Below are 57,671 nucleotides of genomic sequence, written 5' to 3' on the forward strand. Positions count from 1 at the left end.
AAATGATGGAAACGAGCAAGGGAACAACGGTAGGGGGTCTCAACAAGAAAATAGAGGCCACCAGCAAGGGAATGAAAAGAAGAATCAATAGAATCTGGAAGTGAGAGATTCATTTCAAAGCTAAAAGGATGTATCTCGCTATTGTGGGCAGTAAAACTCCCATCTCAAAATTTGGCTTGGGAAAAGAAGTTAGGTGGGAGTTGAGCTGCTTGTAAATGCCCAATTGGTGAGGGCTGATTAAAGTTGCACTTTATTATTCTATAGTTCTATTAAGAAGGAGTATGTGAAAAATATAATGGAGAAAAACATTCAACAAGAGAAAGATAAAGAAAAACCTGTTTTTTATGATCCGAAAGGAAGGAGAAACATAGCCTTTATTTGGTTTCTATGTATCTCAATAGTTAGTGTAGGTGTTGTATTTTATTTTTTCTTTCAAAGTATTTTTTCAACACCAGAAATTCCAAATATGAATACCGCTGTACAACAAGATACTAAACTTGTACCAATTAATCAAAAACTTAGTGATCAGCAGTTAAAGAAGGAAGAATTTAACCCAAATACCGAAACAAAGGATAATAAAAATTTGGTGAATTCGCCGAAGGATAGTAAACAACCTAAAGAAGTGTATGGTTTTTATGTAAACTGGGATGAAAATAGTACCGCTTCTTTAAAAGAAAATATTGATTCCTTAACTACGTTAGTACCAGAGTGGTATCATTTAAAAGCAGATTTAACGATTAGAAGTGAGATCAAACCTGAGATAGTAAAGTTGGCAGAAAAAAATCAAGTGAAGATTATGCCTTTGCTTACTAACTATACTGAGGAAGCTTCTGGTCCTGATAGTGGGCTAATTCATAAGTTACTGAATTCCTCAAATGATGTAAAGACAAAGTTTATTAATGATTTAGTAAGCCAAGTTAAAAAGAATCATTTTTCAGGAATTAATATTGACTTTGAGGCCGTACCTGAAAGTGATAGAGAAAACTTAACAAATTTTATGAAAGAACTTACTACGGAATTTCATCAACATGATTTGCTCGTTACACAAGATGTTCCAGCTAATGATAAGGCTTTTGATTATAGTGCGTTAGCAAAAATAATAGATCGAATGATTGTAATGATGTACGATGAGCACTATGGAGCCGGGGAACCAGGACCAATTGCTTCAAATAAATGGTTCCAACACACATTAAAAGAACTGAATATTCCGTCTAATAAACTTATAGTTGCTTTCGGTAACTATGGATATGATTGGGAAGTAAATAGTAAAGAAGCTGCGAAGTCTTTAACTTTCTCAGAAGTTATGGCAATGGCTCATGATTCAAATATGAAAATTCAATGGGATAAGATGAGTGGAAACCCTTATTTTAGGTATAAAACAGAAGGGAAAGAACATACTGCTTGGTTCTTAGACGGTGTAACTCTTTATAATCAAGTGAAAATCGCAATGGACAATAATGCAAAGGGATTTGCGTTATGGAGATTAGGAGCAGAAGACCCTACAATATGGAAAGTTTTAAAAAATCCTATTGAGGTACAAAAAAATCCTAATGTATTACATAAAATCAATAGTTTAGATGAAGTAAATTATTCCGGACAAGGTGAAATTTTACAGATTGAGAATGAAAGAAAAAATGGATTGAGAGATTTTAAAGTAGGCAAAGATGGTTACCTTACAGATGAAGTATATCAATCCTTACCATCTGCATATGAAGTGCAACGATATGGAAAACCAAATGGAAAACAAGTAGTACTAACATTTGATGATGGACCAGACCCGAAATATACGCCAGAAATATTAGATATATTAAAAGAGAATCAAATAAAAGCTGCTTTTTTTGTACTTGGTGAAAACGCGCAACTAAATACTAATATTGTAAAAAGAATATACGATGAGGGGCATGAAATTGGCAATCATACTTTCAAGCATCCTAACATAGCTGATACGTCTTTATTACGAACGAAAGTAGAACTTAATACGACGCAACGTTTAATTCAGGAAGTAACTGGACATTCTACGGTTTTATTTAGACCGCCATATGAAGCAGACGCTAACCCGGATTCAGCAAATGAAATATTGCCTATTTTACGTGCACAAAATATGAACTATACAATGGTAGCGGAAAAAGTTGATCCTGAAGACTGGGCAACACCATCAACAAATGAATTAGTAAAGCGTGCTCTTAATCCTGTTTATAAGGGAGAGGGAAATGTTATTCTTCTCCATGATGCAGGAGGGAATCGTACAAATACAGTAGAGGCGCTCCCGATCATTATTAAAGACCTAAAAAAGCATGGATATAGTTTTGTAACAATTTCAGATTTAATGAATAAAGAACGAGATGAAATTATGCCTCCTGTTTCTTCTGAGGGGAAGCAATATTTACTTTACAATAAAGCTGTCTTTTCAGGAGCCGGATATTTTAAGCATATATTAACTACTATTTTTTATATTGCTATTGGATTAGGGATTTTTCGATTTTTATTCTTAATTTATTTTGCATGGAAGCAGAAAAGAAAAACGTTATCTCGCTATATTAATTCGTCTTATCAACCTTTTGTTAGTGTTGTCATAGCGGCATATAATGAAGAAAAGGTGATAGCCAAGACGATTCACTCAATTTTGGATAGTAATTATAGAGAATTTGAAGTTATTGTTGTGGATGACGGATCGACAGATGGTACGTCAAAAGTAATGCAAGAAACATTTTCTAAACACTCTAAAGTTCGTTTCATTCAGAAAGAAAACGGCGGGAAATCATCGGCAATGAACCTAGGGTTTCAACAATCGCGAGGAGAAATCATTGTCACTTTAGATGCGGATACTATTATTGCGCAAGACGCCATTTCTCTAATGGTTAGACACTTTGAAGATCAGAATGTAGCTGCAGTTTCAGGTAATGTCAAAGTGGGGAATAGACGAAATTTGTTAACTACTTGGCAACATGTTGAGTATATTACAGGGTTTAATTTAGAACGTAGAGCTTTTGATGAGTTAAATTGTATTACAGTAGTTCCAGGAGCTATTGGGGCGTGGCGCAAGAAGAATGTAGTTGAGTCTGGATATTTAAGCGAAGATACATTAGCAGAAGATACGGATCTTACTATTACATTTTTACGTCAAGGGCATAGAATTGTATATGAAGAAAAAGCGCATGCTTTTACGGAATCACCTGAGGATGTGAAAAGTCTCATTAAACAGCGATATCGTTGGTCATATGGTACACTTCAATGTCTTTGGAAACATCGAAAAGCGTTGTGTAATTCAAAACATAAAACATTAGGGTTTATTGCACTGCCTAATATGTGGTTATTCCAATATGTTCTGCAATTCATTGCTCCTTTTGCAGATATATTAATGATCATGGGACTATTTAGTAGTAATCCGCTAAAAGTTTTAGGATTTTATCTTGTATTCTTTTTAATGGATCTTCTCGCTTCTCTGTTCGCATTTAAATTAGAGGAAGAGAACCCAAAACCATTGGTATGGTTAATTTTACAACGTTTTATTTATCGTCAATTTATGACTTATGTTGTCATTAAATCTATATTCTCATCGCTTCGAGGAGTAGCGGTAGGGTGGAATAAACTAAAGAGAATGGGGAGTGTTAAACATTCCACGGAGCATAAGGAGGCATCATAAGAGAGCGGACTATCTGCTCTTTTTTTCATTGGTTTTAGTTAGTTGAATGTAGAGTTGTAGCATAAAAACTGCTACGTCTATAACGAGATTTCTATTCATCATTAATAGTGAGACGTTATGTTAAGATACTTCTTTAGTTTCGGACAAAAGTTTTTTTATATTTTTTTAAAATGACGGACATAAAAACGCATATACCTTCGAATTATATATATGGATAACATAAATATGTATATAAAAGGGGAGAAATAAGATGAAAGAAAAAAAAGAAATGTTTCAAGAAATCGCTGAGGTGTTAAAGGTATTGGCGCATCCGGTTCGTCTATCTTTAGTAAAAATAATGCTTGCAAAAGGCCCTACTAATGTAACAACAATGTATGGGGATTTACAAATGCCTCAAAGTACAATTAGTCAACATTTATCTAAACTAAAAGCTGCTAAAATGGTTACAGGTACTCGGAAAGGATTAGAAATTTATTATGAGGTAACGGACAATCGCACAAAATCAATATTAGCATGTTTAGTTTAAATAATGACTTCTATTTCAAAATAAAAAACGCTATTCTTTTCTATGATTTTACAGAGAGAATAGCGTTTTTTATTTTTAAGGAGTATCTTTTTATATGCCTATAGAATGGAGTGGAAGGTTTATGGGTTTAAATGTAGCTACTATTACCTTAGGTTCTAATGCGTCTAATAATGAAAAAATTCTTGGTTTAGGGGTGCTTCTTTATAGCTTACGTACAATTGAGATTAGAAAAAGTAGAGCGAGCGTTTAATGAGGCGGAAGTAGTGTTTATATGCGAAACTTTATAGAAATCTCATTTTTCTAATTGTATCTTTTTAGATTGATGGATGTGGGGTCACGTCCATCAATCTAAGAAAACAAGTTAGCTAAAAAATGATGAAAATAAACTTTATAAAAATAAAAAATATGAACGTAGAGGATTAAACAAAGTATATAGTGCTTTTTTAGTCATGTAATCTTTTAATCTGATGATCTTTTCCCCATTCAAACAGATCATTCATTATTTGCATTAAAGATTTTCCGTATTCACTTAGTGTGTACTCAACCTTTGGTGGTACTTCTTGATATACGGTACGATAGATAATCCCATCAGCTTCAAGTTGCCGAAGTTGTTGTGTAAGAACCTTTTGTGTAATGTTTGGGATTTCTCGTTTAATTTCATTTGTTCGCATTTTTCCATCCGACAAAATACATAAAATATGAACTTTCCATTTTCCACCGATTACATCGAGTGTTGTTGCAATTGGACAATTATCATTTTGATTCATATAACACCTCCAAAGGTACTTCGAGGTTCCTATAGTACCTGAAAGTACGTACTTTTCAATTATATGTAACTCATTCATACTAATACGTAAAGGATTGATTAATTTATAAAGGGGCTGGAAAATGATGAGAACACTTGTAATTGTAGCACACCCTCATATTGAAAAATCAAAAATTAATAAAAGATGGATAGAAGAACTTGAGAAACATTCAGATGAAATTACGGTGCATGAATTATATAAGGTGGCACCGAATTGGGAGTTTAATATTGAAGAAGAGCAAAAGTTATTAGTAGAGCATGACAGATATATATTTCAATTTCCGCTTTACTGGTACAGCACACCACCATTATTAAAAAAGTGGTTCGATGATGTATTAACATATGGATTTGCGTACGGATCACAAGGAGATAAAGTGAAGGGGAAAGAATTTGGTGTAGCTATTTCTATAGGTGGATTAGAAAAAGACTATGAAAATAGTGGGATTACAATGGATGAGTTGACGAAACCATTCCAAGCTACATGCTTATATACGGGTATGGAATTTATGCCTTCCTTTTATTTATATGGTGCAGAATATAAACTAAGTGATGAAGAGATTGATAAAAGTGCACCTGAGTATGTGCAATATGTGATGAACAAGAAGTATTCTAATATATAATGAAAAATAGCCATTTACTTCACAAGTAAATGGCTATTTTATATTCTTCTTATATTCACTAAGTGTAATCTTTAGTAAATTAATAGTTAATCTGGTAAAATAAAAACCCTAACATATATAAAGGGGAGTTTTACTTGAGAACGATGCGACAATTATTACAAAAGAGAGCAATGCAATCACCAAATTTGGAAGCGCTTGTAGGGGGAAAGAAAAGATATTCGTTTCAGCAATATAATGAACGAGTAAATCAGCTTGCACAATATTTGTTACATAATGGTGTGCAAAGAGGAGAGCGTATAGGAATACTATGCAAAAATAATCACCCATTTCCAAGCGTTATGATGGCATGTCTAAAAATTGGAGCGGTATTTATTCCGCTAAATCATCAGCTTACTGTTTATGAATTAGAAACGATTGTAAAAGAAGCGAAATTAAAAGTGTTAGTTATTGATGAAGAATTTAGTGAAGTATTATTAAAGATTGATGCTGTAAAAGAAATCCCTTATGTAATTCAAACGACAAAAGAAGGCTTTGGTTCATTTGAATTAGAGTTGCAAAAACAGCCAACGACAGAACCGAACGTAGAAGTTCATGAAGAAGACGATGCCATTTACTTATTTACTTCAGGAACGACTGGACAGGCGAAAGCATGTGTAATTGGACATAAAAACTTGCATTATTATTTTGCTGAAATTGCGGGCCAAAGAGAAATTCCAGCAGGTGAACGCTTTTTATCTGTGCATCCATTGTTCCATATGAGTGGCGTGCTTTCTATTTTAAATTGTATTTATCATGGCGTTACGATGATTTTCTTAGCTGATTCGAACCCTACTCTTATTTGGGATAAGATTGAAGAAGAGAAAATTACTACGATGCTTGCGTTCCCAGCTGTTTATAGTTACATGCTTGATGAATTAAATAAAAAAGAACGTAACATTTCAACCTTTAAAGTAGCACAAAGCGGTGGTACAAAAGTGCCAGAAACACTCATTCAAAAATATATGGAAAAAGGAATATATATGGTGCAAGGCTATGGTAGTACAGAAGGTTGGGTTGTAACCTCATGGCATCCAATGATGGGAAAAGAAAAGATGTCTTCTGTAGGAAAGACTTTGAAAAATGTAGAGGTGAAAATTGTTCATCCGGAAACAGGACATGAACTAACAACAAATGAAGTTGGAGAGATTCATGTGAAAAGTCCATACATGTTTAAAGGGTATTGGAATAATGAAAAGGCGACAAAGAAGGTAGTAAAAGATAACTGGTTTAACATGGGTGATGCTGGCATGATAGATGATGATGGATTCCTGCATATTATGGGAAGATATAAAGACGTTATTATACGCGGTGGTGACAATGTATATCCAGATCAAGTAGAAGATGTTATTCATGAAATACATGGTGTTTTAGAAGTTGCAGTAGTTGGAGTTCTAGATGACTTTTGGGGAGAGGTTCCAAGAGCTTTCATTGTGAAGGATAGCGAAACAATATTAACAGAAGAAAGTATTATTCAGTATTGTAAGGAGAAATTAGCAAGTTACAAAATACCAGAAGTGGTATTCATAGATGAGTTACCGAAAAATGCTTTAGGAAAAGTGTTGAAGAGGGAATTACGAGATGTAGTTCTTGTGAAATAGAAAATTATGAAACGATAGAGAACCCAGTTATGTATAAAGCATCACTGGGTTTTTGTTAATGTTTCTGTTAGTGGAGAGTATAAACGTTTTTGTTTTTTTGATGCAATTTTTTAGCTTGGTAACGCTCGAACGATATTCGGCTATTAGGCAATTTAAACCTCGCTACCTCCACTTGAAATTGTTATAATTAAAATGTTTTTAATATTTCAATAATTAGGAGGCTAGAGAATGAAAATTGCGATAGTCTGTTTCGATAACTTTACTGATATAGATGTTTTTTTACCATGGGATTTATTAAATCGTGTACGTTTAGTTGGCGGTATTTCTGATTGGAATGTCCAGCTATTAGGAACGGAAAAAACTCATATATCCATGTCTGGCTTACGTATCCCCATGACAGGAAGCATATCTGATATACCTTCCGCTGACGCAGTAATATTTGCAAGTGGCAAGGGGGTCCAAGGTTTATATCAAAATCAAGAATATCTTAATAGCATTCATGTAGATCTTCAAAGACAATTAATAGGCTCTATGTGCTCTGGTTCACTACTACTAGGAGCTAAAAAATTGTTAACTGGCAAAAAAGCAACTACATATCCATCTGTAGTAGAACAACTTAAAGAATTTGATGTAGACGTTATTGAACAAAGCTTCGTAAACGAAGGGAATATCTCGACTGCCGCAGGTTGTTTTGCTGCTCAAGACCTCTCAGCTTGGATTATAAGAACCTTGATTAATGAAGAAATGGTTGACACTGTGCTTGAAACTGTTCAGCCAGTGGGCAAAGGTTTATATTTTAAATAATCAAGTTAGAAATAGATAATCTGACTTGATTATTTAAAATGACGTTTTGGTACAATTTCTTCATTAGTGAATCCAAGTAATTCTCCTAAGGAGGGCGACCGTCACATCGTTATCAAGCCAAGGGTTTGGAATTACCTCAAAATGAAAAATTTCCCCTTATACAGTTAATTATAGAATTCGACTTATTTTTTTCGTATTGGGGAACTACTAATTTCTTAAGTTGATGGGCATAAGGTTTGTTACTAGATTTTGTATTTCGTGTAAGATAACAAAGAATATTCAATCAATTACTGGAGGAAGAGATGTAAATGAAGCTGCCGCTATTACAAGTAGAGACAGAGAAACTTATGATCCGTCCGTTCCAAAAAGATGATTATGAAAGTTGGTTAGATGGATTTAATAAGAGACTGCCATCGCAGTATAAATATGACGATGGCTATCAAGTTATGGCATCACGAACAAAAGAATGGTTCACGGAATGGATTAGAGGGTTTGATGAAGCAGCACATCGAGATGAGATGTATGTATTAGGTATTTTTCGTAAAGAAGATGGGGCTAATATTGGAAAGCTAGAGATAATAAAAATTTTACGTATGGATTATCAGTGGGCAATGATGGGCTACTCTATTCATAATCAATATTGGAAAAATGGATATGGGGTAGAAAGTGTAAACGCTACGTTATCGTTATTTTTTAATAGCCTTAATTTTCATAGAATCGAATTACATATACATGTTGATAATGAGCCATCAGTGCGTCTTGCGGAAAGCGCAGGCTTTTCATTTGAATGCAAGAGAGAGGCATTTTCATTAGAGAATGGTAAGTGGATGGATTTTCTTATTTATTTTAAAAATAAGGAGATGAGTATATGAGAGTGGTTATTACGGATAGAAATTGTAGATTGGAGGTGAAGTGGTGAAGTACGATCTTACAGTCATCAAAAACTTATTTGGTCCTTCTAAAAAAGTATTAAATGGCTTACCAAATGCAGTGACAATTGAAGAAATAGAAGAAGATGTTTTGTATAACGTACAAACATATAAAGAAAAGATAAGTAGATTTGAAGAGGTTTGTTTTAATTGGGAGTTAAAAAGAGCAAGTATTGTATTAAACAAAAGGTTTAGTAGTTATAACACAAGTGCAAAAGTGTTACTTGATGCGGGTTTTTCTTTACATGCAGCAAAGATAGAAGTGTGTAGGGAGTTAAACAATGTAGAGATGGTTGAAAAACAATATACATATCGATCAATAGCAGAAGGAACGTTATCGGAAAAAGAATTTAAATATATTTGGGAACAATGTATGTCGGGGTCAGGGAATCAAACTTCAATTTTAACTATCGATGAACATTTTTATTCCGTGCAAACAGAGTTAGGTAAGGGTTGGGAAAAGTCATGTATTGTTTTTTATGATAAAACTGGGCCAATTGGTATGTCCATACCGCATATAGAAACTGGAACAGAAAGTGAAGGACGATTATTTTACTTTGGAGTAATGCCTTATTATCGCGGGAAAGGAATTGCTTCTCATATGCATCTTCAATCTTTACATATGTTAAAGGAAATGGGGGCTACTTATTACATCGGAAGCACGCACACTTCAAATGAAAAGATGCAGAGGATATTTTGGAGAAATAATTGTTCGATGAAAACGGAGACAGAGCTTTATTATAAAATTTTTAAAGTAGATTAGGAGAAAAGAAAATGAAGACTATAAACGTATTTCATTACGACGCATTTACGAATAAACCAAATAAGGGAAATCCAGCAGGTATTGTATTAGATGCAGATGGATTAACGGAAGAGGAAATGCAGCGTATTGCTGAAAAAATTGGATTTAACGAAACAACTTTTGTTCTTTCTTCAGAAGTAGCACATATAAAAATGCGCTATTTTACACCTGGTTTTGAAATGGATTTATGTGGTCATGGGACAGTAGGGACGATATATGCCTTGCGCGAAAAAGGTTTATTAGAAGAGAAAAGTAACCTTACGATTGAAACGAAGGCTGGGATTTTACCGATACAAATACGTGTAAATGAAAATGGAGAAACCTTTATTAAAATGAGACAGGCAGCACCTCAGTTTAAAGAGTTTACAGGTTCAAAAGAAGAATTAGCTCATAGTATCAGTTTAGAAGTAAATGATTTAGATGTAAGTTTACCGATTGTATATGGAAGTACGGGAAATTGGACTGTAATTGTACCGATTAAAAATCTTAATGCATGTGAGAGAATGAAACCTAATAATGCTGCATTTCCATCAGTATTAAAAGAAATACCTAATGCTTCTATTCACCCAATTTGTCTAGAAACTTATGATGAACTAGCACAAATGCACGGCCGTCATTTTTCATCAGCTTACGCTGGGACGATTGAAGATCCAGTGACAGGAACAGCTTCAGGTGTAATGGGAGCGTATTATGCGGAGTATTTAGAGAAAGATTTTGAACATGAATTGGATTTAATCGTTGAGCAAGGACAGGAAATAAATAAAGATGGTCGTGTAACCGTTTATGTAACGAAAGGGATAGAAAACGAAAAGTTACAAATAGATATCGCTGGAACAGCGGTGTATGTGAAAGAGTTTGAAGTTTCAATATAAAAAAAGAAAGCCCGGCATACATCCGGACTTTCACTATCTGTTCAATACTTCAATATACGAAGCATCTCCAGTTGTTCTTAAAGCAGAGCGAAAATTGTTATTTTCTAGCGTTTTAGCGACTTGTTGTAATTGCTGTGCATCATCATGATGGATAAGTAAGCTGTCAGCACCGCTTTCTTCTATATGAATGTGTTCAACATTTCCAATGGCATCATGTATAGCTTTTAAAAATTCAGGTTTCATGGTGTCCTCCTATATGTATGTAACGTTTTTATTTAGTATTTCCTTATTTTTGAAATATAAAAGTAAATGAAAGGAGAAATAAAATGAATATAAAGCAGTTTAACGAACATATAACATCACTATTTGGAGAGCATCTTTATAAATATGGCGATGATGAATATGGTTTTACTCATATAAGTAAAGATGAATTTCACAAAATCGGTTACACAACAAATTTAACAGTAGAAACTATTGAAGAAGCGTATCGAAATGGAGTCGATATGATAGTTACACATCATGCGCCGTGGGGTTTTTTATTTGGTATGGAAGAGGCTTGTATTGAGAAATTGAAGCAATATGAAATGAATCATTTTTGGGTTCATTTGCCGTTAGATTTTGTAAAGTTTGGCACGTGTACATCGTTATTTAACGGAATTGGGATAGATACAATACTGGAATATTCCACGTATGAGGAAGAAGAACTACCGGGAATAGGAGAATATAAAGAAGCGATTCCTTTTTCAAACTTAGTTGGAAAACTTGAAGAAAAAATGGAAGAGAAAGTGAAGAGCTGGAGAAATCACGATAAACCAGTAAAACGGATTGCGATTTTAACCGGTGCAGGAAACAATACAAATTTGATTGAACGTGCATTAGAAAAAGGGTGTGACACGTTCATAACAGGTGAAAAAACATTATATACAGTTCAACATGCGAAATTTAAAGGGATTAATTTAATTGTAGGCAGTCATACGTTTACAGAAGTGTTTGGTGTAGAAAGTTTGGCTCATAAATTACAAGACATAGACCCTGCAATAGAAATTATTAGAGTATATGAAGAGCATTTAGAGTGATAAAATCACGTTATCATAAATGGGATATTGAAGAAAGCCATTGTAATAAAATAAAATTGTTGTTTGTTATATTAGGATGGTTGGGAGGATTTTCCTTGCGTTTGTCAAATAATAGTAAAGTTGTCTTTTGAATTAAGGGAATCTTCCGAATTAAAGGGTGAGAGAATGGACATTTCAATAATCACTGCACAACTAGTTAAGGAAAAAGTTATTTCACATTATCCAAATAGCGTAAAAGCATTAAACGGGGGAACGACAAGCACTATATATTTGTTAGATGAACAATACGTTGTAAAGTTGAATGAATCGGATGTCATACGTGAAGAAGCTTATTTTCTTCAGTTTTATAAAAAGGACGAATTATTTCCAAAGCTTTTTTATAAGGAACCTTTAAATCGCTATATTGTTTACTCATTCCTTGAGGGCACAACTTCTTGCAAACTAGGCCATAAACGGAGTGTTCTTTGTAAACTTGTAAAGGAAGTTATCAATAAGTATGAAGTAGCTACAGAGGTAGATGGCTGGGGATGGAAAGAAAGTCCGGTTCAATCTTGGAGTGAATTTTTAACAACAAATGTGATGGAAGCTCATGAAAATGTAAGACGTTACATAAGTGAAGAAGAGTATAGAACGGTTCTTAAGTTAGCGAATAGGGACGTTGGAATAAATCAGCCGTTTTTATTGCATGGTGATCTTGGATTTCATAACTTTATATTTAAAGAGAATGAGCTGCACGGTGTAATTGATCCTTTACCGGTGTTAGGAGATCCTATATATGATTTAATGTATGCGTTTTGTTCAACTCCGGAAAATTTAACAAAAGAAACAATCGATTATGCGATGAAACAATGTGTATTTCATAAAAAAGACCGTGATTTATATGAAAAAATAGTCATAGGCTTATATTTACGTATAGATAGGTGTTTACGGCACCACCCGAAAGATTTAGAAGATTATTTAGCAGCTTGGCGTTATTGGATGGGTGAGGTTGAGACTACTTTATAGCACAAATATTTTGGGGAGATAGTGAGATGAATGTTGCAGAAGCGAAAAAGGATTTAGCAATCAAAACGAAGAGAGGCTTACCGATTATATTAGCCGGCGTTTTATTTTGGATAGTTATGAGTATAACGGGATTTGTTCTTTCTGAAAAACAAGTGGTGTGGGTATATTTAATCGGTATGGGCTGTGTGTTTCCTTTCGGCTTAATGATAGCTGCTATATTGAAAATTGATATGTTTGCGAAAGGAAATCCGTTAGGGGTTTTGGCAGGCTTAATTGGTGGGATAAATGTATTGAATATTCCACTTGTATTACTTGCCTATTTTCAATTTCCAGAATGGTTACCTTTTGTAGTAGCGATGTTAATAGGTGTTCATTTTATTCCGTACGTATGGATTTATGAAAGTAAAAGCTATGGTTTATTGTCAGTAGGGATTGTATTTGTAACGTCAGTTTGCGGGATTCTTTTTGCAGAAAAAGGATTTACTGTAATTCCGTTATCGGTTACAGTTGTCTATTTACTTACTTTTATAAGTTTATTAATTGAAAATAAAAAAGCAGATCATTATCAACAAAAATCAGCTTAATAAAAATATAGGGATAGGGGAAATTATTATGGAAAATTTCGTTTGTACAACGTGTGGCGTGCAGTATGCGGCGAGTGTAGAAGAACCGGTGAGCTGTCATATTTGTGATGAAGAGAGGCAATATGTGAATCCAAAAGGACAATCTTGGACGACACTGGAAAGCTTACAAATTGGTGATACATATAAAAATGAAATAATCGAAGAGGAAGATGGACTTTATAGCATTACAACAAAACCAGGATTTGCGATCGGTCAAACGGCATTTGTGGTGAAAACAGAGTCATATCGTTTACTATGGGACTGTATTACGTATTTAGATGAAACGACAATTGCGAAAATAAAAGAGCTTGGTGGATTAGATGCAATTGCATTGTCTCATCCTCATTATTATTCAACGCAAGTAGAATGGGCAGAGACATTTGATGTACCAATTTATATACATGAAGATGATAAAGAGTGGGTGATGCGTCCGAGTAGTCGTATTATTTATTGGTCTGGTGAGTCTTTACAATTAGCGGATGGGATTACTGTACATCGTCTTGGAGGACATTTTAGTGGTGGTTCTGTATTGCATTGGGAAGAAGGTAATGACGGAAAAGGGATTTTGTTAACAGGTGATATTATTCAAGTTGTAGCAGATGAGCGGTGGGTAAGCTTCATGTACAGCTATCCAAACTTAATTCCACTACCAGCGAGAAAAGTGGAAGAAATGGTGAATCGAGTGAAGCCGTTACAGTTTAATCGTTTATACAACGCTTTTCATCGAGTAGTAAAAGAAAATGCAAATGAGGCAGTTGAACGTTCTGCTGACAGATATATAAAAGCAATAGAAGGAAAGTTGTTTCATACGTAAAAGGAGAGTAGCTTAATGAAAACGTTAGTATGTTTTGGAGATAGTATTACAGCTGATGATGTATTTTTTGATGGGATACCTAGATTAACGCCAAGGTTACAAGTAATGTTTCCTGATTGGAAAGTAGTGAATGCAGGTGTTCCAGGTGATAATACATTCGATGCGTTAAATAGGATTGAAGAAGATGTAATATCATATAAACCAGATTTCGTAACAGTTTTTCTTGGTACGAATGATGCAGTTTCTTTTTCTCAAGTGTCATTACAAGCATATAAAGAAAACTTAGAGAAGATTGTGAACCAAGTTTCATCAGATAAAGTACTACTGATTAGTCCTGCACCAGTTGATGAAGAAAGACAGCATAATAGAACAAATAGAGTGCTTAGTCAGTATGCAGACGTGGTGGAGGAAGTGGTGAGAGAAACAGGAAGTTATTTTCTAAACGTATTCGCTGAAATGATTCAAGAACAGGATTATAAAAGATTTGTAGAAAATGATGAAAAAGATGGACTACACTTTGGGCCAGAAGGTTATGAGTATGTAGCGAAGTTAATTGGTGAAAAGTTAAAAGGGATTTTATAAGGAGCAAAGCACTTAGTGCTTTGCTTTTTCGTATTTCTTTCGTAGTCCATAAACTTATTGATAGCTGTAATTTGGACGGATATTTTGCATTTTTATCCCGCATTAACTGCCCGTAAACGCCCGATTGGTGAGGGCTAATAATCAGTGGGGATGAACAAAAAAACCACTGATTAAAGTTTCACTTTATGTACGTAAAAGGCTAGTGCTGTTTTAAAGTAATATAAATTTATTTTTAAAAATTTATATTTCGTAGTTGAAAATTAATAAGGGTGTAACTATAATAGTTACAGTAAGTTCGTTATTTTGAAATGTACACATTGAATTACAAGAATGAAGGGAGTTTTTATGTAAATCAAAAAGTTATAAAAATCTTTTAATTTTTATAATAAGATAAAATATTTTTCGAGTCATACACATTATTAAATATGTTATTTCTAATAGAAAACTAGAGGTGGAAAAATGAAAAATTTTAAAGGTATGTTAATATCATCACTTGCAATTACAACTTTTGCTGGGATAGGTACGACATTTGTAACAAATACAGTATATGCTGCTAATAACGATTCTAGTAAAATACAAGTTCGTTCTAATAAGAGTATAAATACAACAACTGGCTCGAGATTGCCTGTACTATCAGTCAATCCTTATGATGAACCTAGATTTTCGAGACAGGGATATCTTGAAGAGGCACCTTTAGGAATTAATGCTCCTTATGCTTGGGGAATTAAAGGAGGAAATGGTCAGGGAGCAACTTTTGTAGATTTGGAAGAAGGCTGGTTATTAAATCATGAAGATTTAGTCGGTCAAAATATTGAATTTATGTCTGGAAAAATGAGTAATGATCTTTCTCACGGTACTTCAGTTCTAGGTGTTGTTTCTGCAGCTGACAATGGGATTGGGAATATTGGGATTGCACCAAAAGCAAAGGCAAAAGTAATTTCAGTGATCCGAGATAATGGGAGAATCGATGTAAGAGATGCTATTTTAAGTGCCGTAGATTCTTTACAGGCTGGAGATGTTTTATTAATAGAAGAATCCTTTAAATATGATGGATATGGAGATGACCCTTTACCAGTAGAAGTATACCCGAGTATATTTAACGCAATTCGCAAAGGTACAGATAAAGGCATTATTATTGTAGAAGCAGCTGGTAATGGTGGGATTGATTTAGATGAATTTAAAGACCGTAATGGTAAGCAGATTTTAAATCGAAATAGTCCAGACTTTAAAGATTCAGGAGCTATTATAGTTGGAGCATCTACTGCAAGAGTTCCTCATAAACGTTTAGCTTTCTCTAACTATGGTAGTAGAATTGATGTATATGGTTGGGGAGAGTATGTTGATACATTAGATACATATCAAAATCAAAATAATGAAGGACAAAAAGTTACAGATCAGAACATAATTAATCGTTATACTTCTAATTTTCGTGGTACTTCTAGCGCTTCGCCTATAATTGCTGGGGCTGCTGTATCGATTCAAGGGATTGCTAAAGAACATTTAGGTAAGGCATATACACCAAAAGAATTGAGAGCAATTTTAAGTAATCCAAATACAGGCACAAAGTCTAATAACCCATCATCAGATAAAATAGGGGTTTTACCAGATTTAAGAGCGATTTTGTCTAACCTTGGATTTAATAGTGATTTGACTACCCAAGATTCTATGGTATTTCCAGATAACGTAGAAAAAAATGAAGGAAAAGAAAACTCAACTTTCGTATTTCCAGGTGAAGAAACAAAAAGAACAGGGGATAAAAATTCAACTGTAAACTTCCCAGAAGAAGATTTAAAGCAGGATGAAAAAGAAGAGGGATTAATTGTTTTTCCGGATTAATAAAAAATACTACCTTCCATTTGGAGGTAGTATTTTTTATTTCTTGTAATTAACAAGCAGGTATGAAAGCTGTATTTGTTTATCTTTCATAATGAATTTAACAACAAAATCGAATATTTGACTGTTAATTAAATTTTTCGTCTCAATCAATTACATTAATTAATCTAGAAATGCTTGCTGTAATGCTTTCAGTCCATCGCTGTAAATACCATGAAACAGATTAATTGCCTCTTCATCACTAACCTCAACAGGAGTGAATGTACCAGACCACTCTACTAACGATGTGTTACTTTCAGTACCTTCTTTCACCTGGATTGTAGATAGATAATTAGTGACTGGGAATGGTGCATTCATGATTGAATACGTGTAGTAGCGCTCTTTATCATTGAATACTTCTAAGCGTTCTATAATTGTATCCCCATCCGGATTAGCTAGATGACGTACACGACCGCCTTCAGTTAATTTACTGCTAGGTATATAAGGTAACCAGTCTGGAAGGGAGTTGAAACCTCCGATTAATTGCCACACTTGTTCCGGTGAAGCAAAAATTTCCATAGATGTAGTAGTATGTGCCATATTCATTACGCTCCTTTTCATCTCGGTATTTACGGGTAAATAATCAGTGGGGGATGCTCCCACTGATTAAAGTTTCATTATTATTTTACGTTGATTGGTAGTGGTGCATTAGGTGCTACTAGTTTTTGTTCGCGCATTTCTTCCCAGAATGCAGCTGGAATTACTGTATTTAAGGCATTTTGGTCTTCTACAATTCGTTCCGGTTTACTTGCCCCAGGAACAACAGCAGCAACTGCTGGATTAGCTAGTGAAAATTGTAGTGCAGCAGCTTTGATGCTGATGTCGTGACGATCTGCAAGAGCTTTCATTTTCTCAACTTTTGCAATAATTTCTGGCGATGCTTTTTGATATTCGAAGTGAGCGCCTCCAGCAAGAATACCTGAGCTATATGGGCCACCAACAACAATATCCATATTATGCTTTACAGCTGCAGGCATTACTCGTTGCAATGCACGTTCGTGGTCTAATAATGAATAGCGACCAGCTAATAAGGATATATTTGGTTTCGCTTCTTCTAAATCAAGCATAAGTTCAATAGATTCTACTTTGTTTACTCCAAGCCCCCAGCCCTTAATAACTCCTTCTTCACGTAAACGTGTTAGCGCACGGAATGCTCCTGTTCGAGCTGTTTCAAATTGTGAAATCCACTCATCACCATAAAAGTCTTGTGCTAAATCATGAATGAATACAAAGTCTAGACGATCTGTTTTTAAACGTTTCAAACTTTGCTCGATAGAACGAAGTGTTGCATCTGCGCTATAGTCATTGATCATTTTATTTTTGCGACCAAATTCGAAAAGTCCGCCTTTTTCACCTAAATCACGTGCAGATGGATCTTCTAGTTCATCTGAAATCGTTCGACCTACTTTGGTGCTTAAAAAGTAATCATCACGATTTCTTTTTGACAGTGCTTCACCAAGACGAATTTCTGCTAAACCAGATCCATAAAGTGGAGCTGTATCAAAGTAACGAACGCCATTCTCCCAAGCAGCGTCCACTGTAGCGATTGCTTCTTCCTCTGGGATATTACGGTACATATTTCCTAGTGGTGCTGTACCAAACCCGATTTTTTCTTTTAGTAATTTACTCATTATAGATATCCTCCTAAAATGTATTTAAAAATTAATTCATCATTGTGAATGGATGTGAAAATGAAAACATGTCATTTCATCGTCTGACAAAATGTATGATAAAAATATTCACTTTAAAGTACAGGTAATTTCTAATACTGCATGACTCACTCAACTCTTACAAATGCTATTATGAAATGTATTTTACATAATGAAAAGTACGTACTTTAAAGTGATATAGATACTAAAAAGTAATACAGGTACTTTTTAGTGCCGTACTACTCATCTGCTGTTTACGTATGCTATTATGAAACATGTTTAATACAATAAAAAGTACGTACTTTAAGGTGCTATAGATACTTAAAAGTAATATTTAAATCTTTAGCTTAATGGCCTTATAAAATTAATAAAGGAGATTTTTATATGAAAACATACAATATTCCTGTAGAGGCAACTTTAGAGGTTATCGGTGGAAAGTGGAAAGTAGTTATCCTTTGTCATTTAAAGAAAGACAAAAAGAGAACGTGCGAATTAAAACAATTAATGTCTGGTATTACACAAAAGATGTTAACGCAACAATTACGTGAATTAGAAGAAGATGGTGTAATCGAGAGAAAAGTGTATAACCAAGTGCCACCAAAAGTAGAATACTCTTTAACTGATTACGGTCATTCTTTAGATTCTATACTCGATACTCTTTGTAACTGGGGAGAAAATCATCTTGAAAAGAATGGGAACACATCTATGCTCATTACAGCAGCCGAATAAAAAAGAAAAAACGAACGAGAATACGTTCGTTTTTTCTTTTTTTATAGAGGGAGATTTTTACGCAGCATAATTACTTTTTTGTAATATAGGTACTTTTTTGTGCTGTAGGAACTAAAATGTGCCGTATAGAAAATTATTTATTTTTACGTAACAATAGATAAGGAATTTATAAAAAAGGAGAGGAGATCGCGTGAAACAATATAATATACCTATAGAAGCAACTTTAGAAATTATCGGTGGAAAGTGGAAGGTCGTCATTTTATGTCACTTAACGAAAGGGAAGAAGCGAACGAGTGAGTTGCAACGTTTGATTCCTGAAATTTCTGTTAGAATGTTAACGCAGCAACTACGCGAGCTGGAAGAAGATGGTGTGATTACACGTGAAATTTACAAAGAAATTCCCCCTCGAGTAGAATACTCCCTAACCGATTATGGGTGGTCTTTACAAAATGTATTAAATCAATTAACCGCATGGGGAGAACGATGCATAGATAGAAAAAATACAGAAGTTAAGTGAAATCTCTATATGTAATATTGAAAACACCACCTAATGACGAGGTGGTGTTTTTCGTTTTAAAACTTTAGAAAGTTGTTATGACGAAAAGTAAAATTTTTGAGGACCTGTTTCAGTCATGGGTACTTAAAAGTGCCTACATCACTTTAAAGTACGTACTATGCTTCATAATATAACCGTTTTATAATGACACTCGTAGCAAAAAGTCATAAAGATTTTAAGCTATGTTCAAAAAGACTTATTAACTAGTATAGTTTTTTGTTCAATTTTTTAGTAGGAGATGTTTTTATGGTTGAAGAACTTTTTTATAAAAAAATACTTAAAAATCTGTTTTCAGATTCAGTTCAAATTACACTTTGGAATGGAGAAACAATACAATATGGCGAAGGGGAACCGCAATTTCATATAACATTCCATAAGCCGCTCTCAAAAAAAGAAATTGCTAAGGATCCTTCTATTGCATTCGGTGAAGCATATATGAATGGGGACCTTGAAATAGAGGGGAATCTTGAAAAGGCAATTCAATCTATTTATAAAAGGCAGGATAGCTTTTTAGGAGATAGTAAGTTGCAATATTTCAAAAGTAAATGGAATTTCTCAAAACAAAAAAATAAAGAACATATTGCTCACCATTATGATATTGGGAACGATTTCTATAAATTATGGCTTGATGAGACAATGACATATTCTTGTGCGTATTTCCAAAATGAACAAGATTCTTTAACGACAGCGCAGCATAATAAAGTGAATCATATTTTGAAAAAGTTGAACCTTCAAAAAGGTGATACGCTATTAGACATCGGTTGTGGGTGGGGTGAACTCATTACAGCTGCCGCTAAACAGTACGGTGTGAAAGCGATGGGAGTAACGTTAAGTGAGGAACAATACGCTAAGACTTCCGAGCGAATTAAACAAGAGGGACTTACGGATTTAGTTGAAGTATCTTTACTTGATTACCGCGATATTAAGAATCGTAAATTTGATAAAATTGTTAGTGTAGGTATGATCGAACATGTAGGAAAAGACAACATTACGCAATACTTTGAAACAGTTAACAAACTACTAAATGATGGCGGGATTTCTCTGCTGCATTGCATTACTTCTCCGGCTAATGGTGGTGCTACGAATGGTTGGATTGAAAAATATATATTCCCTGGTGGGTATGTTCCTGCTGTTAACGAATTAATCACGAACATGACAAACGAACAATTTTTCATTGTTGATGTGGAAAGCTTACGTAGACATTACGGGAATACATTACAACATTGGGCTCGAAATTTTGAAAACGTACTAGAGGAAGTTTGCAAAAAGAAAGATGAGCGATTTATCCGCATGTGGCGTTTATATTTAAATGCATGTGCAGCTTCGTTCTTTACAGGTAATATTGATTTACATCAATTTGTATTTACAAAAGGGATTAATGATACAATTCCGATGACACGTTCGTATATGTATGAATAAGAGTATATAACCAATTAGCTCTCAAGTCATTGAGTATAAATAAAATGCTGATAGGATATAAGTCTATAACTTAAAGTCGAGATGGGGATCAGAAAATGATTTCTATCTCGACTTTTTAATATATAATTTTAAAATCAAAACTATATACTTTTAAAGATAAAAATATATAATAAATGTAGAAACGAAAATTTATGAGCAAGGAAGTTGAAGAACATGACATTAACAATGGGCTTTATTGGATTTGGAAAATCAGCTAACCGTTATCACCTACCTTATCTGAAGACACGTAAAAATATAAAAGTAAAAACGATTTTTGTGCGTCGAATAAATGAAGAATTAGCGGCTCCATATGAGGAAAAAGGTGTTTACTTCACTACTGATTTGGACGAATTGTTGAATGACAAAGAAATTCAAGTCGTGACGATTTGTACGCCAGCACATACGCATTATGAATTAGCAAAAAAAGTTATACTAGCCGGAAAATCAGTTATCGTTGAAAAACCATTTTGCGATACAGTAGAACATGCGAAAGAATTATTAGCTTTAGGACGAGAGAAAGGTGTAGTCGTTATGCCTTATCAAAATCGCCGTTTTGATGGTGATTTTTTAGCTGTGAAGCAAGTAGTTGAACAAGGATTCCTTGGTGATATTATTGAGATTGAATCGCATATTGATTATTTCCGTCCTGGTTCAATCACTCATGAAGCTCCAAAAGAAGAAGGTTCATTTTACAGTTTAGGTATTCATACGATGGACCGCATGGTTTCACTATTCGGCCGTCCAGATACGGTGACATACGATATTCGTAATAATGAAATGGAAGGTGCGGTTGATAACTATTTCGATGTTGGTCTACATTACGGAAATCAGTTGAAGATTAAGCTGAAAACGAACCATGTCGTAGCAAAAGATTATCCACGCTTTATCGTTCATGGAACAAATGGATCATTTATTAAATACGGTGAAGATCAGCAGGAAAATGATTTGAAAGCGGGTATTATGCCTGAGAGTGCAGGATTTGGTGAAGATTCACCGATGTACTATGGAGTTGCTAAGTATCGTAATGCAAATGGTGACTGGATTGAAAAACAAATTAAAACGCCGCTTGGTGATTACGGTCGTTTCTATGATGCAGCTTATGACACAATTGTAAATGGTGCACCAAGACTTGTGAAAGATGAAGAAGCGGTAACGAATATTGAAATCTTAGAAAATGGATTTGCTGCCTCATCACCTTCAGTCTACAAACTTGAGGCTTTACATTTGAATGAATAGAAGCGAGTATGCAGTATAAAGGAGGTATGGAAATGGCAAGCGGATCAACACAAGTAAAATACCTCGGCATTTATCAAAAGATTAAACAGCAAATTTTAGACGGTGAATATAAAATCAATGAAAAAATTCCGAGTAGCCCCGTCCTTGCTGAAGAATTTGATGTTTCAGCACTTACTATTAAAAAAGCGCTGGATCTGTTAGTAAGAGACGGCTACATCATCCGCCGGCGCGGAAGTGGAACAGTGGTGCAAGATTGGCGTCAGCAGGAAAAGGCACGAATGATTCAAACTTTAACAGGTACGAAAGCTGTTTACGGCAGTGAGGTAGAAAGTAAAATTATAGAGTTTGCGATTGTTGGTGCTGATGAAGTAGTTGCTGAGAAATTGGGAGTTTCAATCGGTGATTTCGTCTATAAAATCATTCGCCTCCGCATCATTCACAGCATTCCGACGATTATGGAGCATACATGGATGCCAATCTCGGTTATCCCAGGTGTTGAGGCTTCTGTTTTAGAGGAGTCGATATACTCACATATTCAAAATAAACTTGGTTTTGAAGTAGGGACATCTGTTGTCAGAGTTAAAGGAATTCGCCCAGATGATAGGGAAAAGCAGTTTATGAATTTAACAAATCAGGATTTCCTCATGCGAGTTGAACAAGTAGCTTACTTAACGGATGGACGAACTTTTGAATATTCTTATGCAGATCATCTACCGGAAACCTTTGAGTTTGAAACAGTCATTACGGCAAAAAAGTTATAAAGAGTCATAAAAAACAGGTTGAGGTAAATATTGTCTCAATCTGTTTTATGTCTTCAATATAATTTACACGTACAGTTATTATTCATCGGCTGTAATCAGCATGGATGTGTTCCCGTTTTTTTCAAGATGATTTTCTCCCCAAGCACAAAGTGAATCGAGTATAGTTCCTAAAGACGAACCGTAATCCGTTAAAGAGTACTCTACTTTCGGTGGTACTTGGTCATATACTTTCCTTTGGATTACACCATCTTCTTCTAGTTCCCGTAATTGTTGTGTTAACATTTTTTGCGTAATACCAGGCATTAATCGTTTTAATTCACTCGTTCTTTTTGTTCCTTTTTTTAAATGACAAAGGATAACAACTTTCCACTTTCCGCCAATAACTTCTAAAGTCGCCTCTACAGGAATATTGTATGTTTTCATAAAAAAACCTCCTTTGATGAGTTTAGATTTCCGTTTTGGGGTTACATATGTTTTCGTGCCAAAATTATTACTTTTTAGTGCCTATAACACTTTAAAGTGCGTACTTTTTATTATGTTAAATATATTTCATAATAGCACATGTAAACAAGAAATGAATAAAATGTACTTTAAAGTACATTGGGAATTGGTTAGCGTAACACTATGGGGACATTCATATAAAAAAATGATTTGTTACGTTCAATAGAATGTATCCAAGACTTAACATTTGATTAATAGAACTGTAAAGTTTAAAATTACAGTATAGTTTTTAGAAGTGAGTTGTTATCGTCTGTAAAATGTAGATAAATGAAATATTCCCGAAAAAATAATATTATGTGTATTTGATTCTAAACTGTAATTTTTTTTAATACATTTCAATAACCGATATTTAAAATGTACGTTTGATAACATTAAAGGAGTGAGTTAAATATGGTAATTCTATATACAACAGCAAGCTGTGGTTCATGCCGAAAAGCGAAAGCATGGCTTGAAGAATATCAAATTGATTATATTGAAAAAAACATCGTATCAAATTCTATGACAGTTGATGAGCTTAAATCAATTCTTCGTTTAACTGAAGAGGGGGCTACTGAAATTATTTCAACTAGATCCAAAACTTTTCAGGACTTAAATATAAATATTGAGGAGCTCTCGCTTAATGAATTTTATACATTAATAATTGAGCATCCACTAATGTTACGTCGCCCGATTATGCTGGACGAAAAAAGATTGCAGATTGGTTTTAATGAGGAAGAAATCCGCAAATTTTTACCACGTAGCGTCCGAACATTTTTAAGCATTGAATTACAAAAGTTGGCTAATTAAAAAATAATATTTCTTACGGAAAATTTTCTTGAAAGGAGGAAGCAGAAGATGATTGAAGTATGTGTTACAGTTAATTATAATGATAGAAATTATCAAACAAATGTTATTGTGAGTAAAGATACGATTTGGACAAAAATTAAACAACTGGCAGAAGAACAAGTGAAGAAACAGTGGAGTGTTTAATTTTATTTTCAACTTAAAAAGCTAAATGAAGTTATCGGATATAGGTGAGACCGGATAGAATATAAAGGAATTAATTTTTTTATGGTAAGAAGTATTCTATATGTTTTAACGTTCTAACCAATCTGTAATATTTATGGCTACAGTATGTTAATATATGAGAAACAATATTTTTAATCGTAGGAGGAAAATCATGAACAGCGACTTTACCTTGGCCATTCACAGTTTAACTTATTTAGCTTTACAGCCAGACCGGATGTCAACAAGTAATGCTATTTCAGAAAGTGCAGGTGTACATCCAGTACGTATTCGTAAAGTGCTAAGTTTGTTAAAAAAACATAAATTTATACAATCAAAAGAGGGAACTGGTGGAGGTTTTATTTTTGCTCACGATTTAGATGAAATTAATCTTTGGCATATTTATCAGATAACCTCTGAAGGTGCTTTGCAGCCGAAGTGTCCGGAATCAAACAATCAGTGTGTTGTAGGTTCGAACATGCGAAAAGTTCTTTTCGCTATTTTCTTAGGTGCTGAAGAACATCTAGGTGAATACTTAAAGAATTATACAATGAAAGAAGTTGTTGACCTTATCAATCAAGAGCGTTAAGCGGTTTAATTATTATATAGCCGTGAGTTCTTAACACTTAAATGTAATGAAAAATATTACAGTATAATTTGTTTTTATATCTTTTTTATCGTCACAAAAAATATTTATAGGAAGGTGAAACGGTATGATGTCAAATAATAATCATGTTTTAAAAGTAGGAGATTGGGTTCGTGGAATATCAAATGAAGGTGAATTAATAGTTGGTTATATTGTATCACTTGATGATGTAGAGGATATAGTTACAGTTAGTATTGTGAAACGTGACGGCCAGTACACAATAAACGAAGCGATTTTACTCTTTAGTAAACACGTTAACAAACTCCCTGAATCAAAGGTAATAAATAAGGAACAAATCCTTTATCTTATAGATCTTGCATTATTAACAGGGGATGAAGAATGGTTTATCGAGCTTTCTTCAAAATTAAACTCGATAAACGAGCTAGTTAATGGGGGAGTTTAATTTTTTAGCCTATGCCCTAATCAATAATATCCTCTCTTTTGTTGCATCTTAATAAAAGAGAGGATTGATGTTATGAAAATAAGATTAACAATGGTTAGCATCATATGTCTGTTTAGTTTTTTATTACCCTGCATTTCTGCTCAAGCAATTGTAAAAAAGGAAAATGATATAAACAGAAATTTTAGCATAGATTTAACAGGTTATGAACTTTATTCGTTTGGTGACTTTAACCAATTAGATTATAAGATAACGCCACTTACTCAGTTGTTTTTAGGGATAGTGCAAACAGAAGGTGAGTGGATTAATGAGCCACGATTATATACTAAGGGAAATAAAGGTTATTTTCATCTTTTGAAAGCGGACGGTACGAATGTTCTTTATACCGTTGAAAAGAGCGGGGATTTTTGGAGGATTATAGATGTAAAAAGAAAGAAAATCAACAGAATACCTGTACCAAAAAAACTTTTAAAAGAAGTAGTAATTGAGCTCTTATTGGAGCCGATAAGCAAAGAGGTTGAAAACTATTATAAGGAACCAAAACTTTGGTATCGAGGTTCTGAAAAAATACTTGAAATAAAAAAAGATACAACAAACTATACTTTTTATGTAACTGTTCAAATTCAAACTTTTGAGGGTGCACACAATCCGCCTTATGGAGAGGACACAATTACTTTTCTCATAAAAGGAAATGATCTAAAAACGATTCATTACAAACATAGAGATATCTCTGAAGAAGAGTCGAACAAACTAGAATTAAGATGACATTGAAGTGATTTGTTTGTGAATCCTTGATAACGATAATTATGTAAATGAGCTGTCCATATGGGGCAGTTTTTTTGTTTTTTGCTCAGTGTAGTTTTTTAAAAGTGTATATGAATTCAATATTGATAATATATATCCTAAAAATTGGTTTTTGTATTTTGTGAATCTTTTCTTTTTGCCTACATTAATTATTTATTAGAATATCTTTTATGTTTAAAATAAATTTTTTTGATAAAAGGGGATATAAGTATTTTTAGAATGAGTCACCTAGAAAGACAATGTATAATTGTATATTTTTACTAACTAATTTAGCTTTACGCGATAAAAACAATGGCTACATGCTAACTGTAAAATATTATCCATATAAAATTATTCCGCTTTAATATTTCTGAAAATATAAAAATATTAATTTTATAAATATACACGTTATAATGAGGGCGTCGAGAGAAATTTTATTATCTCTGGAGAAAATATAAAAAATGCGATTCTTAGTAAGAAAGGTGTGTGATTAGAGGCGAAATGTATGTAATGTGCTTCAGTGGCTTGTGTAAGCAATATCATCAGTGCTACCGAAGTTATGAAAGTAATGTATAGAATTGAGAAAGAAATGCCTCGCAAATGAAGAGAGGCCGGTTTAGCTAAAATTACTGTTAAAAGTAAAAAAGAGAAACCATTAAAGTAATACACTGTTATTAGAAATGTTGCAACGTATTTATGAAGTCTATTCTATATTGTTCTCTTAAGGGGTCTTTATATAAAGAGCGGATACTTTGAGTAAACTTTTTTGTGAACGCTAACAATTATATTAGGACGCTAACTAGCGAATGTTTCAATTTGGATTCATTATGATGAAGGACATACAATGTGGGGCAACTTGTAAGGAATTCATTTTCCGAAAAGGGAATATTTGTTAGATGCAAAGAGAGATGTAGGAATAGATACAAGGGGGAGTTATTATATGAACGGGAATACTGCAAAGAAAATAGAAGTTCAAGCTGAAAATACCGCACTAAAAAATGAGCAATATGCAGATCCGAAAAAGTGGCATAAGCAGGATACTACATGGGCACTCAGTCTATTTGGAACTGCAATTGGAGCAGGGGTGCTCTTTTTACCGATTAATGCAGGTTCAGGTGGTTTATTATCTTTACTACTAATTACATTACTTGCATATCCAGTTATGTACTACTCACATAGGGCGCTTGCTAAAATGATATACGCTTCTAATTCTGCTGATGAGGGGATCACAGGTACAATTAGAGAGTATTTCGGAAATAAAGCGAGTATCATTTTTAACATCGTATATTTCGGTTCAATTTATACAATCGTACTAATGTATTCGGTTGCGCTTACAAATACTGCAAGTAGTTTTATCGTGCATCAATTGCACATGCCAGAGCCTCCAAGGGCTATTTTATCACTTGTATTAGTTCTTGGTCTTATCGCTATACTGAATTTTGGTCAAGATATTACTGTAAAGATCATGAGTATGCTAGTGTATCCTTTCATAGTTTCTCTACTTTTTATCGCAATATCTTTAATTCCACAGTGGAATACGTCAATGCTTAGTTTTTCAGCTGTTTCAACTGCTTCAACAGGAACAGGCTATTTTGGGACGATATTGATGATTCTACCAATCATCGTATTCTCATTTAATCATTCACCTATGATTTCATCATTTGTTGTGAAACAGAGAGCTACGTATGGAATCGAAGCCACTGATGCTAAATGTGCGCAAATACAAAAGGTTTGTTATATCATGACATTCGCTGTTGTTATGTTCTTCGTTTGGAGTAGCGCATTGAGCTTGACTCCAGATGATATAAAAATGGCAAAAGAACAAAACTTATCAATCCTTTCATATCTTGCTAATGAGCTTAATTCGCCTGTAATCACTATTGCAGCTCCAATTATTGCTTTTGTGGCTATTACAAAGTCTTTCCTTGGCCATTATATAGGAGCATTCGAAGTAATGCGTGACATGATTATTAAGTTCGGTAAATCACGTGGAAAAGATATTGAAGAAAAAACAATTAAGACAATAATCCTTACTTTTGTTGTATTATCATGCTGGTTTGTTGCTTATACAAATCCAAGTATTCTTGGACTTATTGATTCTCTAAGCGGTCCTTTAGTTGCTGCTATCTTATGTCTATTACCGATGTATGCGATTCAAAAAGTACCAGTACTAGCTAAATACAAAGGGAAAATGAGTAACGTATTTGTTATTATTGTAGGTGTACTTACAGTTTTAGCAAGTATTAAGTCATTATTCTAATTCACTACTGTTGGTTTTAGTATCAAAATAGTTGGATCTGAGAAAATAAGGAGCAAGTTTTGAATAGTTTTTTTCAAAACTTGCTCTTAAAATATTCTAAGGAATTAATTTTACAAATAAGTTTATTCATATTAGTCATCTAGCGTTTTGGTCATATACTCATCCAATATTATCAAGACCTAAAACGAAAAATTTTAAATATCAAGCGCCTAACGTATTATATATCCCTAATATGTTAGGCGCTTTTATTTTGGATAATAAATTTTGAACCTAAATTTGAATAGTATATTTCTCTATTTGATGCTTATTTAATATTGTAAAATTTGTATTGAAAATTCGAGGTTTTAAAAGTATCATATACATATTCAAACATTTGAAGATGTATATGATACTTTTTGAAATTGAGGAAAAGTAACGGAGGGATTTCAATGGGAAACGAAATGCAACAATTTAAAGCAGATTTCTTTAAAGCCTTAGCACACCCTTTGCGAATAGGTATCTTAGAATTATTGTCAGAAGGTGAAAAAAGCGTAAACGAAATTCAAGATATTCTAAATAAGGAAGGTTCAGCTATTTCTCAGCAATTAAGTGTACTACGTTCAAAAAACATTGTTGTTGGTAGAAAAGATGGAAAAAGAGTTTTATATTCTTTACGAGACCCTATTATTGTGGATTTATTGGTGGTTGCACGGAAGATTTTTAACAACCATTTAATCGATACGATTTCAATGTTAGAAGAGCTAGATGGAGCAGAAAGTGAAATGATGGCTAAGGAGGGATAGGTTGAGTATTGAGGTTAAGAAAGAAGATATCATCCAACATGGAATTGAAACATTTCGCTCATTAGGAGCTCATTACGTTTGTGAAGTTTGTATAAAAAGTGGAAATTCTTGTTGTTTTTCATGCCAACATTTACAAGATGGAGTTGGATGTCGAAAAAGAAATACTGCTTGTACAGCTTGGTTATGTGGAATTCAAGGTTTTTTATTTGATCAAATAGGATTACTGGATGAATGGAATCGTTTTTGGAGTGAAATTCCAGGACAAATGTTTCGTAGAGATATTACTCCAGATAAGGTAAGGATTAGATCGTTTATTGATACAAAGAAGCTAGATAGTCGAGCCGGAGAACGTTTAGCAGAAAGATTGAAATCCTATGTACAACAAGGTGGAGATATAGGTGAATTGGAGTGTCATTTAAGTAAAACATATAGTAAATATTAGGGTGTTTTTTATTTTTGTGAAAAGGACAATTTTCTGTATAAGGGACCGAGAAATACATTTGTAATCCAGATCTATTAAAAATAGAAAAGAAGGGTTTGTAATGAGAAAGTTATTTACAGGAAGGTTTGAAGGATATTCATTAGCACATTTTCAAAAGGATCTTCTTTCAGGAATGATTGTTGGAGTTGTTGCGATTCCACTTGCTATGTCTTTTGCTATAGCCTCTGGTGTTAAGCCAGAGTATGGGATTTATACAACCTGTATTGCTGGAATATTCATTTCACTGTTTGGTGGTTCGAAGTATCAAATTGGAGGACCTACAGGTGCTTTTGTTCCGATTCTTTTAGGAGTTGTAATTACCTATGGATACGAAAATTTACTACTCGCGGGTTTGTTAGCTGGAATTATTTTATGTCTTATGGGAATCTTCAAACTAGGCTCTTTAATTAAGTTTATTCCACGTCCTGTAACAATTGGTTTTACTTCAGGTATTGCTGTTATTATCTTTACGGGACAAATTGCTAGTTTTTTAGGTTTAACAGGTATAAAAAAGCATGAGGAATTTCTAGCAAATTTGAAGGAACTCTTCACTCATATCAGTACTACCAATTTTTATAGTGTTATAACTGCTTTGATTTGCTTTTTTGTTATACTCATAACACCAAAGATTTTACCAAAAGTACCTGGTTCATTAGTAGGTGTTGTTATTTCAACTGTAATTGCAACTGTATTTTTCTCAGGTCATGTACCTACTATTGGTACAGCATATGGCACGATTCCAAATACACTTCCTCAGTTTGATATACCAGAAATCACATTAGAACGTATAAAACAGTTAATTGGTCCTGCATTTGTTATTGCGATGCTCGGTGGAATTGAGTCGCTTTTATCCGCTGTCGTGGCAGATGGTATGACAAATAGTAAACACAACAGTAACAAAGAGCTTGTCGGTCAGGGGATTGCAAATATTGTTACCCCGTTATTTGGCGGAATTCCAGCGACTGGAGCAATTGCTCGTACAGCGACTAATATTAAGAGTGGGGCTGTATCTCCGATGTCGGGTATTATTCATGGGGGATTTGTGTTATTGACACTTTTACTGTTAGCTCCATATGCTTCACATATTCCTCTTGCTAGTATGGCTCCCATTTTAATGGTGGTAGCTTGGAATATGAGCGAACAAAAACATTTTTATCACATACTCAAAATGAAGACAGGAGATTCCCTTGTATTACTAGTAACATTTTTACTTACTGTATTTACTAGTTTAACAACAGCTGTGGAGATCGGTCTTATTTTAGCTGTTATTTTGTTTACAAAACGTATGAGTAATATGCTTGTTATATCTAAAGTGCTTCCTGATCATACAAAAAAGAATGAAAAATTGTTATCGCATGTGGTAAATAAAGCTCATGATTGTCCACAAATTAGTATTTATACAATAGAAGGCCCATTATTCTTTGGGGCTGCTCAAACATTTGAACAAAATATTTTAGCGACTATTCATTATAAACCTAAAGTTTTAATTTTACGTATGGGAAAAGTTCCTTTTATTGATACCACAGGAGAGTCTTACTTTAGGAATATTGTTCAGCACTTCAAAAAACAAGGTGGCGTACTTCTTATTTCTGGAATTCAATCAGAGCTAAAAGCCAATCTAGATAAGAATGGATTGTACGCTGAGATTGGGAAAGAAAACTTTTTTGATCATACCGGGGAAGCAATTAATTGTGCTTTAGGACATCTGAATACAAAAAAATGTATAGGGTGTAAGCATTTTGCTTTTCATGAGTGTACAGGGCTTTCTCAGCAATCGCAGGAAATCAATACAATAAAGAATAAAGTAAATGCATTAGATTTTTAAAAATTTCACTTCACATACAAAGTTTGTTTGATTTAATCTACTTTTTCATCATTTTATTAAAAAATAGAGAAGAAGAAAGTTTGCTTTGGAGAATGTGGAGAAGATTTTTTACAAGGTGTGAACAAGTAGTTTTTTTATACATTCAACAAATAAGTATCAAACAGTAATAAGAGAATATTTTCCGTATATTTAAACGGAAAAGGGAAATTAAAAATAATATTTATTTAATAGAATACACGAAAACGAGTGGAGGAAATAAAAATATGTCTAATTTACCAAATTGTCCAAAATGTAATTCAGAATACACTTACGAAGATGGGAATCTTTTTGTTTGTCCAGAATGTGCTCATGAGTGGACTTTAGAATTAGAAGCTGAAAATAGTGAAGATACAAAGGTAATTAAAGATGCAAATGGAAATATTTTAAACGATGGTGATTCTGTAACAGTAATTAAAGATCTTAAAGTAAAAGGAACTTCATCAGTTGTAAAAATTGGTACAAAAGTAAAGAGTATCCGATTAGTTGATGGAGATCATGATATTGATTGTAAAATTGATGGTTTTGGAGCTATGAAATTAAAATCTGAATTTGTTAAAAAGGTATAAATACAATTTTGTTACATCAAAATTAGTTTGAAGTTAATGAATATACACTGTTTTTCAGCTGTACCCCGTGCCCAACAACTTAAGAATTTCGAATTACCTTGAAATGATAAAATGAACTTTTGGTTATGATTCAGCAGATTTTTTTGGGGAGTACCATGAAATTTTAGCTTGCTAGCAATATAGTACAGCCGAAATATTTGAAATAGCTATAAGACTATTCTTTCGATGGTATGATGAAAGATGTGGAAAAGGAATAGGTGTCAATCAGACCTCAATATTAACCTTCACTATTAGCAACAAAAAACCACCTCTCATAAAGGTGGTTTTTCAGTATTAATATATTTTAATTAGTCACGTCTAAATGGCCCTTTTGGAGCAATTAGCTCTAAATTAGTACCATCTGGATCGGGGAAGTAGGCAACTCCTGTACCAATTCCAGATTTCTAGCCATCTTCTTGAAAGATAATTGGTTCTCCATATGGGTGCTATCTTATGCCCATCAGGCTAACAAAATGGATTGCCTCTGAAACAAAAAAATGATTTTTATTACTATAAAAAACGTAAAGTATCTGTTTTTAGAAAAAATTAATTTTTATAAATTGATGGAGATATAACTCAATTCTTTTATATATTTAGTTAAATATGATTGTCAGAATAAACTTAAAGTAATTATGATTTCTAGAAATGCGAACTGATGTTTTGAATTGGTTTAAAGTTGCTGGAACAAAATAAAACCAATTGAGCAAAAAAACTTGCAAAAATAAAAAGAGAGATGTATATTAATTGACGTATCAATAATTGATATATCAATTAATTTTTTGACAAGAAAGAAAAGGAACGTTTCATGAAGGGAATGTTCGTAAATATCAGTGGAGAAGAACGCAAAATACTTATTCATGTTCTATTACAGATGCAAAAAAATGTAGAGAATATTAAAGAATAGAGAGTGTAGGGGGCAGAATAGTGTGGAAATAATCGTAGCTATTTTAGTCGGGATCGTAGCATTAGAACATTTGTTTATCATGATCCTTGAAATGTTTTTTATTGATTCAAAAGTAGCGAAACGTGCTTTCAAATTACCGAAGCATTTAGAAGGAGATCGAAACGTAGCCATTATGTTTGCAAACCAAGGTTTATATAATGGATTTTTAGCGGCTGGTCTCATTTGGGGACTTGTACTTGGGCTCAATCCAATTGGTTATATGATCCAATTATTTTTCGTGATTTGTGTGGTGATAGCAGCTATTTTCGGAGGTTTCACATCTAATAAATCAATTATTGTGAAACAAGGACTTCCGGCTGTTTTAGCACTGATTGCCCTTTTATGTATGATATAGAATCAAAGTTTCTCAATAAAAGAACTCATTTTTGAAAAATACGCTATTCTTTCTGTAGAATTATAGGAAAGGATGGCGTTTTTGTATGCCTATTTCTATAAGTAGTGAATTATAACTATTTCCTCAAGGGACTCAACTGCTTTTCAGCTTTTGGATATATTTTCATCCATCTTTGTTTCCTCCTATTGTTGGATAGTGTAATAATTGATAAAAATTTTGATGAAATTGAATTATAACGACTGATCAAAAAAGTTAGTGATTAAAAATATTATTCTTTAGTACATACATTTTTAAGATGTTAAATATATTTCATAATAGTCTCTGTAAGATAGGGATAAATAGAATAGTACTTTAAAGTACCTATAGCACTTTAAAGTGCGTACTTTTTATAACTTTGAATATCATTCATAATAGCACCAGTAAGAAGAAAACAAGCTTTACGGTACTACTAGTTACCAATGATGTTACAGCAGTTTATTTAGAATCAGATTGATTGAAGGGTTGTACTATATGGCCTAATAATTTCGAAAAAATGTCGGTGTGGCATAAAACAATTATGGAGGTTAAAGATATGAGTACTTCAAATTTGAATGAAATAAGTAAACAAATTTTAAAAGAGGAGGAAACACTTCAATTTTCCTCTTTTACAAATGAAGATGCCTTGCAACTAGGTTTATTTATCGTTGAAACAGCAAAGCGAGAAGGAAAATTGATTGCTGTTGATATAACGAAAAATGGTGTGCAATTATTTCATTTCAAGATGACAGGGACAAATGCGGAAAATACGAAATGGATTGAGCGTAAAAAACGAGTCGTTTCCCTGCATGATCGTAGCTCGTATTATATGCAGATACAAAGTGAAATAACTGGAATTTCATATAATGAAAAATATCTTTTAAATACTTCGGAATATGCTGCGTTTGGTGGATGCTTTCCTATCAGAATAAAAAACGTAGGGGTTATTGGAATGATAACAGTTTCCGGATTACCACCAGAAGAAGATCACGAATTGGTAGTAAGAGCAGTTAAAAATCATTTGAACCAATAGTTGTAACTAGTCAATAGATAATTAATTTTAGGGGGCAATACTATGCCATTAATCGAGCTAAATACTTGGCCAACCATGTCAACAGAAGAAAAGAAGGAATTTATTTATAATGTAACGGAACTTACAATAAAACTATTAAAAATTGTCCCTGACAAAATTCAAGTGTTGATAACGGAACTTGAGAAAGAAAACTGGGGGAAAGCTGGGGCTGTAGCAAGTGATGCTACCTTTGCTGAGAAAAGTAGGGTGTCCAATTGGGAGACAAAAGAGTCTTACGATACACCAGGTCGTAACGTTGATGGAATGGCTATTATTAAGATTGATATATGGAATACATTTGATCAAGAGACAAAGGATAAGTGGGTAAACGAACTTACACAAGTAACATTTAAATATACTCATGCACCTTTGGATAAAGTACTAATTCTTATTCGCGAAATGATTCCAGGGAACTGGGGACAAAGTGGTGTAACAGGAGCTAATGCAGATTTCCTTTCCAGAAGTCGTACATTTTAATCGTTAAATAAAAAAGGCAAAAATGAACACATTTCTGTTCGTTTTTGCCTTTTTATTATTTGTCTGTGGTAATGAACATGATCCTTTATATGTTTAAGTAATGTCCTCTAAAGTTACCTCTACGGGAAAAGTGTATTTTTTCATTGATTTCTATTCAATAAAATGTTTCTGTTTATATTATGACTTTTAAATTACTTTAGGCGAGCTAAAGAACTGATTAACAGTATTAAAGTTTGACATAAAATAATGCATTCTATATTATGTATGCTATAGCATGTAAATTGCGATTTATTTGGAGGTGGCATATGGACTTATATGAGTTAACAGGACATCTTGTTCATCATACTGATGTGAAGTTAACAAATTATATAATGTAAGTTTTTAATCACATATTGCATATAAAATTTATCTTTTATATGCTATGGCATATAAATGTCGTCTTTTAACTTGTAACGGCAAAAATTTAAATAATACAGTAGATATATTATGAAACGAGGAGATTTTAGTGATGAAAAAATTCATATTAGCGTTTGATAGAGAACTTGTAATTGCAGAAAAAAAAGACTCAACATGGAGCATCCAATCGCAGTTTGTAGGTGCGAATCCAGTTGCGTTAGCCTTAGATCCATACGACCCAGAAAGAATGTATTGTGGTACTTTTGATAGGGGATTATGGAGAAGCAAAGATGGAGGAAGTTCATGGGAAGCACTTGGTACGTTGCCTTCATTTGGTGAAGTGTTCTCAGCTAATGCTATTCATATGAGAGCTATTACAGCAATTTCTGTATCTCCAGCGAAGGGTGATGACGGTAACGGGATTGTATATGTAGGAACTGAACCGAGCGCAATGTTCGTATCCAAAAATGGAGGAGACAGTTTTGAGTTGCTAACAGATTATCGACAAATGCCATCATATTCATCATGGTTCTTTCCTCAAAGAACATATACACACCATGTAAAACATATTGAAATTGATGCTAATAATCCAGAAACTATTTATACGACTATTGAGGTAGGCGGATTAATTAAAAGTGTAGATGGAGGTAAGACATGGACTGAGGAAAAAGAGGGGAACTATCCTCAAGATATTCACATTCTTAAATCACATCGCAATGCCCCAAATCGTTTATACGGGGTGTTAGGTGATTCATTCTTGAAAGAACCAGGTCAAGAGTATGCGGAGAGTAATGATGGAGGTAAGACTTGGAACTATATGTGTAGTGGGCTAAAGCATCATTACGCATATCAAATGGCAGTTAACCCAAATGATCCAGAAAATATTATCATTGCGACATCTTCAAATCCACACGTAGCGCATGATTACAATAATGGAAATTGTGAATCATTTATTTATAAGAAAGAAAAAAATCAGTCTTGGGCAGAAATGAATGCAGGTTTACCAACTCCTAAAGGGACAATCATACCAGTATTAAAGGCAACAAGTGATGGAACGTTTTATCTGTTTAGCAATAAAGGAGTGTATCAGTCAGTAGACGGTGGTTCAAATTGGACATCATTAGAGATTCCTTGGGAGAATAGATTTATGGAACAACATCCTTATGAGATGTTAATTATTAAATAAGTGACGGGTATAGTTTTTACTACTATTCATTGGTAATGTTTAGTTGAATTTAAATTAAAAATGTAAAAAGCCAGGTAATGTGTTATTCATGCTACCTGGCTTTTTTGACCAGCAATTTAAGGTTATTTTCATATTTGTGTAAATATGAAACAAGCAGGATACATGAATAGAGAATGGGTAAAATAATACCGAATGATCACTAGATTGTATCAATGATGCTATAAGAGTTTTTTTAGGAAAACTGAAGCAAGAAGCAGTGGTTTAGATTCAGAATGACTAGCAATTGGTGTTATGGAGTTCAATGGTTCAAAAATGAACTCATTTCAACTCATATTATCTTCGCAATGTATCATTTTGAAGAATATTAAAACTTAGGAGGAAATGAATTATGACAAAAGATTTCTATACTGCACTGAAAGAAAGACGTACTTACTATGGAATTAACAAAGAGGTACAAGTATCGGATGAAAAAATTAAAGAAATCGTGGAGTTTGCTGTGAAATATACTCCATCAGCTTTCAATTCTCAAACTGCGCGATTAGTTGTATTATTTGGTGAAGCTCATAATAAATTATGGGATATTACAACTGAAACATTAAGAAAAGTAGTTGGAGATGGAGATTTTTCAGGAACGCAACAAAAAATGGATTCCTTTAAAGCTGGTTATGGAACAGTACTATTCTTTGAAGATGAGGCTATCGTTAAATCGCTTCAAGAAAAATTTGCTGCATATGCTGAAAACTTCCCAATTTGGTCACACCAAGCATCAGGTATGCACCAATTAGTCGTGTGGGTAGGATTAGAAGCAGAGGGATTAGGGGCGTCTTTACAACATTATAATCCATTAATTGACGATGAGGTAAAACAAGAATGGAATGTACCTGATAATTGGAAACTAATTGCACAAATGCCATTTGGTAATCCAACAGCTGCCCCAGGTGAAAAAGAATTCCAACCACTTGAAGAGCGTGTGAAATTTCATAAGTAATATTCAAATGTAATAAAGTGAAACTTTAATTAGTAGCGGTCTTACTGTCCGCAAATAGTAGGGGAAGCTAATTGTATTGTAAAAAGCTTATTCGTTCTTTTTATTAATCGAGTATGTATGAATAAAAGGTTTTAAAACACTATTTTAATCTGTAAGGGAACAAGGTGATCGTTTTGACCACCTTCCTTTATTTCTTACATTTTATTTATTAAAAAACGCTAGCTTTTCATAAATGTTTGAAAAACTAGCGTTTTAATTATAGGTATCTGTAATTTGATTACTTAAAACTATATACGAAAAAGCTTTTATGTTATTCCTCAAGTTCTATCCATTCTTGTGACCATTCTTCTATTCCGCGAATAATGGCTTCTAAGGCAAACCCTTTTTGAGTTAAAGAATATTCTATACGAACGGGTGTCTCAGGAAAGACTTTACGTTCGACAATTCCTTCTAGTTCTAATTCTTTCAATCTTTCTGAAAGTAATCTTCCGCTAACAGGAAGAGAAGATTCAAGCGTACAAAAGCGCTGAGGTCCAGAGAAAAGTTGGTAAATAATTAGTGCTGTCCATCGTTGACTAAAAAATTTCATTCCTTTTTCAAAGCGAGGGCATAATGTAGAATCATTCATTTTCCTTCACCTCCTAAAATAAATTATATAACATCTTACTGTTAGTAACAAATGTTTTTATAATTAATTACTTGACGTAAATTAATTACGAATATATACTAACTTACATAAAGTAACTAAGTTGTTTTATGTAAGTTCATTTTTTTCTTTAAATAGCCAAAGTTGTAATGATACATATTGCATATAAGCTGAGAGAAAAAAGAATATCATCTTTAAAAACACTTACGTTGTGTAAGTTAGAAAATAAAAAATATAACAATGGAAGAGAATTTTTTAGAGATTCTCTATATTAGGAGGTACCTAATGGTTACAACAGATACAATTCATATGTTAGAAGATAAAATTCAATTTATACATCAAGATGAAAAGGATATTTATTTAGTAGGTCCTATCAAATTGCCAATTAATTTATATGGGGAGACTAAAGTTTTCCAATGGTATTCTTGGTTACAATGTAATGAGGTTACAAATAGTGTAGAAGGAATTATCGAAAAACTCTCATCTATTAATTTAGCTGATATGCAGCAATCTAGTGTGCTTGTATATGGTGATTTTGAGAATTCTGAAGATGCCCTAATTCGTATGCATAGTATTTGTCACACCGGTGATATCTTTGGTAGTAAACGTTGTGACTGTGGATTCCAATTAAAGCAGTCTTTACAAATGATTACAGAACATGGTTCAGGTGCTTTATTTTACTTAGCGAATCATGAAGGAAGAGGAATTGGTTTGTTTAGTAAAGCAATGACGTACCTCTTGCAAGAAAATGGGTTAGATACAGTAGAAGCTAATCTGAACCTAGGTTTTGAAGATGATGTTCGAAACTATGATGATACAATTGAAGTATTAAAAGCGTTACGCTCAAAACCTGTAAAACTTATTACAAATAATCCGAAAAAATTAGAAGCTTTACAAAAAGCTGGATTAAATGTTACGAGTCGTGAACCGTTATGGGGTGATGTCTCAGAGTTTAATGAGAAATATTTGCAAACGAAGATTCAGCGTTCTGGACATTTTGAAGGGGGACACTTACATGCTTGAGCATGAATTGTATATGAAGCTAGCACTAGAAAATGCCAAGGCTATGAAGGGACAAACGACTCCAAATCCATTGGTTGGATCTGTAATTGTAAATGATAATCGAATTGTAGGGGTCGGAGCACATATGAAGGCCGGAGAACCACATGCCGAAATACATGCGATACGTATGGCTGGAGAACAGGCACGTGGTGGTACAATCTATGTAACTCTTGAACCTTGTTCTCATCATGGTAGAACAGGGCCATGTGCTGAAGCAATTGTACAAGCAGGAATTAAGAAGGTAGTAGTTGCTACCCTTGATCCAAACCCGCTTGTTTCTGGACGTGGAATTAAAATTCTACAAGATGCAGGTATTGAAGTACTTGTAGGAGTGTGTGAAGAAGAATCTAAAAAAATGAATGAAGTCTTTAATAAATATATTTTGACAAAGCGCCCATTTGTAACGATTAAATCAGGAATTACATTAGATGGGAAAATCGCTACGTCTTCATCGGATAGTAAGTGGATTACATCTACAGAAGCAAGACAAGAAGTACACCAAATACGAAACGAAAATGCGGCTATTTTAGTAGGAGCGAATACTGTTCAAAAGGATAATCCATCATTGACAACGCGTATTCCAAATGGACGAAATTCAATTCGAATAATATTGGACTCGACATTACGCATACCGATGGAAGCTAACGTTGTTACAGATGGAGAAGCTCCTACCTGGATATTTACAACAAGTAATCATGCAGCGAAAAAAAAGAAAGCATTAGAAAATGCAGGAGTTAAAGTATTTGTTACTAGCGGAGAAAAGCATATAAACTTACATGAAATGCTTGATGTTTTAGGACAAAAAGGAGTTTCCTCTCTGCTTATTGAAGGTGGTGGAGAAGTAAATGCTTCGTTTATTGAAAATAAACTAATGGATAAAATTATTTTATATTTCGCACCTAAAATTATTGGAGGCAGATTGGCGCCTAGTTTTGTAGAGGGGACTGGTATTACTAAAATGAAAGATGCAATTGAATTTAATGATATATTATTTACCCAGGTTGGAAAAGATTATAGATTTATTGGTTATCCAGCATATCGGAAAAATGAGAAATAAGGAGAATAAAAACTACTTATATGTTCCGATAAATGAATTGCAGAAAGGAGCGATGAAGAGTGAAGTTTGGATTTGATATCGATGATACATTAATTGATTTAAGGCAGCATGCTTTTCATTTATATAATAAAAAATTAAACAAAAAAGTAGGATTGGATGTATTTCATTCTTTAAAAACAATTGAAATTCATGAAGCATTTGGCATGACTTCGGAGGAAGGCAGTCATATGTGGAATAGTTTGCTGGATGAGATTTATTATACTTCTTGTTCACCGTTTCCATATGCAGTAGAGACATTACAAGAATTAGAAAGACAGGGGCATGAAATATACTATATAACAGCTCGGCCTAAAGAGCATGGAGAGCGAACAAAAAAATGGTTAATAGAAAAAGGTTTTCCGGTACATGAAGATCGCTTTTTCTATGGAATGAAGGATGAAGAAAAAATACACTTCATACAAGAAATAAAATTAAACTATTTCTTTGATGATAAGCCGGCAGTCTTAGAAACGTTAATAGAAAAACCGATAAATGTGTATGCAAAAACTACTTCTTACAATCAACATCTCAATATCCCGCGTATTACAAGTTGGACGGAGTTAGGAAATATTATAAAGAAAGAAATGTGAGGATTTAACTGGCAAATCAAATAGAGCCAAGAGCATATTGAGTGTTACAATTTTAGAGGAAAGACATAGGTGTTATGTCTTTCCTTATTTTTTTAATACTATCGTTTTTATTATTGTGATGTACTAGGAGTACTTCTAATAGAGAGAAAATAGAAAAATGAGCAATAAGAAAAATATTTTTAAGCTAGTCTTGTATGGAAGTATAATTTATATATCAATGATGGGTTCCCCTGGTGCCACAATATTTGTGGATATTTTGGATGAGAAGTTCAAGATTTAATGGGGTGTGTTCATAATCATGAATTTTTGGAAAACTAAAATTACAATGTTAGATTATTTTGATTTAGTAGTTGATGATATGCAAAATTGCATATCGCAAAATAAACATCGTAATTTTTGGATTCTTATTATAAAATACATTACTTAAACTATATATTAGAATGGAGAATATGGAATTGGAATTATTAAGAAACAGTAAGGTTGGTACAAAACTAAACATATTAATAACTATATCAAGTATTGCATGTATAGTATTATCCCTAATAGGGTTTTGGGGATTAGAAAGAGGGAAAAATACTTCCTCTAATATGTATGAGGATAATTTACTACCAATTGAGTGGATTGGGATTGTAGAATCTAATTTTTATCACGTTAATATGAACTTTATGGAAATAATGTTATCAAAAGATGAAAAAAGAATGAACGAATTAATAAGAGAAATGGATGGAATTCGTAAGGAAAATAATCATCTTTTAAAGCAGTTTGAGGCTAAAGTTATTTTTACTAAAGAAAAAGAATTATATAACACGTTTCATGAAACATTTAATGAATTAAGGACTCAAATGAAGAAAGCACAAGAATTAGGGAAATCTAATAATGAGGAAGCATATGCATATTACCTAAAAGAGATTGAACCTAATATGCAAAAATCAATAAAATCAATTCGTGAATTGATTTTATATAATAGTAATAATGCAGAGCTTTTACAGAAGGAAAATAATAATAGTGCTCAAAATACAATGATAATGTTTGTTAGTATTTCGATTTTAGCAATTTTAATAATTATATTAATTGGATATATTATTAAGTTAACTATCCGAAAACCACTTGCGTTACTACAAAATGATATGGAAAAAGTAGCAGCTGGAGATTTAACAACACGTACTCCTTATAAAGCAAATAATGAATTAGGGCATATTGTTCAGTCTTTTAATAGTATGTTAGATAACCTTCAACAATTAATTGCGAATGTTAAGATGACAACACAAGAGGTTATTTCTACTACGGAGGGCGTATTACAAGATACAAATCGAGCGTCTAGTATTTCAAATGAGGTTGTACAGACTGTTTTAGAAGTAAAAACAAAAATAGAAGGACAGGTAACTAGTATTCAGGAGAGCTCATCCTCAATGGAAGAAATTACAACCGGGGTGCAAACTGTAGCTGAATCTTCAGCAGTAGTCGCTGAGGTAGCAGTAACGACTACAGAACGAATAAATATCGGTAGTGAAGTGATAAATCACTCTATTCTTCAAATGAATAGTGTGCATGATGTTGTCGAGGAAACATCAAAAGTAATAAATAAACTTGTTACACGTACACAACAAATTGATACAGCTCTCGCTGCAATTACTAATATTGCCGAACAAACGAATCTTCTTGCCTTAAATGCCGCTATTGAAGCGGCACGTGCTGGAGAGAATGGGAAAGGATTTGCAGTGGTTGCCGCAGAAGTTCGAGACTTGGCTGAGCAATCTAAAGAATCTGCAAAAGAAGTTAATCATTTAATAAAATCCATTCAAAAAGATACCCAAGATACAGTTAATGTCATGCAAAAAGGACAACAAAAGGCAGTAGAAGGAAAAGAAGCTGCTTACAAAGCGAATCAAACCTTCTTGTCTATTATGAGAGATATTGATAAGATTACAGGTCAAATTCAAGAAGTATCCGCAGCGACAGAAGAGATGTCTGCTGGTACAGAAGAAGTAAATGCTTCTCTTTCGCTAGTTTCTGAAACTGCAACGGATGTGAAAAAGGAGACTCTTCAAACAGTAAATTCAATTCAATCACAGGCCGTATCAATTGAACAAATATCAATCCAATCCAACAAAATGAAAGAAAAGGTGGAAGAATTAACGGAATTGGTTTCAAAATTTAATATTACAGAACAAAAAGGATGAGTAAATCATAAAAGTTTACGTATGGCTATCAGCCTAAAAATAATTGATTTTTCGCGATTAAAAAGATTTTAGTAATTAATTCAATCACAAGTTTAATAACATGTATAAAAAAACATGGAGACTTAAGGGTCTTCGTGTTTTTTTTTGAATAATGTCTGAAAAAATATTGAAAATTATACGATAATTCGGGAATTGTCATTAAGTATTCGTATATGCAAAATTACATACGTTTAATGATTGATAATCACGAGTTAATGTAACTATAATAATTACACTGATAAGTAACTTACTGACGACAGTTATAAGTGAAGAAGGAGGGTTTTATTGTATTTTGTATATAAAAAATAGAAAAGGAGATATGCAAATGAAAAGGTTACTTGTTATAGGCATAATGTATACAATGTTTTTCCTTACAGGAAATATACACTTACATGCTGATGAACGAACAAATGTAAAAGAAATTACTAGTTTAGAAGAGCCTACTTGGATATTTCAGGCGGGCATAAGTAAGGGTAAATATCACGATCGACAAGATTTAGGATTTATTTTGCAGAGAAATACACCATTAAAGATAAGACAAACGAATCCTAATTTTAAAGACAAATTAACATTACGTTTATTGTCTAATGACTCAAAAAATGAAAAATCCATACAAGTAGGAAATGAATGGGTTACCATTCAAGGTGATACGCCTTTAGTTCCTTTCATAGATACTCCGTATGGTGAAGAGCACGCTGTACTTGAGTACCAAGTAGGGAATGAAAGTGCTACTAAACCTCTTCCCATTTATAAACAACAAGGAAGTGTATCTCAATTTTTTAGTACATGGGATCAATTTGATGGAGAGTATGCATTACTTCAAGGGGAGAGTTTTCAATTATTTGTACCTAAAAAAGATAAAGAAATAGTAAGATCTTTAAAAGATTTTCAATCTTTGGGTGAGTTAATTGCGTATTATGAAGATATTTTTGCGATGTATGATTCAATTATTGGTTTAGATGGTTCAGCGGTTGAAAATAAAAAAAGTCAAAATCGTTATTTTTTAAAAGCAGATATATCTGGTGCTGGCGGTGCCTATTATGGCACAAATTGGACAGCGAATAGTTCAGATAGTACAAAAATGTGGTTAGATAAACTGAGTTGGGGAACTTTACATGAAATCGCTCACGGATACCAAGCTGGTTTTGATAATCAAGGAATATTTACAGGAGAAGTTTCTAATAATCTATTCGGTGTTCAATATCAATATAGTAAATATGGAAAAAAAGCAGATCAAGTTGGTTGGTTGTTTAATTTCGGGAAAAAGGAACAGGTAGAACGGAATTTATATAATGCTTTAATGAAAGAAAATAAAAATTATGATGATTTAGATTTACGACAAAAACTTATTCTTTTAACGATGGCGAAACAAAAAGCTGGCGATGAAGCTTTTGCAAAAATGTATCAAGGTTATCGAAAACTAGCTAGCAATGCTGCTTTCAAAAAGGGTGACCATTCTTTACCGGATTTAATGAATCAGTATTATAGTGAGAATGGACAAGTTGATTTTACACCCGTTTTTGAAAGATGGGGCTTTAAGCTTAATAATAAACAAGTAGAGATAAATGGGGCGAAAGGTTATCCGGCTGTTATGTCTTTAGCCTATATAGTGCCTGAATCACAATTAGCTAAAGCGAGAGCTCTAGTGGATTCTGATATTACGATAAACTCCAACTTTGAAATAGTTACAAATCAGCAAATTGCTTTACTTGGGCTAAAAGGGAATTTGCATATCCATTTAAATACAAATGAAATAGATACATTGAAAGGAGGAAAAATTAAATTAAAAGAAGGGAATACAGTTGTTCAAGAGAAAACAATTGAAACAACAGATATCAATTTACAAGACGTACCAAATGGAGTTTATACAGTTGAGATTTCAGGTGGGAAAACGGATAGTATGTACCATTTTAGTTCGTATTATGCCTATGTAAAAGAAAAAGATAATAGTCTAACGATTGATGTTAACGAGATGAAAGTGAGTAAGTTGGTAAATCAAACGATTCAATTCCTAGGATTAGGAGATGACCAGTTTGCCGAATTAAATACAGACTTAGAGCAAAAGCAAGCTGTTTTTACGGTTACTACTAAAACTCCTCATAGCTATTATACAGATGAAAAATACGCATCAATAGAGGTGGTTAATGATAAGGGAGAAAAAATTTATACGAAGGAAATGGAAGGAACAAATGTAACGATAGTAAACGATAGCATTTCACTAAAAGAAGGATATAGAATTAAAATCTATCATGATGAAATAAAAAAACGATTAACTAGTACAGCTACTATTATTAATCCTATGAATAAAACGAATGAATTTATAATGACAAAATGGGGATTGAAAAATACTTATTTGAAAAATAATCCAGAAGAAAATCTTATGCAAAGAATTGATGAAGAAATGGAAGAAATTATAAGTAATCCGGTTTTAAAAGAGATACCAATGCAAAAATTAGAAATGAAAAAGAATGTGTGGATGGCGATAAATATGTTATCAGAACCACGAAAAATAACGTATATAAATAAATATAAAGATAGCTTATATAATGAGTAATTTTTGAGAAATGAAATGAATCTAAAAGTAACGACACAATCTATCTATATTATGAGGAATCACAATTCACAAACAGTAGATAAACATAGATAGTTTGAAATATCTATGTTTTCAATTCCAAAGAACATTTATTTAACTTAATAATAAGATTATAAAGGAGTAAGAATATGAATAATTTCGTAAAGATAGGTTTAACTACAGGTGTGGTGTTATCGGCGATTATGCCCTCTGGAGGAGTACATGCGGAAACAGAAGATTTAAAAGTGGAAACAAAGGAAGATACGTTCCGAACAGGTAATTTAACAGCACCTTCTCAAAATTCGGCAGAAAATGTAGCAAAGGATGCACTAAAAGGAAAAACAGAACAAGCATTATCATCAAAGCAAGTTAATACGGAATCCAAAGTTAATTATAATGTTACGCAAAGTCGTAAATCTTATGATGGTACTACATTGGTACGTCTTCAACAAACGTATGAAGGACGTGATGTATACGGATATCAACTAACAGCACATATTAATGATGATGGTGTACTTACGAGCGTTTCGGGGGATAGTGCCCAAGATCTACAACAACAGGAAGATTTGAAACAACCTATTACTTTATCAGAAGAGGATGCAAAGAAACAGCTTTTCAACATCTATGGAAATGATCTCACATTTATTGAAGAACCAGAAATTAAACAAGTGGTATATGTAGATGAAAATACAAATAAAGCTACAAACGCATATCAAATTACTTTTAGTGCATCTACACCTGAATATGTATCTGGTACAGTATTAATTGATGCTTTTGGTGGAAATCTATTAAAAGAACTCGTTCAAAAATTGGGTATACAAGTAGATAGTAGTATTGTCCAATCTGCGACAGCAAATAAATCACAAGATCCTTCAAAATTAACAGGTACAGGAAAAGATGACTTAGGTATTAATCGTACGTTTGGAATTACGCAGCGAAGTGATGGAACGTACATGCTGGCAGATTATTCTCGTGGTAAGGGAATTGAAACATATACTGCTAATTATAAAGATTATAATAATTATAGAAGAAATGTATGGGGTTATCTCGATGATTTAGTAACAAGTAATTCTACAAATTTTACAGATCCTAAAGCAGTTAGTGCCCATTATTTAGCAACGAAAGTATATGATTTTTATCAAGAAAAATATGGCCGTAACAGCTTTGATAATAATGGGCAAAAAGTAATTTCTGTCGTTCATGGTTGGAACACAAATGGTACGAATAAAGGAAATCCTAAGCAGTGGTTTAATGCATTTAGTAATGGAGCTATGCTAGTATACGGAGATCCAATTGTTAGAGCATTTGATGTGGCAGGACATGAATTTACACACGCGGTTACAAGAAATGAGTCTGGACTTGAGTACGCAGGAGAAGCTGGTGCCATTAATGAGGCTCTATCTGATATTTTAGGAGTAGCAGTTGAAAAGTATGCCAATAACGGAAAGTTCAATTGGACAATGGGAGAACAATCAGGTCGTATTTTTAGAGATATGAAAAACCCATCATCTATCTCTTCTAGATATCCGGAGGACTATAGACATTATAATAACTTACCTATCGATGCTGACCACGATCATGGTGGTGTACACACGAACTCTAGCATTATTAATAAAGTAGCTTACTTGATTGCTAGTGGTGGAAACCATAATGGAGTAAACGTACATGGCATTGGAGAAGATAAAATGTTTGATATTTTCTATTATGCAAATACGGATGAATTAAATATGACTTCTAACTTTAAAGAATTAAAAGAAGCTTGTATTCGTGTAGCAACGAACTTATATGGTAAAGACTCATTAGAAGTACAAGCTGTCCAACAAGCCTTTAAAGCAGCTTATATTTAATATTATTGTGATGAATTACAAACTCTTTTATTTTAATATATTGATTAATTTGTATGTATAGACAAAAACCTTGTAGAATTTTTCTGCAAGGTTTTTTTAGAATTTTATTTTACAAATGTGTTATATGGTTTTTAGTTAATTAGAATAAAAATAATCTTATAACTGTATGTAAGAATGTGTAATTTTACACTCTTTTCTATGATGGAAAAGGATACTACGTTAGTAAATATAAAAAGTTAGAAATTATAGTAAATAGGGCACTTTTTTGTTCCTATGGAACTTTAAAGTGCGTAATTTTCTTTCTAGTTAATATATATCATAATGGTATTTACTAGTTGGTTTTAGCTTTACTCTGTTGTTGATGTGATTTTTTAACATTACAATGATTAGAATCAGAATTATCGAGTAGATCTAAATGATGATAATTTCGATTTTTAATTCAGTACAGAGTCCAATAGCTACATAATTTTCGTTTATCCCGCTATTTGCCGGGCAGTAAGACCCCTACCTCAAAATTCAGCGGAAGCAAAGAAGTTAGGTGGGGGTCGGGCTGCCCGTAAAAGCCCGATTGGTGAAGGCTAATAATCAGTGAGGGATGAAAAACCCCCCACTGATTAAAGTTTCACTTTATACTCTTTCGAAAAAAGGGTGGATCTGCTTATTTTCTGTTAAAGATAAGAAAAGTGAACCACAATATAAACGAAATTATTTGTCAATCATTTAGCACATGAATTTGGAGGGATCTATATGCATATGCAATTAAAAGGAAAAACAGCACTGGTTACTGGATCTACGGCAGGGATTGGAAAAGCAATTGCCACTTCATTAGTAGCGGAAGGAGCTACTGTACTTATTAATGGACGCCGTGAAGAAAATGTTAATCAAACGATAAACGAAATTCGAGCGCAGTATCCGGATGCTATCCTTCACCCCGTAGTGGCTGATTTAGGAACAGAAAAAGGGTGCCAAAATGTGATTGAAAAGTACCCTGAAGTAGACATTCTTATTAATAACTTAGGAATTTTTGAACCTGTAGAATATTTTGATATTCCTGATGAAGATTGGTTTAAATTGTTTGAAGTCAATATTATGAGTGGTGTTCGACTTACTCGCTCATATTTAAAACAAATGATTGAAAGAAAAGAAGGAAGAGTCATCTTTATTGCTAGCGAAGCAGCTATTATGCCGTCTCAAGAAATGGCTCATTATAGTGCGACTAAAACGATGCAACTCTCACTTTCTCGCAGTTTAGCTGAGCTGACGACAGGAACGAATGTGACTGTTAATACTATAATGCCTGGTTCGACTTTAACGGAAGGAGTGGAGACTATGTTAAATAGTCTTTATCCTAATGAGCAATTGACAATAGAAGAAGCTGAGAAGCGATTTATGAAAGAGAATCGACCAACCTCTATTATTCAAAGACTTATCCGACCAGAAGAAATTGCCAATCTTGTCACTTTCTTAAGCAGCCCACTTTCTTCAGCAATTAATGGTTCCGCGTTGCGAATAGACGGGGGATTAGTACGTAGTATATTTTAATAAAAAAAGCAAATTGCGACATGCAAACAGCCGAATTTTCTACTATAAGAAAAATTCGGCTGTTATTTTTTACTTGTTGTAAAGGGTGGAGAGATTTTAGCGCTGTGGCATCTCTCATGTTAAATCGGTAATCAAGAAAAAGGTATGCTCCATTTGAAGCATACCTTTTTAGTTTACAATTTTAATTATTTGAATCTAGATCGTCTGGATTATCAAATTTCTCTAAAATCTTTAATAAAATAGTTAAGATAATTGTGGATACTATCGCTACAATTAAAATGCCATGAGGTGAAAGTTGAACCGAAGTTAATCCAACTTTAGCTATTCCAAAATATCCTACATAAGTAGCTAAAAATGATGTAACCACTGAAATCGTAAATCCTAAAAATCCTAATTCATCTAGTTTCTTTTCAGGTAATCCACATACACTTAAAATATTAGTAAAAATAGCAGCTACTATGAATAACTCAATGGATAGAATAAATAATGACATGAATCCAGGATATGCAATTTCATCTGGCATCCATTTTCCTAATGCTAACATTAAAAGAGCAGGAAGGAAGAGTGGTAAAAATAGTCCTAAAATCATGACTATGATTTCCATTTTATTTGGTGCTTCATTATTATTTTGATTGCTCATAAATCCTCCTAAATAGTAATATGAATGATAGTTTCATGAAGAGTTCAATACATAATACCATATTAAATTTATGAGTTTAATTTTATTTTTTATTCAGATAATGGAGTGCGATTGAGGTCCTCAAAATATGAGTTGTTTCCGTATGTTAAATGTAAAAAATACAGTTGATAGACTATTGTTTCTGTAAGGGGTTAACTTTGGTTTTGTGGGGGAGAGAGTTCAACAGCCAACTTTAAATATGCAGGTTCTTATAGAAGAGGAACACCTGTGAAAAGTTTTATTGATATAAATATAGTAATGATTTTACCATTTAATATGTACACAAAATACATATAGAGGGTATTACAAAACTAAAATAAATAAATTTGCATAAATTGATCTTTATGCAAATTTATTGTTCTTTCTACAATCACTAGCATCATGAAATTTGATAAATGATGCTAGCAATAAAGAAGATTTATTTACTCTGTACTTTCCAGCAGTGAGTAATCGTTCTTTTTATCGGATTATAGTTACCAAACATTTTTCAACACTATTTTCCCAATTGCTTTATTTGACTCCAAATATTCATGTGCTTGTGCAACTTCATCAAACGTAAAAGGTTTAGAATCTAGCAATGGTCGAAGGTGTCCTTCTTCTACTATTTGCGTTAGTTTAGTTAAAATTTCCCCGCAAGCGTCACGTTTATCTGTATGTAATATTTTTAACGCCATAAAAGTAACGTGCAGAGAGAGTCCTTTTGCGTGTAAAGGAGAGAGGTCATGGATTGAACGAGCAGCGATTGTTACGACGGTTCCATTGACCGCAGCAGCTTCAAAAGAATGATCAAGATTCTTGCCGCCTACTGTATCAAATATAACTTCAAATCCGTTTCCGTTCGTATGTTTTTGTACATATTCTTGAACAGATTCTTCTTTATAATTAATAGCTATGTCGGCTCCTAGACGATGGGCTATGTCTATTTTGCTTTGCTGAGAAGCGGTTGTAAAAACTTTAGCGCCTGCCCATTTAGCTAGTTGAATGGCTACGTGTCCTACGCCACCAGTAGCTCCATGAATGAGGACATTTTGACCAGGTTTAATATTTGCACGATCAAATAAAGATTCCCAAGCTGTAATTGCAACTAATGGTAGAGCAGCTGCTTCTTCCATTGTTAAATTTTTAGGTTTGTGAGCAATTAATCGTGCATCAGCAAGCATAAATTCTGCAAGTGCACCTCCAGTTTCTTTAAAACCTCCGGCACATCCGTATACTTCATCCCCTGATTTGAATTTCGAAACACCTTCTCCTACTTCAATAACAATACCAGCTACATCGCCGTGTAATATAGCTGGAAACTCAGGAGCGACTGCTGAAACGGCACCACTACGCATTTTTGTATCGATTGGATTTACACTTGTTGCTTTTACATCGATTAGAACATGACCTGGTAAAAGTTTTGGTTTTGAAACTTCCTCTAATTGAAATACAGATGAATCCCCAAAAGAATGGATAATTTGTGCTTTCATAGTTTATACCTCCTGTTTGTGGTTATAGCATAGCAAAGTACGGAAAATAAGTATAATATTTTGAATTTGGTTAGTGAGAATTTTATATAAAGAAGAGGAAAGTGCGTGAAATGAAATAATGTAACGTACTTCCAAAAACTACTGTAAAGCTTTTTGAAGAAAGGGTAGATGTTATTTTTGCAGCATGATTTATTATTACTCACTTACTATAGGTACTTTAAAGTGCCTACATCACTTTAAAGTACGTACTGTTATTCATGTTATGGCCGATTTATAATAACACTCGTAGCACAAAGAAAGTTATAACGATTTCAATCGGCAACAATGTGATGTTACAGAATTGCCTATGAAATTTGAAAAGAAATATCAAGAGTAAAGAAAAGTATAGATTTATATGGATGAAGGAAAGTGAGTGAAACACATGGAAAAGTTTGTGAATCATTTTGGATATAATCGTATGTTTGCGAAAGATCAACTTACATTAGGAGTTCACATTCCGATTGAAAATTATCAGTTTCATGCTCCAACGATGGAAAAACAAGTAGAGTTAGTGCAAAAAGCAGAACAATACGGTTTTACAGGTGTATGGCTTCGCGATGTATTGCTGCAAGACCCTGACTTTGGTGATCCTGCAACAGGTCAAATTTACGATATGATGATTTATTTGACGTATTTAGCAAGCAAAACAGAGAAAATCGCATTTGGAACGTCGGCAACTGTATTGTCACTTCGTCATCCATTGCGTGTGGCGAAAGAAATTGCTACATTGGATCAACTATTTCCAGAAAGAATTATGCTTGGTGTTTCATCCGGTGACAGACGTGCTGATTTTAAAGCGTTAGGTGTTAGTCATGAAACACGAGGTGAAAAGTTTAGAGAAGCGTTTGCTTACTTGGAAGAAATTTTGTATAAAAACTTCCCGTCTATCCAGTCGACACTAGGAGAAGTTCATGGTGCGAATTTAGTTCCAAAACCGTCTAAGCATATTCCAACCTTTATTACAGGTTTTAGTCAGCAAAATATGGACTGGTTCGCTGAACATGGAGATGGATGGATGTATTATCCACGTAGTCCAGTACATCAGGCGGAAGCAATTGGACAATGGAGAGAACTAGTAGAGGATTATCATCCAGATGTATTCAAACCATTTATACAACCGATGCATTTAGATTTATCTGAAGATCCAAATGAACGTCCTACACCGATCCGTTTAGGTTACCGTACAGGGCGTAAGGCACTAATTGAATTACTTGATATATATAAAAGTATTGGTGTGAATCATTTATTCCTTGCTCTATTTGATGGTCAACGTCCAGCTGACGAAGTATTGGATGAGCTAGGAGAAGAAGTACTACCTCATTTCCCAGCATTGTAAAGGAGTGAAAAGAATGAAAGCGATAGGACTTATGCAATATGGAGATAAAAGCGTACTACGAGAGATTGAAATGCAGACACCGCTATTGGGAGACAACGATATACTGATTGAAGTATATGCAGCTGGTGTAAATCCTGTGGATTGGAAAATACGTGAAGGTTTACTTCAAGACGTAATTTCTTATGACTTCCCGCTCGTTTTAGGATGGGATGTTGCAGGTGTAGTTGCTGCTATAGGGCCAAACGTTACAGCATTTAAAGTAGGGGATGAAGTATATAGTCGTCCAGATATTGAACGAAATGGTACTTATGCAGAGTACGTGGCAGTAGATGAGAAGTATGTAGCGAAAAAACCGAGAAATCTATCTTTTGAGGAAGCAGCATCAATCCCTCTAGTAGGTTTGACAAGTTGGCAAAGTTTAGTGAAATTCGCTAATGTTCAAAAGGGTAATAAGGTTTTAATTCATGCTGGATCTGGCGGGATTGGTACGTTTGCTATTCAGCTAGCAAAAAGCTTCGGTGCACATGTTGCAACTACGACTAGTACGAAAAACATACAGTTTGTAAAGGATTTAGGCGCTGATACTGTCATTGATTACAAAACAGAAGATTTTTCTTTGCTTTTGCATAATTACAATATTGTATTTGATGTGTTAGGCGAGGATGTACTAAAGGATAGTTATAAAGTACTTGCACCAAATGGAAAGTTAGCGTCTATTTATGGTCCGAAAGGTATGGGAATTCCGCAAACTGAAATAGCAAGAGAGAAAAATATTCAGAGTGATCATATATTTACTGAACCTAACGGATATGAACTTTCTCTTATTACAGAATTAATTGAGGGTGGGAAGATTAAACCTGTCGTAACGCATGTGTTGCCTTTACATGTAGAAGGTGTAAAAAAAGCACACCACATAAGTGAGTCAGAACGTGCTCTTGGCAAAATTGTATTGAAGAAACATTGGTAAAGTATGAGGTTATAGAGATAGTATTGTACTAAGTAGCGAATGAGCTTATATATTCTATTCTAGCAATTGTTTTAAAAGGGAGAGAACAAATGGATTCAATGACATTTCTTTTATTTGGAGCGACAGGGGATTTGGCGAAACGCAAAATTTACCCTGCTTTATACAAACTATTTAGTAATCAAAATATACCGCAATCTATTTCAATTATCGGTATTGGCAGAAGGGCAATGTCAGATGTGGAATTTCAAACAAAGGTAGAACAATCCCTTGCTACATTTGCTAGAAGATCTTCTGATGACGAATCAGGAGTAGAAGAATTTATTAGCACATTTCGTTATTGTCAATTAGATACAGCGAATATAGTGGGCTATCAAGATTTACTGAGCCTTGTAAAAAAGCGTGAAACAGAATTAAATATTTCTGAAAACCGTATGTTTTATCTATCTGTTGTACCAGAAGTATTTGATGTGATTGCTTTAAATATTAAAGAGAGTGGATTGTGGACTACAAAAGGATTAAACCGTCTTATTATAGAGAAGCCTTTTGATTATAATGTAACGTCTGCTCGCGAGTTTAACCGAAAATTAATTGAAGATTTTGATGAAACTGATATTTATTATATCAATCATTATCTTTGAAAATGAATGGTAACTAGGAATACACTTAGAAAAGTATTACAAAATAAATAGTATTTAATTCAAGACATTTTTATTGACGATAATAATTTATGTGATTAATATACTAGACATAGGATTATCTAATTACTAAAAGTAATTAGATATAAAATATTTCGTTAAGTTCTATAAATAAGTAAGTTGCAGTAGAAATGCTTTGAATTGCCACTATTAATATTGGGGACAATGAGAGAGCGAAAGGTATAAAAAGAATTGGAATTAGATAACTCTTTGTTTTTTTATAAAAACAGGAAGTATAAGAGTATGAGCTTCTGTACAATTCATTTTTAGTATATTGAAGAGGATTATACAACAAGAGGGGGACTGAACTTGGAATCAATGACCTTTGTTTTATTTGGAGCGACAGGGGACTTAGCGAAACGGAAAATTTACCCCGCGCTATATAACTTATATAGAGATCAAAAGCTTCCAAAGCAAATATCTGTTATCGGGCTTGGAAGACGTCAAGTATCTCATGAAGATTTTCAAGAAAGAATAAAAGAATCAATAGAGACGTTTTCTCGTCAGAGGGAAGAAGGTACTCCGGAACTGGAAGGTTTTTTAGATAATTTTCGCTATTGTCCATTAGATGTGAGTAAGCCGGAAGACTATGAGAGATTATTACAAGTCGTTCGTGAAAGGGAAGAAGAACTACATATAAAAGGTAATAGAATGTTCTATCTTTCAGTTGCTCCTGAATTTTTCGAGACGATTGCTTTAAATATTAAGGAAAGCGGACTTGATAAAACGGATGGATGGAAACGCCTGATGATTGAGAAACCGTTTGGGCACGACCTTACATCTGCTCGTGAGCTGAATGATAAGCTTAGTCGCACGTTTGAAGAAGACGAGATATACCGTATCGATCATTATTTAGGTAAACCGATGATTCAAAACCTTGAAGCGCTAGAATTTGCAAATCCTGTTCTCCAGTCGATTTGGAATAAAGAACATATAGCGAATGTACAAATTACAGCTAGTGAAACGGTTGGGGTTGAAGAAAGAGCTGGATATTATGATCACGCAGGAGCCATTCGAGATATGGTTCAAAATCATATGTTACAAATATTAATGATGACTGCTATGAATCTGCCGGAAAAAATTAACGCATGTGAAATTCGAGAGGAAAAACGAAAGGTAATGGAGACGCTTCGCAAAGTAAAAAAAGAAGACGTTCAAAGCCATATCATTCGCGGTCAATATTCTTCAGGAGAGATAAAAGGTGGGCAAGTTGTAGCGTATAAAGAGGAGCCAGGAGTAAATCCTTCTTCTAACATAGACACATTTGTTGCTGCTCGTTTGTGGATCGATAATCCATTTTGGACTGGCGTTCCCTTCTATATACGAACAGGAAAACGAATGAAAGAAAAGTCTACTCGTATTGTAATCGAATTTAAAAATACGTTAAAACAGCAATATCAAGATAATAATCCAAATGCAGAACCTAACTTATTAATAATTGAAATTAGCCCAGGTGAGAATGTTTCATTACAGTTAAATAGTAAAAATCCATTGAAAAATGGAGAAATTGAACCGATGCGTATTAACTTTACTTGTGAGCAAGCGGATGTGGGAGTACCTGAAGCGTATGAAAGACTCATTCATGATGCTGTGAGTGGAGACGCTACATTCTTTGCACATTGGAGAGAAGTTGAATTGTCATGGGAATGGGTACAACCAATTCTTGAAGCATTCGAGGAAAACTTATTACCGCTTCATGAATATGAGTCTGGTTCATATGGTCCAGAAGCGTCTAATGAACTGTTGCAAGAAAGTGGATTTAAATGGTGGTTAGATCAAGAGACGGAAAAATAAGTACTTTCTTTCATGAAAGCATTTAGGGGGACGATTACTATGACACAAAACATAAATCAATTAGCAGTGAATACACTTCGTACGTTATCGATTGATGCTATAAATGCGGCAAATTCAGGTCATCCGGGTCTTCCGATGGGAGCAGCACCAATGGCTTATGCACTATGGGCGAATCATTTAAATCACAATCCTAATCATCCAGAATGGTTTAACCGTGATCGTTTCGTTTTATCGGCGGGACATGGATCTAGTCTATTATATAGCCTACTTCATTTAGCTGGATATGACGTTTCAATTGATGACTTGAAAAACTTCAGAAAGTTAAATAGTAAAACACCAGGACATCCTGAGTTTGGTCATACTCCTGGAGTTGAAGCGACTACAGGCCCGTTAGGACAAGGGATTGCTAATGCTGTCGGAATGGCAATGGCAGAAGCTCATTTAGCAGCGAAGTTTAATAAGGATGGTCACTCTATTATAGATCACAATACGTATGCTTTAGTTGGAGATGGTGATTTAATGGAGGGTGTCGCTTATGAAGCGATGTCAATGGCAGGACATATGAAACTTGGCAAGTTAATTGTACTGTATGATTCAAATGAAATTTCACTTGATGGTGAATTAGGCATTGCTTTTTCTGAAGATATTCAGAAAAGGGCAGAATCTGTACATTGGCAATATGTAAGAGTTGAAGATGGAAACGATGTCGATGCTATTACAAAAGCCATTACATTAGCGAAAGAAAATACGGACCAACCTACTCTTATAGAAATTAGAACAGTTATAGGTTATGGAAGTCCAAAAGTTGCTGGAACAAACAAAGCACATGGTAACCCACTTGGAGTAGAAGAGGCGACAGCTACAAAACAAGTGTATGGTTGGCATTATGAGGAAGACTTCTTTGTACCTGAAGAAGTAAAAGCTCATTTTAATGAACTAAAACAAAAAGGTATTGAAAAAGACAATGACTGGAATGAGCAGTTCAACTTATACAGAGAAGCGAACCCTACATTGGCAGATGAATTAGAAAAAGCGATTACAGGTGAGGTTTTAATCGAAGTGAAAGACATTCTATCCTTTGATACTGAAAAAACGATTTCCACTCGTGTTGCAAGTGGGGAAGCTATTAACCATTATGTGAAATCGATTCCTTCTATTTTTGGTGGAAGTGCAGATCTTTCGCATTCTACTATGACAGATATGAAAGGTGAAGCAGTGTATGCAGTAGAATCGTATGCTGGCCGAAATATATACTTCGGTGTACGTGAACATGCAATGGGCGCGGCAGCGAATGGACTGGCTCTCCATGGAGGAGTAAAACCGTTCGTAAGTACATTCTTTGTATTTAACGATTATCTTCGTCCATCAATTCGACTTGCTG

55 protein-coding genes and 1 pseudogene (1 of these 56 running past the window's edge) are annotated in these 57,671 nt (G+C 33.8%); 47 read left to right on the forward strand and 9 right to left on the reverse strand.

Translation table 11 applies throughout. From position 1 onward, the window contains the following. Nucleotides 1-295: 295 nt before the first annotated feature. The 3 genes from MR170_RS11175 (at nucleotide 296) to MR170_RS11185 (ending at nucleotide 4,419) form a co-directional block, all read left to right on the forward strand. Nucleotides 296-3,643: a trifunctional glycoside hydrolase family 18/polysaccharide deacetylase/glycosyltransferase family 2 protein gene (locus MR170_RS11175; RefSeq protein ID WP_242308300.1), complete on the forward strand. Its 3,348-nt coding sequence runs from the start codon at nucleotides 296-298 to the stop codon at nucleotides 3,641-3,643. 250 nt (nucleotides 3,644-3,893) lie between these two features. Then, nucleotides 3,894-4,169: an ArsR/SmtB family transcription factor gene (locus MR170_RS11180; RefSeq protein WP_000660066.1), complete on the forward strand. Its 276-nt coding sequence runs from the start codon at nucleotides 3,894-3,896 to the stop codon at nucleotides 4,167-4,169. A gap of 94 nt (nucleotides 4,170-4,263) precedes the next feature. After that, on the forward strand, nucleotides 4,264-4,419 hold the full coding sequence (locus MR170_RS11185) for a hypothetical protein (protein WP_050844346.1): 156 nt from the start codon (nucleotides 4,264-4,266) through the stop codon (nucleotides 4,417-4,419). 193 nt (nucleotides 4,420-4,612) lie between these two features. Here the strand turns inward: MR170_RS11185 and MR170_RS11190 are convergent, their stop codons facing one another. Beyond that, the gene (locus tag MR170_RS11190) at nucleotides 4,613-4,936 is read right to left on the reverse strand and encodes a winged helix-turn-helix transcriptional regulator (RefSeq protein ID WP_016080831.1); all 324 of its coding nucleotides are present in this window, start codon (nucleotides 4,934-4,936) and stop codon (nucleotides 4,613-4,615) included. A 124-nt stretch (nucleotides 4,937-5,060) separates the two neighbouring features. Between MR170_RS11190 and MR170_RS11195 the strand changes: the two genes are divergently transcribed. From MR170_RS11195 to MR170_RS11220, 6 genes are all read left to right on the forward strand, one after another. Next, nucleotides 5,061-5,594, forward strand: coding sequence for an NAD(P)H-dependent oxidoreductase (locus tag MR170_RS11195; RefSeq protein ID WP_016080832.1), 534 nt, complete (start codon nucleotides 5,061-5,063; stop codon nucleotides 5,592-5,594). A 134-nt stretch (nucleotides 5,595-5,728) separates the two neighbouring features. Next, nucleotides 5,729-7,231: a class I adenylate-forming enzyme family protein gene (locus tag MR170_RS11200; RefSeq protein ID WP_242308269.1), complete on the forward strand. Its 1,503-nt coding sequence runs from the start codon at nucleotides 5,729-5,731 to the stop codon at nucleotides 7,229-7,231. A gap of 228 nt (nucleotides 7,232-7,459) precedes the next feature. Beyond that, nucleotides 7,460-8,035 (forward strand): DJ-1/PfpI family protein, encoded by a 576-nt coding sequence (locus tag MR170_RS11205; RefSeq protein WP_053563915.1) that lies wholly within the window; start codon nucleotides 7,460-7,462, stop codon nucleotides 8,033-8,035. A 308-nt stretch (nucleotides 8,036-8,343) separates the two neighbouring features. After that, nucleotides 8,344-8,907, forward strand: a complete 564-nt coding sequence (locus MR170_RS11210) for a GNAT family N-acetyltransferase (protein WP_242308271.1) — start codon at nucleotides 8,344-8,346, stop codon at nucleotides 8,905-8,907. Nucleotides 8,908-8,950: 43 nt separating this feature from the next. Then, nucleotides 8,951-9,727, forward strand: coding sequence for a GNAT family N-acetyltransferase (locus tag MR170_RS11215; RefSeq protein WP_226603903.1), 777 nt, complete (start codon nucleotides 8,951-8,953; stop codon nucleotides 9,725-9,727). An 11-nt stretch (nucleotides 9,728-9,738) separates the two neighbouring features. Further along, nucleotides 9,739-10,638 (forward strand): PhzF family phenazine biosynthesis isomerase, encoded by a 900-nt coding sequence (locus tag MR170_RS11220; RefSeq protein ID WP_043936303.1) that lies wholly within the window; start codon nucleotides 9,739-9,741, stop codon nucleotides 10,636-10,638. 33 nt (nucleotides 10,639-10,671) lie between these two features. Here MR170_RS11220 and MR170_RS11225 read toward each other — a convergent pair whose 3' ends face one another. Further along, the gene (locus MR170_RS11225) at nucleotides 10,672-10,881 is read right to left on the reverse strand and encodes a hypothetical protein (RefSeq protein ID WP_001992924.1); all 210 of its coding nucleotides are present in this window, start codon (nucleotides 10,879-10,881) and stop codon (nucleotides 10,672-10,674) included. A gap of 83 nt (nucleotides 10,882-10,964) precedes the next feature. On the opposite strand from MR170_RS11225, the gene MR170_RS11230 reads away from it, so the two are divergent. The 6 genes from MR170_RS11230 to MR170_RS11255 all read left to right on the forward strand — a co-directional run bounded on the left by MR170_RS11230 (nucleotide 10,965) and on the right by MR170_RS11255 (nucleotide 16,574). Next, a complete protein-coding gene (locus MR170_RS11230) occupies nucleotides 10,965-11,714 on the forward strand; it encodes a Nif3-like dinuclear metal center hexameric protein (RefSeq protein ID WP_242308273.1) in 750 nt (249 codons plus the stop codon). Between the two features lie 165 nt (nucleotides 11,715-11,879). Next, nucleotides 11,880-12,719 carry an aminoglycoside phosphotransferase family protein gene (locus tag MR170_RS11235; RefSeq protein WP_242308274.1) on the forward strand — a complete coding sequence of 280 codons (840 nt, stop codon included), beginning with the start codon at nucleotides 11,880-11,882 and terminating at the stop codon, nucleotides 12,717-12,719. A gap of 26 nt (nucleotides 12,720-12,745) precedes the next feature. Beyond that, nucleotides 12,746-13,303 carry a DUF7010 family protein gene (locus MR170_RS11240; protein ID WP_001099745.1) on the forward strand — a complete coding sequence of 186 codons (558 nt, stop codon included), beginning with the start codon at nucleotides 12,746-12,748 and terminating at the stop codon, nucleotides 13,301-13,303. A gap of 28 nt (nucleotides 13,304-13,331) precedes the next feature. Continuing rightward, nucleotides 13,332-14,156, forward strand: a complete 825-nt coding sequence (locus MR170_RS11245) for an MBL fold metallo-hydrolase (RefSeq protein ID WP_242308276.1) — start codon at nucleotides 13,332-13,334, stop codon at nucleotides 14,154-14,156. Between the two features lie 15 nt (nucleotides 14,157-14,171). Beyond that, entirely contained in the window at nucleotides 14,172-14,738 is a 567-nt protein-coding gene (locus tag MR170_RS11250) for an SGNH/GDSL hydrolase family protein (RefSeq protein ID WP_242308278.1), read from the forward strand. A 459-nt stretch (nucleotides 14,739-15,197) separates the two neighbouring features. Beyond that, the gene (locus MR170_RS11255; protein ID WP_242308279.1) at nucleotides 15,198-16,574 is read left to right on the forward strand and encodes a S8 family peptidase; all 1,377 of its coding nucleotides are present in this window, start codon (nucleotides 15,198-15,200) and stop codon (nucleotides 16,572-16,574) included. Between the two features lie 159 nt (nucleotides 16,575-16,733). Here the strand turns inward: MR170_RS11255 and MR170_RS11260 are convergent, their stop codons facing one another. Beyond that, nucleotides 16,734-17,150, reverse strand: coding sequence for an SRPBCC family protein (locus MR170_RS11260; RefSeq protein ID WP_016080843.1), 417 nt, complete (start codon nucleotides 17,148-17,150; stop codon nucleotides 16,734-16,736). Between the two features lie 80 nt (nucleotides 17,151-17,230). Continuing rightward, nucleotides 17,231-18,241 carry an aldo/keto reductase gene (locus MR170_RS11265; protein ID WP_098614892.1) on the reverse strand — a complete coding sequence of 337 codons (1,011 nt, stop codon included), beginning with the start codon at nucleotides 18,239-18,241 and terminating at the stop codon, nucleotides 17,231-17,233. 402 nt (nucleotides 18,242-18,643) lie between these two features. Between MR170_RS11265 and MR170_RS11270 the strand changes: the two genes are divergently transcribed. The 5 genes from MR170_RS11270 (at nucleotide 18,644) to MR170_RS11290 (ending at nucleotide 22,999) form a co-directional block, all read left to right on the forward strand. After that, nucleotides 18,644-18,988: a winged helix-turn-helix transcriptional regulator gene (locus MR170_RS11270; protein ID WP_000860820.1), complete on the forward strand. Its 345-nt coding sequence runs from the start codon at nucleotides 18,644-18,646 to the stop codon at nucleotides 18,986-18,988. Nucleotides 18,989-19,178: 190 nt separating this feature from the next. Continuing rightward, a complete protein-coding gene (locus tag MR170_RS11275) occupies nucleotides 19,179-19,505 on the forward strand; it encodes a winged helix-turn-helix transcriptional regulator (RefSeq protein WP_029442872.1) in 327 nt (108 codons plus the stop codon). Between the two features lie 285 nt (nucleotides 19,506-19,790). Continuing rightward, the gene (locus tag MR170_RS11280) at nucleotides 19,791-20,963 is read left to right on the forward strand and encodes a cyclopropane-fatty-acyl-phospholipid synthase (RefSeq protein WP_242308280.1); all 1,173 of its coding nucleotides are present in this window, start codon (nucleotides 19,791-19,793) and stop codon (nucleotides 20,961-20,963) included. Between the two features lie 213 nt (nucleotides 20,964-21,176). Beyond that, nucleotides 21,177-22,238 (forward strand): oxidoreductase, encoded by a 1,062-nt coding sequence (locus MR170_RS11285; protein ID WP_242308281.1) that lies wholly within the window; start codon nucleotides 21,177-21,179, stop codon nucleotides 22,236-22,238. 32 nt (nucleotides 22,239-22,270) lie between these two features. Next, complete coding sequence (locus tag MR170_RS11290) at nucleotides 22,271-22,999, forward strand: GntR family transcriptional regulator (RefSeq protein WP_016080849.1); 729 nt, start codon at nucleotides 22,271-22,273, stop codon at nucleotides 22,997-22,999. 78 nt (nucleotides 23,000-23,077) lie between these two features. On the opposite strand, the gene MR170_RS11295 is transcribed toward MR170_RS11290, so the two are convergent. Beyond that, nucleotides 23,078-23,422, reverse strand: coding sequence for a winged helix-turn-helix transcriptional regulator (locus tag MR170_RS11295; RefSeq protein ID WP_016080850.1), 345 nt, complete (start codon nucleotides 23,420-23,422; stop codon nucleotides 23,078-23,080). 468 nt (nucleotides 23,423-23,890) lie between these two features. Here MR170_RS11295 and spxA point away from each other — a divergent pair, with 468 nt between their 5' ends. The 10 genes from spxA to MR170_RS11345 all read left to right on the forward strand — a co-directional run bounded on the left by spxA (nucleotide 23,891) and on the right by MR170_RS11345 (nucleotide 32,266). After that, nucleotides 23,891-24,286, forward strand: a complete 396-nt coding sequence (gene spxA, locus MR170_RS11300) for a transcriptional regulator SpxA (RefSeq protein WP_242308282.1) — start codon at nucleotides 23,891-23,893, stop codon at nucleotides 24,284-24,286. A 48-nt stretch (nucleotides 24,287-24,334) separates the two neighbouring features. Next, nucleotides 24,335-24,469: a BA3454 family stress response protein gene (locus MR170_RS11305; RefSeq protein WP_000573532.1), complete on the forward strand. Its 135-nt coding sequence runs from the start codon at nucleotides 24,335-24,337 to the stop codon at nucleotides 24,467-24,469. 190 nt (nucleotides 24,470-24,659) lie between these two features. Then, on the forward strand, nucleotides 24,660-25,073 hold the full coding sequence (gene saiR, locus MR170_RS11310; RefSeq protein WP_242308283.1) for an Rrf2-family transcriptional regulator SaiR: 414 nt from the start codon (nucleotides 24,660-24,662) through the stop codon (nucleotides 25,071-25,073). A gap of 124 nt (nucleotides 25,074-25,197) precedes the next feature. Continuing rightward, a complete protein-coding gene (locus tag MR170_RS11315) occupies nucleotides 25,198-25,533 on the forward strand; it encodes an IDEAL domain-containing protein (RefSeq protein WP_000987464.1) in 336 nt (111 codons plus the stop codon). Between the two features lie 72 nt (nucleotides 25,534-25,605). Further along, nucleotides 25,606-26,295, forward strand: a complete 690-nt coding sequence (locus tag MR170_RS11320; RefSeq protein WP_242308284.1) for a DUF3888 domain-containing protein — start codon at nucleotides 25,606-25,608, stop codon at nucleotides 26,293-26,295. 958 nt (nucleotides 26,296-27,253) lie between these two features. Then, nucleotides 27,254-28,573, forward strand: coding sequence for an aromatic amino acid transport family protein (locus MR170_RS11325; protein WP_016080854.1), 1,320 nt, complete (start codon nucleotides 27,254-27,256; stop codon nucleotides 28,571-28,573). Nucleotides 28,574-29,001: 428 nt separating this feature from the next. After that, the gene (locus MR170_RS11330; RefSeq protein WP_016080855.1) at nucleotides 29,002-29,355 is read left to right on the forward strand and encodes an ArsR/SmtB family transcription factor; all 354 of its coding nucleotides are present in this window, start codon (nucleotides 29,002-29,004) and stop codon (nucleotides 29,353-29,355) included. 1 nt (nucleotide 29,356) lies between these two features. Further along, entirely contained in the window at nucleotides 29,357-29,797 is a 441-nt protein-coding gene (locus MR170_RS11335; RefSeq protein ID WP_000021461.1) for a hypothetical protein, read from the forward strand. 100 nt (nucleotides 29,798-29,897) lie between these two features. After that, complete coding sequence (locus tag MR170_RS11340; RefSeq protein ID WP_242308285.1) at nucleotides 29,898-31,661, forward strand: SulP family inorganic anion transporter; 1,764 nt, start codon at nucleotides 29,898-29,900, stop codon at nucleotides 31,659-31,661. Nucleotides 31,662-31,924: 263 nt separating this feature from the next. After that, entirely contained in the window at nucleotides 31,925-32,266 is a 342-nt protein-coding gene (locus tag MR170_RS11345) for a zinc ribbon domain-containing protein YjdM (RefSeq protein WP_000067658.1), read from the forward strand. A 347-nt stretch (nucleotides 32,267-32,613) separates the two neighbouring features. Here MR170_RS11345 and MR170_RS11350 read toward each other — a convergent pair. Further along, a pseudogene (locus MR170_RS11350) lies at nucleotides 32,614-32,748 on the reverse strand (VOC family protein); the annotation flags it as partial. Between the two features lie 483 nt (nucleotides 32,749-33,231). Here MR170_RS11350 and MR170_RS11355 point away from each other — a divergent pair. From MR170_RS11355 to MR170_RS11375, 5 genes are all read left to right on the forward strand, one after another. Further along, nucleotides 33,232-33,603 (forward strand): DUF1304 domain-containing protein, encoded by a 372-nt coding sequence (locus MR170_RS11355; RefSeq protein WP_043938934.1) that lies wholly within the window; start codon nucleotides 33,232-33,234, stop codon nucleotides 33,601-33,603. Nucleotides 33,604-34,135: 532 nt separating this feature from the next. Continuing rightward, on the forward strand, nucleotides 34,136-34,651 hold the full coding sequence (locus MR170_RS11360) for a heme-degrading domain-containing protein (protein WP_142245131.1): 516 nt from the start codon (nucleotides 34,136-34,138) through the stop codon (nucleotides 34,649-34,651). Between the two features lie 42 nt (nucleotides 34,652-34,693). Further along, on the forward strand, nucleotides 34,694-35,167 hold the full coding sequence (locus MR170_RS11365) for a tautomerase family protein (RefSeq protein ID WP_043938932.1): 474 nt from the start codon (nucleotides 34,694-34,696) through the stop codon (nucleotides 35,165-35,167). Nucleotides 35,168-35,675: 508 nt separating this feature from the next. Beyond that, nucleotides 35,676-36,749: a WD40/YVTN/BNR-like repeat-containing protein gene (locus tag MR170_RS11370; RefSeq protein WP_242308286.1), complete on the forward strand. Its 1,074-nt coding sequence runs from the start codon at nucleotides 35,676-35,678 to the stop codon at nucleotides 36,747-36,749. Nucleotides 36,750-37,137: 388 nt separating this feature from the next. After that, a complete protein-coding gene (locus MR170_RS11375; RefSeq protein WP_226603869.1) occupies nucleotides 37,138-37,737 on the forward strand; it encodes a nitroreductase family protein in 600 nt (199 codons plus the stop codon). Nucleotides 37,738-38,047: 310 nt separating this feature from the next. On the opposite strand, the gene MR170_RS11380 is transcribed toward MR170_RS11375, so the two are convergent. Next, nucleotides 38,048-38,365 (reverse strand): winged helix-turn-helix transcriptional regulator, encoded by a 318-nt coding sequence (locus MR170_RS11380; protein ID WP_001000102.1) that lies wholly within the window; start codon nucleotides 38,363-38,365, stop codon nucleotides 38,048-38,050. Nucleotides 38,366-38,668: 303 nt separating this feature from the next. Here MR170_RS11380 and MR170_RS11385 point away from each other — a divergent pair, with 303 nt between their 5' ends. The 7 genes from MR170_RS11385 (at nucleotide 38,669) to MR170_RS11415 (ending at nucleotide 49,311) form a co-directional block, all read left to right on the forward strand. Further along, on the forward strand, nucleotides 38,669-39,406 hold the full coding sequence (locus tag MR170_RS11385) for a GTP cyclohydrolase II (protein WP_000258854.1): 738 nt from the start codon (nucleotides 38,669-38,671) through the stop codon (nucleotides 39,404-39,406). Next, nucleotides 39,399-40,502 carry a bifunctional diaminohydroxyphosphoribosylaminopyrimidine deaminase/5-amino-6-(5-phosphoribosylamino)uracil reductase RibD gene (gene ribD, locus MR170_RS11390; protein ID WP_242308287.1) on the forward strand — a complete coding sequence of 368 codons (1,104 nt, stop codon included), beginning with the start codon at nucleotides 39,399-39,401 and terminating at the stop codon, nucleotides 40,500-40,502. The genes MR170_RS11385 and ribD overlap by 8 nt, the downstream gene beginning before the upstream one ends. 59 nt (nucleotides 40,503-40,561) lie before the next feature. Continuing rightward, complete coding sequence (locus MR170_RS11395) at nucleotides 40,562-41,131, forward strand: 5' nucleotidase, NT5C type (protein WP_242308288.1); 570 nt, start codon at nucleotides 40,562-40,564, stop codon at nucleotides 41,129-41,131. A 455-nt stretch (nucleotides 41,132-41,586) separates the two neighbouring features. Next, complete coding sequence (locus tag MR170_RS11400) at nucleotides 41,587-43,311, forward strand: methyl-accepting chemotaxis protein (RefSeq protein ID WP_242308289.1); 1,725 nt, start codon at nucleotides 41,587-41,589, stop codon at nucleotides 43,309-43,311. A gap of 364 nt (nucleotides 43,312-43,675) precedes the next feature. Further along, nucleotides 43,676-45,904 carry a putative mucin/carbohydrate-binding domain-containing protein gene (locus MR170_RS11405; protein ID WP_242308290.1) on the forward strand — a complete coding sequence of 743 codons (2,229 nt, stop codon included), beginning with the start codon at nucleotides 43,676-43,678 and terminating at the stop codon, nucleotides 45,902-45,904. A gap of 167 nt (nucleotides 45,905-46,071) precedes the next feature. Next, the gene (locus MR170_RS11410; RefSeq protein ID WP_242308291.1) at nucleotides 46,072-47,769 is read left to right on the forward strand and encodes a M4 family metallopeptidase; all 1,698 of its coding nucleotides are present in this window, start codon (nucleotides 46,072-46,074) and stop codon (nucleotides 47,767-47,769) included. A gap of 747 nt (nucleotides 47,770-48,516) precedes the next feature. Continuing rightward, entirely contained in the window at nucleotides 48,517-49,311 is a 795-nt protein-coding gene (locus MR170_RS11415; RefSeq protein ID WP_242308292.1) for an SDR family NAD(P)-dependent oxidoreductase, read from the forward strand. 181 nt (nucleotides 49,312-49,492) lie between these two features. Here MR170_RS11415 and MR170_RS11420 read toward each other — a convergent pair whose 3' ends face one another. Both MR170_RS11420 and MR170_RS11425 read right to left on the reverse strand, forming a co-directional pair. Continuing rightward, the gene (locus MR170_RS11420) at nucleotides 49,493-49,951 is read right to left on the reverse strand and encodes an epimerase (protein ID WP_242308293.1); all 459 of its coding nucleotides are present in this window, start codon (nucleotides 49,949-49,951) and stop codon (nucleotides 49,493-49,495) included. 512 nt (nucleotides 49,952-50,463) lie between these two features. Further along, a complete protein-coding gene (locus tag MR170_RS11425) occupies nucleotides 50,464-51,459 on the reverse strand; it encodes a zinc-dependent alcohol dehydrogenase family protein (RefSeq protein ID WP_048564560.1) in 996 nt (331 codons plus the stop codon). 421 nt (nucleotides 51,460-51,880) lie between these two features. Here MR170_RS11425 and MR170_RS11430 point away from each other — a divergent pair, with 421 nt between their 5' ends. From MR170_RS11430 to tkt, 5 genes are all read left to right on the forward strand, one after another. Further along, nucleotides 51,881-52,834, forward strand: a complete 954-nt coding sequence (locus MR170_RS11430; RefSeq protein ID WP_048564561.1) for an LLM class oxidoreductase — start codon at nucleotides 51,881-51,883, stop codon at nucleotides 52,832-52,834. A 13-nt stretch (nucleotides 52,835-52,847) separates the two neighbouring features. Then, nucleotides 52,848-53,801, forward strand: coding sequence for an NADP-dependent oxidoreductase (locus tag MR170_RS11435; RefSeq protein WP_242308294.1), 954 nt, complete (start codon nucleotides 52,848-52,850; stop codon nucleotides 53,799-53,801). 89 nt (nucleotides 53,802-53,890) lie between these two features. Beyond that, on the forward strand, nucleotides 53,891-54,439 hold the full coding sequence (locus MR170_RS11440) for a glucose-6-phosphate dehydrogenase (protein WP_242308295.1): 549 nt from the start codon (nucleotides 53,891-53,893) through the stop codon (nucleotides 54,437-54,439). A 366-nt stretch (nucleotides 54,440-54,805) separates the two neighbouring features. Continuing rightward, nucleotides 54,806-56,290 (forward strand): glucose-6-phosphate dehydrogenase, encoded by a 1,485-nt coding sequence (gene zwf, locus MR170_RS11445; RefSeq protein ID WP_050844315.1) that lies wholly within the window; start codon nucleotides 54,806-54,808, stop codon nucleotides 56,288-56,290. A gap of 39 nt (nucleotides 56,291-56,329) precedes the next feature. Further along, on the forward strand, nucleotides 56,330-57,671 hold the 5' portion of the coding sequence (gene tkt / locus MR170_RS11450) for a transketolase (protein WP_242308296.1). 653 nt of this gene lie beyond the right edge of the window; 1,342 of the gene's 1,995 nt are visible here — the first part of the coding sequence; it begins with the start codon at nucleotides 56,330-56,332; its stop codon lies off the right edge, out of view.

Source organism: Bacillus cereus group sp. BfR-BA-01524 (genome assembly GCF_022662595.1).
Taxonomy (GTDB): Bacteria; Bacillota; Bacilli; order Bacillales; family Bacillaceae_G; genus Bacillus_A; species Bacillus_A thuringiensis_S.

Excerpts from the sequence above, each read along its gene's own strand:
- MR170_RS11210 (WP_242308271.1), top strand. The coding sequence starts at position 8,344 with ATGAAGCTGCCGCTATTACAAGTAGAGACAGAGAAACTTATGATCCGT.
- MR170_RS11180 (WP_000660066.1), top strand. The coding sequence starts at position 3,894 with ATGAAAGAAAAAAAAGAAATGTTTCAAGAAATCGCTGAGGTGTTAAAG.
- MR170_RS11345 (WP_000067658.1), top strand. The coding sequence starts at position 31,925 with ATGTCTAATTTACCAAATTGTCCAAAATGTAATTCAGAATACACTTAC.
- MR170_RS11290 (WP_016080849.1), top strand. The coding sequence starts at position 22,271 with ATGGCAAGCGGATCAACACAAGTAAAATACCTCGGCATTTATCAAAAG.
- MR170_RS11185 (WP_050844346.1), top strand. The coding sequence starts at position 4,264 with ATGCCTATAGAATGGAGTGGAAGGTTTATGGGTTTAAATGTAGCTACT.
- MR170_RS11270 (WP_000860820.1), top strand. The coding sequence starts at position 18,644 with ATGAAAACATACAATATTCCTGTAGAGGCAACTTTAGAGGTTATCGGT.
- MR170_RS11420 (WP_242308293.1), bottom strand. The coding sequence starts at position 49,951 with ATGAGCAATCAAAATAATAATGAAGCACCAAATAAAATGGAAATCATA.
- ribD (WP_242308287.1), top strand. The coding sequence starts at position 39,399 with ATGCTTGAGCATGAATTGTATATGAAGCTAGCACTAGAAAATGCCAAG.
- MR170_RS11320 (WP_242308284.1), top strand. The coding sequence starts at position 25,606 with ATGAAAATAAGATTAACAATGGTTAGCATCATATGTCTGTTTAGTTTT.
- saiR (WP_242308283.1), top strand. The coding sequence starts at position 24,660 with ATGAACAGCGACTTTACCTTGGCCATTCACAGTTTAACTTATTTAGCT.
- MR170_RS11220 (WP_043936303.1), top strand. The coding sequence starts at position 9,739 with ATGAAGACTATAAACGTATTTCATTACGACGCATTTACGAATAAACCA.
- MR170_RS11385 (WP_000258854.1), top strand. The coding sequence starts at position 38,669 with ATGGTTACAACAGATACAATTCATATGTTAGAAGATAAAATTCAATTT.
- MR170_RS11360 (WP_142245131.1), top strand. The coding sequence starts at position 34,136 with ATGTCGGTGTGGCATAAAACAATTATGGAGGTTAAAGATATGAGTACT.
- MR170_RS11380 (WP_001000102.1), bottom strand. The coding sequence starts at position 38,365 with ATGAATGATTCTACATTATGCCCTCGCTTTGAAAAAGGAATGAAATTT.
- MR170_RS11425 (WP_048564560.1), bottom strand. The coding sequence starts at position 51,459 with ATGAAAGCACAAATTATCCATTCTTTTGGGGATTCATCTGTATTTCAA.
- MR170_RS11230 (WP_242308273.1), top strand. The coding sequence starts at position 10,965 with ATGAATATAAAGCAGTTTAACGAACATATAACATCACTATTTGGAGAG.
- MR170_RS11190 (WP_016080831.1), bottom strand. The coding sequence starts at position 4,936 with ATGAATCAAAATGATAATTGTCCAATTGCAACAACACTCGATGTAATC.
- MR170_RS11175 (WP_242308300.1), top strand. The coding sequence starts at position 296 with ATGGAGAAAAACATTCAACAAGAGAAAGATAAAGAAAAACCTGTTTTT.
- MR170_RS11435 (WP_242308294.1), top strand. The coding sequence starts at position 52,848 with ATGAAAGCGATAGGACTTATGCAATATGGAGATAAAAGCGTACTACGA.
- MR170_RS11365 (WP_043938932.1), top strand. The coding sequence starts at position 34,694 with ATGCCATTAATCGAGCTAAATACTTGGCCAACCATGTCAACAGAAGAA.
- MR170_RS11240 (WP_001099745.1), top strand. The coding sequence starts at position 12,746 with ATGAATGTTGCAGAAGCGAAAAAGGATTTAGCAATCAAAACGAAGAGA.
- MR170_RS11245 (WP_242308276.1), top strand. The coding sequence starts at position 13,332 with ATGGAAAATTTCGTTTGTACAACGTGTGGCGTGCAGTATGCGGCGAGT.
- MR170_RS11330 (WP_016080855.1), top strand. The coding sequence starts at position 29,002 with ATGGGAAACGAAATGCAACAATTTAAAGCAGATTTCTTTAAAGCCTTA.
- MR170_RS11205 (WP_053563915.1), top strand. The coding sequence starts at position 7,460 with ATGAAAATTGCGATAGTCTGTTTCGATAACTTTACTGATATAGATGTT.
- MR170_RS11370 (WP_242308286.1), top strand. The coding sequence starts at position 35,676 with ATGAAAAAATTCATATTAGCGTTTGATAGAGAACTTGTAATTGCAGAA.
- MR170_RS11430 (WP_048564561.1), top strand. The coding sequence starts at position 51,881 with ATGGAAAAGTTTGTGAATCATTTTGGATATAATCGTATGTTTGCGAAA.
- MR170_RS11285 (WP_242308281.1), top strand. The coding sequence starts at position 21,177 with ATGACATTAACAATGGGCTTTATTGGATTTGGAAAATCAGCTAACCGT.
- MR170_RS11250 (WP_242308278.1), top strand. The coding sequence starts at position 14,172 with ATGAAAACGTTAGTATGTTTTGGAGATAGTATTACAGCTGATGATGTA.
- MR170_RS11440 (WP_242308295.1), top strand. The coding sequence starts at position 53,891 with ATGGATTCAATGACATTTCTTTTATTTGGAGCGACAGGGGATTTGGCG.
- MR170_RS11375 (WP_226603869.1), top strand. The coding sequence starts at position 37,138 with ATGACAAAAGATTTCTATACTGCACTGAAAGAAAGACGTACTTACTAT.
- MR170_RS11225 (WP_001992924.1), bottom strand. The coding sequence starts at position 10,881 with ATGAAACCTGAATTTTTAAAAGCTATACATGATGCCATTGGAAATGTT.
- MR170_RS11260 (WP_016080843.1), bottom strand. The coding sequence starts at position 17,150 with ATGGCACATACTACTACATCTATGGAAATTTTTGCTTCACCGGAACAA.
- MR170_RS11410 (WP_242308291.1), top strand. The coding sequence starts at position 46,072 with ATGAATAATTTCGTAAAGATAGGTTTAACTACAGGTGTGGTGTTATCG.
- MR170_RS11305 (WP_000573532.1), top strand. The coding sequence starts at position 24,335 with ATGATTGAAGTATGTGTTACAGTTAATTATAATGATAGAAATTATCAA.
- MR170_RS11255 (WP_242308279.1), top strand. The coding sequence starts at position 15,198 with ATGAAAAATTTTAAAGGTATGTTAATATCATCACTTGCAATTACAACT.
- MR170_RS11295 (WP_016080850.1), bottom strand. The coding sequence starts at position 23,422 with ATGAAAACATACAATATTCCTGTAGAGGCGACTTTAGAAGTTATTGGC.
- MR170_RS11405 (WP_242308290.1), top strand. The coding sequence starts at position 43,676 with ATGAAAAGGTTACTTGTTATAGGCATAATGTATACAATGTTTTTCCTT.
- MR170_RS11325 (WP_016080854.1), top strand. The coding sequence starts at position 27,254 with ATGAACGGGAATACTGCAAAGAAAATAGAAGTTCAAGCTGAAAATACC.
- MR170_RS11265 (WP_098614892.1), bottom strand. The coding sequence starts at position 18,241 with ATGAGTAAATTACTAAAAGAAAAAATCGGGTTTGGTACAGCACCACTA.
- MR170_RS11195 (WP_016080832.1), top strand. The coding sequence starts at position 5,061 with ATGAGAACACTTGTAATTGTAGCACACCCTCATATTGAAAAATCAAAA.
- MR170_RS11235 (WP_242308274.1), top strand. The coding sequence starts at position 11,880 with ATGGACATTTCAATAATCACTGCACAACTAGTTAAGGAAAAAGTTATT.
- MR170_RS11415 (WP_242308292.1), top strand. The coding sequence starts at position 48,517 with ATGCATATGCAATTAAAAGGAAAAACAGCACTGGTTACTGGATCTACG.
- MR170_RS11340 (WP_242308285.1), top strand. The coding sequence starts at position 29,898 with ATGAGAAAGTTATTTACAGGAAGGTTTGAAGGATATTCATTAGCACAT.
- spxA (WP_242308282.1), top strand. The coding sequence starts at position 23,891 with ATGGTAATTCTATATACAACAGCAAGCTGTGGTTCATGCCGAAAAGCG.
- MR170_RS11280 (WP_242308280.1), top strand. The coding sequence starts at position 19,791 with ATGGTTGAAGAACTTTTTTATAAAAAAATACTTAAAAATCTGTTTTCA.
- MR170_RS11315 (WP_000987464.1), top strand. The coding sequence starts at position 25,198 with ATGATGTCAAATAATAATCATGTTTTAAAAGTAGGAGATTGGGTTCGT.